General features: G+C 68.2%; 55 protein-coding genes and 1 tRNA gene. 24 read left to right on the forward strand and 32 right to left on the reverse strand.

Annotated elements, in window-relative coordinates:
• Positions 1-273: 273 nt before the first annotated feature.
• The 8 genes from BM417_RS40080 to BM417_RS40115 form a co-directional block, all read right to left on the reverse strand.
• On the reverse strand, positions 274-456 hold the full coding sequence (locus BM417_RS40080) for a hypothetical protein (RefSeq protein WP_093605351.1): 183 nt from the start codon (positions 454-456) through the stop codon (positions 274-276).
• The gene (locus tag BM417_RS40085) at positions 443-943 is read right to left on the reverse strand and encodes a MogA/MoaB family molybdenum cofactor biosynthesis protein (RefSeq protein WP_045311897.1); all 501 of its coding nucleotides are present in this window, start codon (positions 941-943) and stop codon (positions 443-445) included. Before BM417_RS40085 ends, BM417_RS40080 begins: the two co-directional genes overlap by 14 nt.
• Positions 944-948: 5 nt before the next feature.
• Positions 949-1809 carry a sensor histidine kinase gene (locus BM417_RS40090; protein WP_093605499.1) on the reverse strand — a complete coding sequence of 287 codons (861 nt, stop codon included), beginning with the start codon at positions 1807-1809 and terminating at the stop codon, positions 949-951.
• A gap of 23 nt (positions 1810-1832) precedes the next feature.
• Positions 1833-2519 (reverse strand): response regulator transcription factor, encoded by a 687-nt coding sequence (locus BM417_RS40095; RefSeq protein WP_177320880.1) that lies wholly within the window; start codon positions 2517-2519, stop codon positions 1833-1835.
• Positions 2520-2699: 180 nt separating this feature from the next.
• A complete protein-coding gene (locus BM417_RS40100) occupies positions 2700-4220 on the reverse strand; it encodes a S1C family serine protease (protein ID WP_093605501.1) in 1521 nt (506 codons plus the stop codon).
• Between the two features lie 51 nt (positions 4221-4271).
• The gene (gene galT, locus BM417_RS40105) at positions 4272-5360 is read right to left on the reverse strand and encodes a galactose-1-phosphate uridylyltransferase (RefSeq protein WP_093605352.1); all 1089 of its coding nucleotides are present in this window, start codon (positions 5358-5360) and stop codon (positions 4272-4274) included.
• Positions 5357-6154 carry a DeoR/GlpR family DNA-binding transcription regulator gene (locus BM417_RS40110; protein WP_093605353.1) on the reverse strand — a complete coding sequence of 266 codons (798 nt, stop codon included), beginning with the start codon at positions 6152-6154 and terminating at the stop codon, positions 5357-5359. Before BM417_RS40110 ends, galT begins: the two co-directional genes overlap by 4 nt.
• Before the next feature lies 1 nt (position 6155).
• On the reverse strand, positions 6156-8138 hold the full coding sequence (locus BM417_RS40115) for a beta-galactosidase (RefSeq protein ID WP_218164716.1): 1983 nt from the start codon (positions 8136-8138) through the stop codon (positions 6156-6158).
• Positions 8139-8454: 316 nt separating this feature from the next.
• Here BM417_RS40115 and BM417_RS40120 point away from each other — a divergent pair, with 316 nt between their 5' ends.
• From BM417_RS40120 to BM417_RS40130, 3 genes are read left to right on the forward strand one after another with little or no spacing between them, the layout of a single operon-like run.
• Positions 8455-9699: an ABC transporter substrate-binding protein gene (locus BM417_RS40120; protein ID WP_245822616.1), complete on the forward strand. Its 1245-nt coding sequence runs from the start codon at positions 8455-8457 to the stop codon at positions 9697-9699.
• Positions 9696-10649 (forward strand): carbohydrate ABC transporter permease, encoded by a 954-nt coding sequence (locus BM417_RS40125; RefSeq protein ID WP_245822618.1) that lies wholly within the window; start codon positions 9696-9698, stop codon positions 10647-10649. The genes BM417_RS40120 and BM417_RS40125 overlap by 4 nt, the downstream gene beginning before the upstream one ends.
• Entirely contained in the window at positions 10646-11548 is a 903-nt protein-coding gene (locus tag BM417_RS40130) for a carbohydrate ABC transporter permease (RefSeq protein WP_245822620.1), read from the forward strand. Before BM417_RS40125 ends, BM417_RS40130 begins: the two co-directional genes overlap by 4 nt.
• Positions 11549-11611: 63 nt before the next feature.
• Here BM417_RS40130 and lepB read toward each other — a convergent pair whose 3' ends face one another.
• The 9 genes from lepB to BM417_RS40175 form a co-directional block, all read right to left on the reverse strand.
• On the reverse strand, positions 11612-12484 hold the full coding sequence (gene lepB, locus BM417_RS40135; RefSeq protein WP_245822621.1) for a signal peptidase I: 873 nt from the start codon (positions 12482-12484) through the stop codon (positions 11612-11614).
• 10 nt (positions 12485-12494) lie between these two features.
• Positions 12495-13880, reverse strand: coding sequence for a sensor histidine kinase (locus BM417_RS40140; protein ID WP_407656208.1), 1386 nt, complete (start codon positions 13878-13880; stop codon positions 12495-12497).
• Complete coding sequence (locus tag BM417_RS40145) at positions 13877-14572, reverse strand: response regulator transcription factor (protein WP_090007381.1); 696 nt, start codon at positions 14570-14572, stop codon at positions 13877-13879. Before BM417_RS40145 ends, BM417_RS40140 begins: the two co-directional genes overlap by 4 nt.
• Positions 14573-14641: 69 nt before the next feature.
• A complete protein-coding gene (locus BM417_RS40150) occupies positions 14642-15253 on the reverse strand; it encodes a trimeric intracellular cation channel family protein (RefSeq protein ID WP_093605354.1) in 612 nt (203 codons plus the stop codon).
• A 19-nt stretch (positions 15254-15272) separates the two neighbouring features.
• A complete protein-coding gene (locus BM417_RS40155; RefSeq protein ID WP_245822622.1) occupies positions 15273-16256 on the reverse strand; it encodes a nucleotidyltransferase domain-containing protein in 984 nt (327 codons plus the stop codon).
• 37 nt (positions 16257-16293) lie between these two features.
• The gene (locus BM417_RS40160; RefSeq protein ID WP_093605355.1) at positions 16294-17079 is read right to left on the reverse strand and encodes an SAM-dependent methyltransferase; all 786 of its coding nucleotides are present in this window, start codon (positions 17077-17079) and stop codon (positions 16294-16296) included.
• Positions 17079-18236 (reverse strand): GNAT family N-acetyltransferase, encoded by a 1158-nt coding sequence (locus BM417_RS40165; protein ID WP_093605356.1) that lies wholly within the window; start codon positions 18234-18236, stop codon positions 17079-17081. Before BM417_RS40165 ends, BM417_RS40160 begins: the two co-directional genes overlap by 1 nt.
• 10 nt (positions 18237-18246) lie before the next feature.
• Positions 18247-19062, reverse strand: a complete 816-nt coding sequence (locus tag BM417_RS40170; RefSeq protein ID WP_093605357.1) for a 3-hydroxyacyl-CoA dehydrogenase family protein — start codon at positions 19060-19062, stop codon at positions 18247-18249.
• On the reverse strand, positions 19059-19376 hold the full coding sequence (locus BM417_RS40175) for an EthD family reductase (protein WP_093605358.1): 318 nt from the start codon (positions 19374-19376) through the stop codon (positions 19059-19061). The genes BM417_RS40170 and BM417_RS40175 overlap by 4 nt, the downstream gene beginning before the upstream one ends.
• A gap of 74 nt (positions 19377-19450) precedes the next feature.
• Here BM417_RS40175 and BM417_RS40180 point away from each other — a divergent pair, with 74 nt between their 5' ends.
• Entirely contained in the window at positions 19451-20098 is a 648-nt protein-coding gene (locus BM417_RS40180) for a histidine phosphatase family protein (protein ID WP_093605359.1), read from the forward strand.
• Here the strand turns inward: BM417_RS40180 and rpmF are convergent.
• From rpmF to BM417_RS40195, 3 genes are read right to left on the reverse strand one after another with little or no spacing between them, the layout of a single operon-like run.
• Positions 20095-20256: a 50S ribosomal protein L32 gene (gene rpmF / locus BM417_RS40185; RefSeq protein ID WP_093605360.1), complete on the reverse strand. Its 162-nt coding sequence runs from the start codon at positions 20254-20256 to the stop codon at positions 20095-20097. The two genes, BM417_RS40180 and rpmF, sit on opposite strands and share 4 nt — an antisense overlap.
• Positions 20256-20507, reverse strand: a complete 252-nt coding sequence (locus BM417_RS40190; RefSeq protein WP_093605361.1) for a type B 50S ribosomal protein L31 — start codon at positions 20505-20507, stop codon at positions 20256-20258. The genes rpmF and BM417_RS40190 overlap by 1 nt, the downstream gene beginning before the upstream one ends.
• On the reverse strand, positions 20504-21388 hold the full coding sequence (locus tag BM417_RS40195) for a GTP-binding protein (protein WP_093605362.1): 885 nt from the start codon (positions 21386-21388) through the stop codon (positions 20504-20506). Before BM417_RS40195 ends, BM417_RS40190 begins: the two co-directional genes overlap by 4 nt.
• A gap of 64 nt (positions 21389-21452) precedes the next feature.
• On the opposite strand from BM417_RS40195, the gene rpmB reads away from it, so the two are divergent.
• From rpmB to rpsR, 4 genes are read left to right on the forward strand one after another with little or no spacing between them, the layout of a single operon-like run.
• Positions 21453-21683, forward strand: a complete 231-nt coding sequence (gene rpmB / locus BM417_RS40200; RefSeq protein WP_093605363.1) for a 50S ribosomal protein L28 — start codon at positions 21453-21455, stop codon at positions 21681-21683.
• On the forward strand, positions 21683-21850 hold the full coding sequence (gene rpmG, locus BM417_RS40205) for a 50S ribosomal protein L33 (protein WP_093605364.1): 168 nt from the start codon (positions 21683-21685) through the stop codon (positions 21848-21850). The genes rpmB and rpmG overlap by 1 nt, the downstream gene beginning before the upstream one ends.
• 1 nt (position 21851) lies before the next feature.
• The gene (gene rpsN, locus BM417_RS40210; protein ID WP_093605365.1) at positions 21852-22145 is read left to right on the forward strand and encodes a 30S ribosomal protein S14; all 294 of its coding nucleotides are present in this window, start codon (positions 21852-21854) and stop codon (positions 22143-22145) included.
• Positions 22145-22375, forward strand: a complete 231-nt coding sequence (gene rpsR / locus BM417_RS40215; RefSeq protein WP_093605509.1) for a 30S ribosomal protein S18 — start codon at positions 22145-22147, stop codon at positions 22373-22375. The genes rpsN and rpsR overlap by 1 nt, the downstream gene beginning before the upstream one ends.
• Here the strand turns inward: rpsR and BM417_RS40220 are convergent.
• The gene (locus BM417_RS40220) at positions 22323-22679 is read right to left on the reverse strand and encodes a hypothetical protein (RefSeq protein ID WP_143139006.1); all 357 of its coding nucleotides are present in this window, start codon (positions 22677-22679) and stop codon (positions 22323-22325) included. The genes rpsR and BM417_RS40220 overlap by 53 nt on opposite strands.
• A gap of 84 nt (positions 22680-22763) precedes the next feature.
• Between BM417_RS40220 and bluB the strand changes: the two genes are divergently transcribed.
• Positions 22764-23396, forward strand: a complete 633-nt coding sequence (gene bluB, locus BM417_RS40225; RefSeq protein ID WP_093605367.1) for a 5,6-dimethylbenzimidazole synthase — start codon at positions 22764-22766, stop codon at positions 23394-23396.
• A gap of 125 nt (positions 23397-23521) precedes the next feature.
• Entirely contained in the window at positions 23522-24940 is a 1419-nt protein-coding gene (locus BM417_RS40230; protein WP_322789016.1) for a GGDEF domain-containing protein, read from the forward strand.
• Positions 24941-24950: 10 nt separating this feature from the next.
• Here BM417_RS40230 and BM417_RS40235 read toward each other — a convergent pair whose 3' ends face one another.
• Positions 24951-25598 (reverse strand): response regulator, encoded by a 648-nt coding sequence (locus tag BM417_RS40235; protein WP_030481367.1) that lies wholly within the window; start codon positions 25596-25598, stop codon positions 24951-24953.
• Positions 25599-26049: 451 nt separating this feature from the next.
• On the opposite strand from BM417_RS40235, the gene BM417_RS40240 reads away from it, so the two are divergent.
• Positions 26050-29250, forward strand: coding sequence for a penicillin acylase family protein (locus BM417_RS40240; protein ID WP_093605369.1), 3201 nt, complete (start codon positions 26050-26052; stop codon positions 29248-29250).
• 55 nt (positions 29251-29305) lie between these two features.
• Here BM417_RS40240 and BM417_RS40245 read toward each other — a convergent pair whose 3' ends face one another.
• On the reverse strand, positions 29306-30043 hold the full coding sequence (locus BM417_RS40245) for an FkbM family methyltransferase (protein ID WP_177320881.1): 738 nt from the start codon (positions 30041-30043) through the stop codon (positions 29306-29308).
• A gap of 10 nt (positions 30044-30053) precedes the next feature.
• On the reverse strand, positions 30054-30821 hold the full coding sequence (locus BM417_RS40250) for a hypothetical protein (RefSeq protein WP_143139007.1): 768 nt from the start codon (positions 30819-30821) through the stop codon (positions 30054-30056).
• A 241-nt stretch (positions 30822-31062) separates the two neighbouring features.
• Between BM417_RS40250 and BM417_RS40255 the strand changes: the two genes are divergently transcribed.
• A tRNA-Arg gene (locus tag BM417_RS40255) sits at positions 31063-31138 on the forward strand.
• A 96-nt stretch (positions 31139-31234) separates the two neighbouring features.
• Here BM417_RS40255 and BM417_RS40260 read toward each other — a convergent pair.
• Positions 31235-31726 carry an SRPBCC family protein gene (locus tag BM417_RS40260; protein ID WP_093605372.1) on the reverse strand — a complete coding sequence of 164 codons (492 nt, stop codon included), beginning with the start codon at positions 31724-31726 and terminating at the stop codon, positions 31235-31237.
• Between the two features lie 64 nt (positions 31727-31790).
• The gene (locus tag BM417_RS40265) at positions 31791-32261 is read right to left on the reverse strand and encodes a hypothetical protein (RefSeq protein WP_093605373.1); all 471 of its coding nucleotides are present in this window, start codon (positions 32259-32261) and stop codon (positions 31791-31793) included.
• A gap of 226 nt (positions 32262-32487) precedes the next feature.
• Between BM417_RS40265 and BM417_RS40270 the strand changes: the two genes are divergently transcribed.
• Together BM417_RS40270 and BM417_RS40275 are read left to right on the forward strand one after the other, a co-directional pair.
• A complete protein-coding gene (locus BM417_RS40270; RefSeq protein WP_093605374.1) occupies positions 32488-34071 on the forward strand; it encodes a purple acid phosphatase family protein in 1584 nt (527 codons plus the stop codon).
• A gap of 11 nt (positions 34072-34082) precedes the next feature.
• Positions 34083-35540 carry a purple acid phosphatase family protein gene (locus BM417_RS40275; RefSeq protein WP_093605375.1) on the forward strand — a complete coding sequence of 486 codons (1458 nt, stop codon included), beginning with the start codon at positions 34083-34085 and terminating at the stop codon, positions 35538-35540.
• On the opposite strand, the gene BM417_RS40280 is transcribed toward BM417_RS40275, so the two are convergent.
• Positions 35521-36003: a GNAT family N-acetyltransferase gene (locus BM417_RS40280; protein ID WP_093605376.1), complete on the reverse strand. Its 483-nt coding sequence runs from the start codon at positions 36001-36003 to the stop codon at positions 35521-35523. The genes BM417_RS40275 and BM417_RS40280 overlap by 20 nt on opposite strands.
• On the opposite strand from BM417_RS40280, the gene BM417_RS40285 reads away from it, so the two are divergent.
• From BM417_RS40285 to BM417_RS40300, 4 genes are all read left to right on the forward strand, one after another.
• A complete protein-coding gene (locus BM417_RS40285) occupies positions 36002-36973 on the forward strand; it encodes a nucleoside hydrolase (RefSeq protein ID WP_093605377.1) in 972 nt (323 codons plus the stop codon). The two genes, BM417_RS40280 and BM417_RS40285, sit on opposite strands and share 2 nt — an antisense overlap.
• Before the next feature lie 46 nt (positions 36974-37019).
• A complete protein-coding gene (locus BM417_RS40290; RefSeq protein WP_093605378.1) occupies positions 37020-37919 on the forward strand; it encodes an LCP family protein in 900 nt (299 codons plus the stop codon).
• A 260-nt stretch (positions 37920-38179) separates the two neighbouring features.
• Complete coding sequence (locus BM417_RS40295; RefSeq protein ID WP_093605379.1) at positions 38180-42010, forward strand: nSTAND1 domain-containing NTPase; 3831 nt, start codon at positions 38180-38182, stop codon at positions 42008-42010.
• Positions 42011-42072: 62 nt separating this feature from the next.
• A complete protein-coding gene (locus BM417_RS40300) occupies positions 42073-42570 on the forward strand; it encodes a DUF2165 domain-containing protein (RefSeq protein WP_093605380.1) in 498 nt (165 codons plus the stop codon).
• Here the strand turns inward: BM417_RS40300 and BM417_RS40305 are convergent.
• From BM417_RS40305 to BM417_RS40315, 3 genes are all read right to left on the reverse strand, one after another.
• Positions 42545-44554 carry a bifunctional diguanylate cyclase/phosphodiesterase gene (locus BM417_RS40305; RefSeq protein ID WP_177320883.1) on the reverse strand — a complete coding sequence of 670 codons (2010 nt, stop codon included), beginning with the start codon at positions 44552-44554 and terminating at the stop codon, positions 42545-42547. The two genes, BM417_RS40300 and BM417_RS40305, sit on opposite strands and share 26 nt — an antisense overlap.
• A 271-nt stretch (positions 44555-44825) precedes the next feature.
• Entirely contained in the window at positions 44826-47144 is a 2319-nt protein-coding gene (locus BM417_RS40310; RefSeq protein WP_093605382.1) for a helix-turn-helix transcriptional regulator, read from the reverse strand.
• Between the two features lie 2 nt (positions 47145-47146).
• Complete coding sequence (locus BM417_RS40315; protein WP_143139008.1) at positions 47147-48364, reverse strand: Hsp70 family protein; 1218 nt, start codon at positions 48362-48364, stop codon at positions 47147-47149.
• Between the two features lie 220 nt (positions 48365-48584).
• Between BM417_RS40315 and BM417_RS40320 the strand changes: the two genes are divergently transcribed.
• The 4 genes from BM417_RS40320 (at position 48585) to BM417_RS50165 (ending at position 54143) form a co-directional block, all read left to right on the forward strand.
• Complete coding sequence (locus BM417_RS40320) at positions 48585-49463, forward strand: IniB N-terminal domain-containing protein (protein WP_093605384.1); 879 nt, start codon at positions 48585-48587, stop codon at positions 49461-49463.
• Between the two features lie 196 nt (positions 49464-49659).
• Complete coding sequence (locus BM417_RS40325) at positions 49660-51459, forward strand: dynamin family protein (protein WP_093605385.1); 1800 nt, start codon at positions 49660-49662, stop codon at positions 51457-51459.
• The gene (locus tag BM417_RS40330; protein WP_093605386.1) at positions 51456-52850 is read left to right on the forward strand and encodes a P-loop NTPase family protein; all 1395 of its coding nucleotides are present in this window, start codon (positions 51456-51458) and stop codon (positions 52848-52850) included. The genes BM417_RS40325 and BM417_RS40330 overlap by 4 nt, the downstream gene beginning before the upstream one ends.
• Before the next feature lie 15 nt (positions 52851-52865).
• On the forward strand, positions 52866-54143 hold the full coding sequence (locus tag BM417_RS50165) for a PhzF family phenazine biosynthesis isomerase (protein ID WP_177320884.1): 1278 nt from the start codon (positions 52866-52868) through the stop codon (positions 54141-54143).
• Here the strand turns inward: BM417_RS50165 and BM417_RS40340 are convergent.
• Positions 54133-54564, reverse strand: a complete 432-nt coding sequence (locus tag BM417_RS40340; protein ID WP_093605388.1) for a nitroreductase family deazaflavin-dependent oxidoreductase — start codon at positions 54562-54564, stop codon at positions 54133-54135. The genes BM417_RS50165 and BM417_RS40340 overlap by 11 nt on opposite strands.
• Before the next feature lie 182 nt (positions 54565-54746).
• On the opposite strand from BM417_RS40340, the gene BM417_RS40345 reads away from it, so the two are divergent.
• Positions 54747-55697, forward strand: coding sequence for a LysR family transcriptional regulator (locus BM417_RS40345; RefSeq protein ID WP_093605389.1), 951 nt, complete (start codon positions 54747-54749; stop codon positions 55695-55697).
• A 304-nt stretch (positions 55698-56001) separates the two neighbouring features.
• Here the strand turns inward: BM417_RS40345 and BM417_RS40350 are convergent, their stop codons facing one another.
• Complete coding sequence (locus BM417_RS40350; protein ID WP_093605390.1) at positions 56002-56760, reverse strand: NmrA family NAD(P)-binding protein; 759 nt, start codon at positions 56758-56760, stop codon at positions 56002-56004.
• 75 nt (positions 56761-56835) lie between these two features.
• Here BM417_RS40350 and BM417_RS40355 point away from each other — a divergent pair, with 75 nt between their 5' ends.
• Positions 56836-57180, forward strand: coding sequence for a winged helix-turn-helix transcriptional regulator (locus tag BM417_RS40355; protein ID WP_093605510.1), 345 nt, complete (start codon positions 56836-56838; stop codon positions 57178-57180).
• The last annotated feature ends 371 nt before the right edge of the window (positions 57181-57551 follow it).

The following is a 57551-nucleotide window of genomic DNA, read 5'->3' on the forward strand; positions in this document are numbered from 1 at the left end:
GGGTTCGGCATGCCGCCGAACCCTACGCCTGCACACGAACTAACGACTCAGGACACTAGGACGTACACACCAGCCACGAACTCTCACACCAGGCGCCTGAACCCGGCCTCGCCGATCTGCATCCGCTGAGCCGTCCGCAGCCTTCAGCGCGAAGCGACCACGCTTGTCGGCTTCGGCCCCGCCACACACCCGCTCAAGAACGCGGAACCGCGGCCGACCACACCCCGAGCCCGCTCACTGCCCAGGCTCGCCAGTCCGTCCGCGGCGTCGGCGTCAGCCGCCGTGGTGCGGCGGCCTGTTCTCGCGGTACCAGGCCTCGCGGTCGTCCGCCGAAGCCCCGCCACCGCGCTCGTCCGACGTCGTCTCCGGGAGCACTTCGCCGAACACCTCGGCCAACCGACGACGGCGCGCTACGGCGTCGTCGTCGGCCGGCGTCGGCTTCTCACTCTTCGTCAAGACCGCTCAGCTGCTCGATCACGTAGGGCACCAGGGCCGACAGCGTCGCCATGCCGTCGCGGACCGCTGAGCGCGAGCCCGCGAGGTTCACGACGAGCGTGCTGCCGGAGACACCGACGAGGCCGCGCGAGATTCCCGCGTCGACCGCGCCCGCGGCGAGGCCAGAGGCGCGGAGTGCCTCGGCGATGCCGTGGATCGGGCGGTCGAGCACGCCCTGCGTGGCGTCGGGGGTGACGTCGCGCGGGGACACGCCTGTGCCGCCCACGGTGACCACGAGGTCGACGCCACCGATGACGGCCGTGTTGAGCGCGGCCCGAATGTCGACCACCTCACCCTCGACCGCGACGGTGCCGTCGACGATGAAGCCCGCTTCTTCGAGCAGTTCGGTGACAAGAGGTCCGGAGTTGTCGTCCTGCTCACCGTGCGCCACCCGGTCGTCCACGATCACGACCAAAGCGCGGCCAAGGCGCTGCGCGCTGCGTTCCATACCGATCACCGTAGCGGGAGTCTGACTTCGAAGCGGCAGCCAGGACCGTGGTTCTGGGCGCCAATTCTCCCGTGGTGCGCGTCGACGAGGCCACGCGCGATGGAAAGCCCCAGTCCGGCGCCGGTCGGGTTGCGCGCCGTGCTTCCCCGGAATCCCACGTCGAACACCTGTGGCAGCACGTCATCGGGTATGCCGCCGCACGCGTCGTCCACCCGCACCACCGCGTCGGGTCCGTCCACATCGACCTGAACGGACACCGCGCCGCCCTCCGGCGTGTGCCGAATGGCGTTGGACACAAGGTTGCGCACGACACGCATCAGTTCCGGATCTGAGCCGCGCACGACCGGCCACTCACGAGCGTCCGCACGCAACTCCACGCCCTTCCGCGTGGCCACGGGCCGGGACGCGGCGACCACGTCGCTGACCACATCGGCCAGGCGAACGTCGTGCATCGTCAGGTTCAACGCGCCCGCGGTGATCCGCGAGAGCTGGAACAGGTCATCCACGAGCTTCGTCAGGTGGTCGGCCTCCAACGCGATCTGCTTGGCGTAGACGGCGACCTCGCCCGGCTCGGCGACGACGCCGTCCTCCAGCGCCTCCGTCATCGCCCGGATCCCGGCCAACGGCGTCCGCAGGTCGTGACTGATCCACGCCACCAGCTGCCGCCGCGCCGCCTCGGCCTCGCGTTCCCACATGGTCCGCCGCGCGATCGCGCGGCCCAGCATGATCGAGAACGGCACGGTGACCAGCCCGACCAGAGCGCACGCCATGAGCGCGGCGTTGAGCATCGGCGTGAACATGAACCTGCTGACCACGAGCACACCAGCGATGGTCGCCACCACCGGCACGATGACCATCACGGTCATCGCGGTGGTCAGCGACACGCGGCTCAGTCGGTCGAACACGGGTCATACCTGTAGCCGACGCCCCACACGGTGCTCAGCCGCTTCGGTTTCGCCGGGTCCTCCTCGATCTTCTCCCGCAACCGTCGCACGTGGACGGTCACGGTCGACTGGTCGCCGAACTGCCAGCCCCACACCCGCTCCAGCAACTCGGCCCGCCCGAACGCCTTGCCGGCGTTGCCGATGAAGAACGCCAGCAGGTCGAACTCGCGGGTGGTCAGCTGCAACGGCCGCCCGTCCAGCGTCGCGGTGTGCGCGGCCACGTCCAGCACGAGGTTCCCGTCCCGCACCACCCGCGGCTCGTAGGCCCTGCTGGCCCGCCGCAACACCGACGAGACGCGCAACGCCAGCTCGCGCGGACTGAAGGGCTTGGTGACGTAGTCGTCCGCGCCGATCTGCAACCCGGCGATGCGATCTTCTTCCTCGCCCAGCGCCGTCAGCATGACAACGGGCGTGCTGCCGCGCTCCCGGATCCGCCGGCAGACCTCGAGGCCGTCGATGCCCGGCAACATCAGGTCGAGGACCACGATGTCCGGCTCGTGCGTGGCCATCAGCCGCAACGCCTGCTCCCCGTCACCGGCCAGCTCGACCTCGTACCCGGCGTGTTCGAGGTAGCGACGCACCACGTCGCGCACCGTCGTGTCGTCGTCGACGACCAGCACCCGTTCCACCACGTCACCACGCTAAGCCACGAAAGCCGGGCAGGCCCGCAAGCGTCATAAGGCCGTAAGAAGACGAAACAAAAGAGGCCGCAGCCGCGCACGGGGCAGGTGCACACGGCCACGACCCCTCAGGGGTCGTAACGCTCGGTTTCTGGCGGGCGGCGGATGCCAGAAACCGAGCGCTCCCCCGACCTATCCCACCTCGACACCGTCGAGGGTGGCTTCCACCGTCCTGTTGTCGGACAGCGTGATCGTGACCTTGTCGCCGGGCGCCTTCGACCGGACCGCGGCGACCAGCGTGTCCGACTCGTCGATGCGACGGTCACCGAACTTGGTGATCACGTCACCGGCCTTGAGCCCGGCCTTCTCGGCCGCGCCGCCACCGGTGATCTCGGAGATCTTGGCGCCCTGCTCGGTCGACTCGACCTTCACGCCCAGGACGGTCTGCTTGGGCTTGCCGCTCTTCACGATCTCGTCGATCGTGCGGCGGGCCTGGTCCATCGGGATCGCGAAGCCGATGCCCACGGAACCGGCCTGTCCCTGGCCCTGGCTCGGGCTGTAGATCGCCGAGTTGATGCCGACGACCTGGCCCTGCATGTTCACCAGGGGGCCGCCGGAGTTGCCGGGGTTGATCGCGGCGTCGGTCTGGATGGCGTTCAGCACGGTCGCCTGCGAGTTGCGGTCACCGCCGGCCGAGACCGGGCGGTTCACCGAGCTGACGATGCCGGAGGTGACGGTGCCGGACAGTTCGAACGGCGAGCCGATCGCGACGACGGCCTGGCCGGTCTTCATGTCGCCGGAGTTGCCGAGCTGCACGACCGGGAGGTTCGAGACGCCGTCGGCCTGGATGACGGCGATGTCGGAGCTCGGGTCGCGGCCGAGGATCTTGGCGGTGGCGGTCTTGCCGTCCTGGAAGACGACCTTGATGTCGCCGCCGGAGGCAGCGCCCTCGATGACGTGGTTGTTCGTCACGATCTGGCCGTTGCCGGAGATGATGAAGCCCGAGCCCTCGCCGGCGCCGGAGCGCGTCGTGACCTGGATCTGCACGACGGACGGCAGCAGCTTGTTCGCCACGTCCTCGACCGAGCCCGCGGGTGCGTTCGACGCTTGCGAGGCCGGGCGGGGCGAGTCGAGGGAGCTCACGGACGACGAGTCGTTCGCGAAGGTGTAGCCCAGGTAGCCGCCGAGGCCGCCGGAGAGGCCGCCGACGATCAGCACGAGGGCGGCGACGCCCGCCACGACCTTCCCGCGGCCCTTGGGACGCTGCGGGACGGGCGGCGGCTGGAAGCCGGGTGGGAGGTAGTACTGACCCGTCTGCGGTCCCTGAGGCCCCGCGAACGGGCTGGAGGGCGGTCCTGCGGGCTGCTCCGCGCCGAACTGCGCGGTCGTGGCGCCGAGGCCGAGCGGGTGAGGTTGGCCGGACCCTGATGGAGGAAGCTGCTGGCCGGGTCCGGGCCCGCCGAGCTGCGTCTGGCCCGCGTCAGGTGAGGGCACCTGCGGCTGGGCCGAAGTGAATGAGGCGGGCACATCGCCCAGACCGGCAGGAACGTGAGTAGCCCCAGCCTGGCCGGATCCCCCCTGCAAAGGATCCGGCTGGCCGGGTTCCGGCAGCGACGGGCCCTGCTCCCGCGCGCCGGAGTCTGTCTGACCGGCGCTCGTCGGCACGGAGGTGGGCTCTTCCGGCTGCGGCGCTGGCTGGTTGCTCTCGGTCATGGCCATAGTCTCTCGGCTCGGCCTGAGAGAACCCTTAAACCAGCCTGGGAGCTACTTGTGTGTTCCGCGGAGTCGTTCGGCGATCTGCTCGGGCGTCACGTCGTTGATCCACACGGCTTCTCCGGACTCGGAGCCCGCGAGGTACTTGAGCTTGTCCTTCGTCCTGAGCACCGAGAAGACCTGGAGGTGCAGCCACATCTCGGCACGGCCGACGTTGACCGGCGCCTGGTGCCAGGCCGCGATGTAGGGCAGCGGGCGGTCGTACAGCGCGTCCAGGCGGTGCAGCACCTTCAGGTAGATCGACGCGAAGTCGTCGCGCTCCACTGAGGACAGTGCGGCGACGTCGGGCACCTGACGGCGTGGCGCCAGCACGACCTCGACGGGCCAGCGGGCGGCGGCGGGCACGAAGGCGGCCCAGTGCGCGGACTCTTCCACCACGCGCGCGCCCGCGCGAAGCTCGGCCTCCAGCACGTCACCGAACAGCGGACGTCCGTTGGCCGCGTAGTGCTCCAACGCCGCCTCAAGCATCCGCTCGGTGCGGGGCGTGATGAACGGGTACGCGTAGATCTGGCCGTGCGGATGCGAGAGCGTCACGCCGATCTCTTCGCCGCGGTTCTCGAACGGGAAGACCTGTTCGACCCCTGGCAACGTTGACAAGAAGGCGACGCGGTCCGCCCAGGCGTCCACGACGGTGCGCACGCGCGACTCGGAGAGCTCGCCGAACGACTTGTTGTGGTCCGAGGTGAAGCACACGACCTCACAACGCCCACGCCCCGGCGCGCGCACGAACAACGACTCACCATCCACAGTGGACGGCACGTCCGGCACGTTCTGCGCCAGCGAGGGAAACCTGTTCTCGAACACCACGACGTCGTAGTCGGCCTCGGGGATCTCCGTGGGCCTGCCCGGCGTCGACGGACACAGCGGGCAGAGATCCGCCGGTGGTTTGTACGTACGTGTCTGGCGATGAGCCGCCATCGCGACCCATTCGCGGGTCAACGGGTCCAGCCGGACTTCGGACATCGGCTGGGTCTCCGGAAGATCCCGGGTGTCCACCGCGACTCGCGGCGGTGCCTCAGCGCTGTCGTCGAAGTAGATGATCTCCCGGCCGTCCGCCAGTTTGCCCGCGGTACGCCTCACGCCAACTCCTCGCCACTTCCCGGTACATGAGCCAACACCAACTCGCCGACCTGCTCGGAGAGGATCGCCCGCGCGTCGTCCGGCAGACCCTCGTCGGTCACCAGGACGTGCGCCTCGTCGAGGTCGGCGATCGTGGAAATGCCGACGGTGCCCCACTTCGTGTGATCCGCGACCACGACCACGCGTCCGGCGGCGTCGACGAGCGCGCGGTCCGTCTCACTCTCGTTGAGGTTCGGGGTCGTGAACCCGGAGCGTTCGGCCATGCCGTGCACGCCCAGGAAGACCACGTCCAGATGCAGCGAGCGCAGCGCCTGCACGGCCACCGGGCCCACCAGCGCGTCGGACGGCGTGCGCACGCCACCGGTCAGCACGACCGTGCGATCCGTGCGCCCGCTCTGTTGCAGCACGTCCGCGACGCGGATGGAGTTCGTGACGACGGTGAGGTCGGGGATGTCGTCGAGGAACCGAGCTAACGTCCACGTCGTCGTGCCGGCGGACAGACCGATGGCCGTGCCCGGACGCACGAGGCCCGCGGCCAGCGCCGCGATCGCCTCCTTCTCGGGCAGCTGCCGCACCGACTTGGCCTCGAAACCGGGCTCGTCGGTCGAGCGCCCGACGACGGACGTCGCGCCGCCGTAGACCTTCTCCACCAGGCCGCGTGCGGCGAGCACGTCGAGATCGCGGCGCACGGTCATGTCCGAGACGCCGAGCCGCACGACGAGGTCGCTGACGCGCACCGCACCCGTACGACGGACCTCTTCGATGATTACCGCTTGCCGTTGACGTGCCAGCACCTCACACCTCTTCCCTGAGGACGACTACGTCCCCGGCTCGCACGGTGAGGCGTCCGGAGACCTGTTCGCCGGACAACACGTCGACACCGGACGCCTCGATCTGCGCGTCGGTGTCGGTGTGGTTGACGGCGAAGAGGAACGATACGTCGCCCCTGCGCCGCACAAGCTCAATCGGCGAAGGCGACACCGCAACGCCCGCACTGGAAAGCGCGTTTTCCACCGTTCGGACGAGACCGTCCTCGTCAAGATCGCACGCCACGTACCAGGCGACACCGTTGCCGAACGCGTTTCGTGTCACCGCCGCCACGCCGGGCAACGGGCCGTCCGCGTAGGAGACAACGGTGTCAGCCGTGCGCGTGTGCAGGTGCTCCGTCCACAACGAAGCGGTCGATCCGTCGGTCAGCGAGACCGTTTCGTTCTCCCGCAGCGGGTGGAACTCCTCGGACCACACGCCGAGCACGTCCCGGAACGCTCCGGGGTACCCGCCGAGCCGCACGCGCGTGTGCTGGTCCGCAACGCCGGACAGGTACGTGACCACGACATGACCGCCGCCTGCCACGTAGTCCGCGATGACGGCGGCGTGCGCGTCGGACACCGCGTAGAAGGCCGGTACGACCACCAGCGAGTACGCCGAGAGGTTCGTGCCCGGCGCCACGAAGTCGACCGTGACACCGGCCTGCCAGAGCGCCTTGTAGTACCCGAGAACGTGCTTGTAGTAGTCGAAGTCGTTGGTCGGGTGGGCGTCCTGCCGCAGCGCCCAGCCGGACTGGAAGTCGAACAGGATCGCGACGGAAGCGTCCACAGTGGAACCGATGACCTCGGCCAGCCGGCCGTACTCGGCGCCGACCTCGCAGACCTCCCGGTACACCTTCGTGTCCGTACCGGCGTGCGGGACCATCGCCGAGTGGTAGCGCTCGCTGCCGCCGCGCGACTGCCGCCACTGGAAGAACAACGTGCCGTCGGCGCCGCGGGCGATGTTCTGGAACGAGTGCCGCCGCATCTCGCCCGGCAGTTTGGCGATGTTGCGCCGCTGCCAGTTCACCGCCGACGTCGAGGCCTCCATCAGCAGCCACGGCTTGCCGCCCGCCAGGCCGCGCACGAGATCCGCGGACATGGCGAGTTCGATGTGCCGATCAGGCGACTGGGCCTCGGTGTAGTGGTCGTTCGAGACGAAGTCGACCTCGCGGGCCCACTTCCAGTAGTCGAGGTCGCCGAACGTCCAGTTGACCATGAAGTTCGTCGTGATCGGCACGTCCGGCGTGATCATGCGCAGCACGTCCCGCTCGGCCTTGTAGAGCTCCAGGATCGCGTCGTCGGAGAACCGGTCGTAGTCCAGCACGTGCGCCGGGTTCGCGAACGTCGGCGTGGCGCGCGGCGGCAGGACCTGCGCGAAGTCGGTGTAGCCCTGGCTCCAGAACGCCGTGGACCACGCGTCGTTGAGCTGGTCGAGCGTGTAGCGGCTCGACAGCCACTCACGGAACGACGCGGCGCACGTGTCGCAGTAGCAGCGCTTCACGTGGCACGCGTACTCGTTGCCGACGTGCCACGCGGCGAGGGCCGGGTGGTCGCGGTAGTGCGAGGCCATCTCGGCGGCCAGCGCGGTCGCCCGGTCGCGGTAGATCGGCGACGACGGGCAGTAGGCCTGCCGTGAGCCGTGCGAGAGCCGCACACCGTCCGCGCGGACGGGCAGCATCTCGGGGTACTCGGTGGTGAGCCACGGCGGAGGCGCGGCGGTGGCGGTCGCGAGGTCGACGCGGATGCCGCCGGCGTGCAGCAGGTCCATCACGCGGTCGAGCCAGTCGAACCGGTACTCGCCCTTGCTGACCTCGATCTTCGCCCAGCTGAAGATGCCCAGGCTGACCATGGTGACGCCGGCGCGCCGCATGAGCTCGACGTCCTCGGTCCAGACGTGTTCCGGCCACTGCTCGGGGTTGTAGTCAGCCCCCCAGCCGAGGCCTTGCAGGTCAGTTGGCCACGTCGTCACGGCGCAAGCGTGGCCGACAACGACCCCCAACGTCAACACAAGCAAACACAACTGCCCGTTGGGGTCTGTTCGGCGGTTGACCGGGACAAGTACCGGGAAACGCCGAGCAACCGCCCGGAACGCGGCTGTCCAGGGGTTTAACAGCTCCGTAACGGGACTTGACATGGTGTATGACTGGGACCACATTATGCGCAACTTTGTTGGAGTCCTGTTCGGTTCGCACGAGCGAGTGTCACCTGTAGGAGCGATGATGGTTCTGCACACGCCTGGTTCCACTCCGTTACCGCACTTCGGTCGGCGAACGATGCTGCGAGTCATGCTGGCCGGTGCGGGCGTTGCCGCGACCGGTGGTCTTCTTTCAGCGTGCGGCGGCGGTTCGAGCACGGGTGGTGAATCGAAGGTCGTCACGTTCGGCAACAACCTGTCCGACCAGGTGCCGAAGGACGCGATCACCGCCGCGGTGAAGGCCTTCGAGGCCCAGTCGGGCGGCCTGTCCGTCACGATCAACACCAAGCAGCACGAGCAGTACCAGGAGCAGATCAACAACTACCTGCAGGGCAAGCCGGACGACGTGCTCGCGTGGTTCGCCGGCTACCGCATGCGGTTCTTCGCCGACCAGGGTCTCACCGGCGACCTCACCGACCTGTGGGGCAAGATCGGCGGCAACTACTCCGACGCGCTCAAGCAGGCGTCGACGGGCACGGACGGCAAGCAGTACTTCGTGCCGTTCACCCAGTACGCGTGGGGCATGTTCTATCGGAAGAGCGTGTGGCAGGAGAAGGGCTACGCGGTCCCGAAGACGCTCGACGAACTCGTCGCGCTCGCCACGAAGATGAAGGCCGACGGCCTGATCCCGATCGCCTTCGCCCAGAAGCAGGGCTGGCCGGGCATGGGCACGTTCGACCAGCTCAACTTCCGCACCAACGGCTACCAGTTCCACGTGGACCTGCTGGCGGGCAAGGAAGACTGGCAGGACAAGCGGGTCAAGGACGTGTTCGACACCTGGAAGCGGCTGCTGCCGTTCCACCAGGAGAACGCGCTCGGCCGCGAGTGGCAGGAAGCCGCGCAGACGTTGCAGCAGAAGAAGTCCGGCATGTACCTGCTCGGCGCGTTCGTGGGCCAGCAGTTCCCGGACGCGGAGAAGGAGGACCTGGACTTCTTCCCGTTCCCGGAGATCAACCCGACGCACGGCACCGACACGGTCGAGGCGCCGATCGACGGCTACATGCTGGCGAAGAAGCCGTCCAATTCGGACGGTGCGCTGAAGCTGATGGAGTACCTGTCCTCCGCCGAGCCGCAGCTCGCCTACCTGAAGGCCGACCCGACCGCGGTCGCGACCAACCAGAAGGCGGACCAGGCCGGGTACAGCCCGCTGCAGAAGAAGGTGGCGGACACCATCAAGAACGCCAAGCACATCACGCAGTTCCTCGACCGCGACACCGACCCCGGCTTCGCGAGCGAGGCGGCCACCAACGGCCTCATCGAGTTCATCAAGGACCCGAACAACATCGACTCCGTGCTCAAGGGCATGGCTGATCAGGCGAAGAACATCTTCAAGTGACCGCGTTGCAGGAGAAGCCGAAGGCGGTGGCCCCCTCCGGGCCGCCGCCTCGTCGGCGTGGAAAGCGTGCCACGGCCCTCGCCGGCACGGACAAACTCGTGCTGGCGCTCATGCTCGGCATCCCCACGTTCGTGCACCTGCTGTTCGTGTGGATCCCGACGCTGGGCTCGGTCGCGTTGTCGTTCAGCAGGTGGAACGGCATCGGCGGCTTCGAGGACATCGAGTGGATCGGTGTCGGGAACTACGTCGAGATCTTCACGGAGTACCCGCGGTTCTGGCCGGCGGTGCAGCACAACCTGATCTGGTTGCTGTTCCTGCTGATCGTGCCGACGTCGGCGGGTCTGCTGCTCGCCGTGCTGCTCGACCGCGAACTGCGGTTCAGCCGGATCTACCAGTCCGCGCTGTACATGCCGATGGTGTTGTCGCTGGCCCTGGTGGGCTTCATCTGGCAGCTGATCTACACGCCGGACGGCGGTCTGCTGAACTCGGTGCTGGGCCTCGACAAACCGGTCGACTGGATCGGCGACTCGGACATCAACCTGTACGCGGTGATGGTCGCGGCGGCGTGGCGGCACACCGGCTACATCATGCTGCTGTACTTGGCGGGCCTGAAGTCCGTCGACCCGGCGCTGAAGGAAGCCGCGTCACTGGACGGCGCCTCGGCCTCCCAGACGTTCTTCCGGGTCACCTTCCCGGTGATGAAGCCGGTGAACATCGTGGTGGCGGTGGTGACGGTGATCGAGGCGCTGCGCGCGTTCGACATCGTGTACGTCATCAACAAGGGACGCAACGGACTTGAGCTGCTGTCGGTGCTGGTGACCGACAACATCATCGGTGAGGCTTCGCGCATCGGCCGCGGCTCCGCCGTAGCGGTGATCCTGCTGACGATCTCGCTCGGCGTCATCATCCCGTACCTGTACCAGACGTTCAGCAAGGAGAACCGGTCGTGACGGCCACGCTGGAACGGCCTTCGGTGCCGGTGAAGAAGACCAGGCCGACCACGCCGGCCCGCGTGGCGCTGCACGTGTTCTTGATCCTCACGTGCCTGATGACGCTGGCACCGCTGCTGTGGGCGGTCTACGCGTCGCTGCGGACCTACGACGACACGTCGGTCAACGGCTACTTCTCCATCGCGAAGTCGCTGACGTTCGAGAACTTCGCGAAGGCGTGGGAGATCGGCGACCTGCCGCACTTCTACTGGAACACGTTCCTGATCACCGTGCCCGCCCTGCTGATCACGCTCGTGCTGAGCTCGATGGTGGCGTTCGCGGTGTCGCGGTTCAGCTTCAAGTTCAACATCGGGCTGCTGATGCTGTTCACCGCGGGCAACCTGTTGCCGCAGCAGGTGATCGTGACGCCGTTGTGGCGGCTGTACCGGCTGATCGAGCTGCCGGCGTGGATGTCGGAGAGCGAGTCGCTGATCGACTCACCGCTCGGCGTGATCCTCATCCACATCGCGTTCCAGATGGGCTTCTGCACGTTCGTGCTGTCGAACTACATGAAGACCATCCCGTACGAGCTGACCGAGGCCGCCCGCGTCGACGGCGCCTCGGTGTTCCGGCAGTACTGGCAGCTGACCCTGCCGTTGTGCCGGCCGGTGCTGGCGGCGCTCGCGACGCTGGAGTTCACCTGGATCTACAACGACTTCCTGTGGGCGTTGGTGCTGATCCAGGACGGCGACAAGATGCCGGTCACGTCGGCGTTGCAGAACCTCAAGGGCACGTTCTTCACCGACAACAACCTGATCGCAGCGGGCTCTCTCCTGGTCGCGCTGCCCACGTTGGTGGTGTTCTTCGTGTTGCAGCGGCAGTTCGTGGGCGGACTGACGCTGGGCTCTACGAAGGGCTGAGCACGCGGAACGCGAAGGGGGCGGCGACCACGTGGTCGCCGCCCCCTTCGCGTTGCCGAAGAACTACTTGCCGCCGGTCTGCGGGTTGTAGTCCGAGATCGAACCCCAGCGCCCGACGGGGATCACGATCACGCGGGCCTTGCCCACCACGTTGTCGATCGGGATCGCGCCGTCGGCCGGTGTCGGGTCGCCGTGCTTGCGCGAGTCCGACGAGTTGTTGCGGTTGTCGCCCATCACCCACAGCTTGCCCGCGGGGACGGTGACCTTCTCGAACGAGTCCTGCTGGCGCGGGCCGCCGCCGAAGTTCAGGTACGGCTCGTCCAGCGGCTTGCCGTCGACGAGCACGCGGCCCTCGTCGTCGCAGCACTCGACGGTCTGGCCGCCGACGGCGATGACGCGCTTGATGAAGTCCGTGCCGCTGGGCTCGGACAGGTTCACCATCGAGCCGAGGTCCTGCAGGGTGCCGACCACGAAGTTCGGGGGCTCCTTGCCGCCGGTCCAGTTCGGCGGGCCGCGGAAGACGATGACGTCGCCGGGGCGCGGGTCGTTGAACAGGTACGTGATCTTCTCGACCAGCACCTTGTCGTTCACGCAGCCCGTGCAGCCGTGCAGCGTCGTCTCCATCGAGGCCGACGGGATGACGAACACGCGCGCGACGAACGTCTGGATGACGACGGTCAGCAGCAGCGCGACGCTGAAGATGACCAGCAGCTCTTTCCAGAACGGCTGCTTCTTCTTCGTCTTCTTCTTGGAGAACCTGGGCGCCGGGTCGTCCTCGTACGCGGAGGAGCGCGGTGAGCGATCCTCGTACGACGAAGAGGACGAAGCCCTCGAACCGGACGTCGAGAAGCGCGACGTGGGTTCGGCGGGGCCGTCTCCAGTGGGAGGGGTCGTCTCCCAGGTCGACGAAGAATCGTCGTTCACGCGATGACTCACACGCCCCACCTTACGGACGTCCGGGTAGGCGCAACGTGAACAGGGCTCCACCCTCGGGGGCTCTGCCCGCCGTGGCCGTGCCGCCGTGCCGTTGTGCCACCTGCTTGACGATGGCGAGTCCCAGGCCGGAACCAGGCAGGGTCCGCGCCTCGGACGAGCGGTAGAACCGCTCGAAAACGTGAGGTAGATCGGCGTCCGCGATACCGGGGCCCGCGTCCGCCACCTCCACCACGGCGCTGCCGTCGCCCACCTGACGGAGGTTCAGCCGCACCGCCGAGCCCGAGGGACTGAACTTCACCGCGTTGTCGAGGAGGTTCAGCACCGCGCGCTCCAGAGCACTGGAATCACCCAGAAGTGTCCACGGCTGCAGCTGTACGTCGAACGTGACGTTCGAGGCGCGGCGGCGTGCGCGGTCCATCGACCGTTCTACCACCTCGACCAGGTCGACGGGCTCGTGGATGACCTGCGGGGCGTCCTCGCGGGCCAGTTCGACCAGGTCACCGATCAGCGTGGTCAGTTCGTCGAGCTGGGCGCGCACGTCCGAGTGAATGTCCTGCTTGTCCTCTTCGGACAACGTGGGGGAGTTCGGGCGTTCCGACGCCAGCAGCAGCTCCAGGTTGGTGCGCATGGACGTCAGCGGTGTGCGCAGCTCGTGGCCCGCGTCGGCGACCAGGCGGCGTTGGCGTTCCTGCGACTCCGCGACGGCACCGAGCATCGCGTTGAAGCTGTGCGTCAACCGCGCCAGCTCGTCGTCGCCCGCCACCGGGATCGGCGTCAGGTCACCCGTGTTCGCGACACGTTCGGTGGCCTCCGTCAGCCGTTGCACCGGCCGCAGACCCGTGCGCGCCACGGCTGTTCCCGCGATGGCCGCGAGCAGCACACCGGCACCGCCGATGAGCAGCAGCACGACGCTGAGCTTGGCCAAGGTCGTGCGCTGGGGCGACATCGACTGGGCGATGATGATCGCCTGGCCCGGCTGGTACTTGACGGCGATGACCCGCGACTCGGTCTTGTGGTCGGTCCAGATGAACTCGTCCCGCTCGCCCTGCGCCACGTCCCAGGCCTCCGCGACCGTCGGCGGCCGGTCGGAGTCCTGCGGGAAGAGCAGCTGTCCGCTGTCGGCCAGCAGCACGGCCATCTTCACGTCGCCGGCCGCGAGGAACGCCGCCGGGTACTTGCCCACGAAGTCCGAGCCGTCGATCTTCTCGCCCGCCGCCACGGCCACCGCTCGCGTGCGCAGACTCTCGTCCAGAGCGTCGTACGTGCTCTTGCGGACGATCATGTACGCGCCGAACGACACCAGCGCGACGGCCCCGGCGACGCAGAACGCCGCGAGCCAGGTGACCCGGGCCCGCAGCGACGCCTTCTGGAGCCGTCCCTGTGGTTCCAAGATCACGGAGGGGTCTCCCGCAGGACGTAGCCCACCCCACGCACCGTGTGGATCAGCCTCGGCTCGCCCTCCAGCTCCGTCTTGCGGCGCAGATACCCCACGTAGACCTCGAGAGCGTTGCCCGAGGTCGGGAAGTCGTATCCCCACACGTCCTCCAGGATGCGGCTGCGGGTGAGCACCTGGCGCGGGTGCGCCAGCAGGAGCTCGAGCAGCGCGAACTCGGTGCGGGTGAGGCTGATCGGACGCTCGCCGCGACGGACGTCGCGGGTCGACGGGTCCAGTTCCAGGTCGGAGAACTTCAGGGCGGCGGCGGACTTCTGTGCCGCGTCGTCGTCGTGGGCGGCGCGGCGCAGCAACGCGCGCAACCGGGCCAGCAACTCCTCCAGCGCGAACGGCTTGGGCAGGTAGTCGTCGGCACCGGCGTCCAACCCGGACACCCGGTCGCTCACGGCGTCACGCGCGGTCAGCACGAGGATCGGCAGGTCGTCACCGGTGCTGCGCAGCCTGCGGCACACCTCGAGGCCGTCGAGGCGGGGCATCATCACGTCGAGCACCATCGCGTCCGGCCTGGCGGCGGTCACCGACTCCAGGGCCTGCATGCCGTCGCCGGCAGTCTCGACCTGGTAGCCGTTGAACTGGAGCGAGCGGCGGAGTGACTCCCTGACCGCCCGGTCGTCGTCGACAACGAGGATGCGCATGAGGGCAGTCTTGCCGAGGGATCTGAGAGCCGCCTGAGAAGGGCCCTAACTGCGGGTGTGAGTTCGGCGTTAGCCTTCGAGGCCCCGTGCGACAGGTGCGTTCCACTTCCGCCAGAGCGCAATCAGCCTGATGGTGATGATTATTGACGCACCAGTCAGCGCGACCAGGCCTTTCGGCAGTCCGACCCATTCACCCACTGCGACGACGACCGCACCGCATAGCGCCGCCACAGCGTAGATCTCTCTCCTCAGGACCAGAGGAATCTCACGGAGGAGCAGGTCACGAAGCGCGCCACCGCCGATTCCCGCCGTCATGCCGATGAGGCACGCCGCGTACGGAGTCGCACCGAGTGACAACGCGGTCGACGTGCCGGACGTGACGAACAGACCGAGGCCCACGGCGTCCAGCAGCAACACGGAGCGGCGGAGCTTCGCGACCTGCGGGTGGAACCAGAAGACGATCAGGCCCGTGCCGCCCGCGACCAGCAGGTACGGCCAGTTCCGCAGGCTCGTCGGCGGGTGCACGCCGAGCAGGACGTCGCGGATGATGCCGCCGCCCAGCGCCGTGGTGAGCGCCAGGATGGTCACGCCGAACACGTCGAGGCGAGCGCGAACCGCGGCCACCGCTCCGGAGGCGGCGAAGACCGCGATACCGATCAGCTCCAGGACGATGAGCAGCACGAACGGAGAGAATAGTGGGTTATCGGGGCGGCGCTGCCCGGCGGTAACCGGCGTCCAGCCGGCCTCCCGCGGACACCAGCACGGCCTCCACGACGGCGATGAACCGCTCGGCACCCTCGCCCCGCACCAACGCCCGGTAGGAGTCCACGAGCTCGTCCTCCTTGGCCTCACGCAGCCGGCGCATCAGCCACTTCCCGTGCCCGAGCCACCGGTTCTGCACGACCAGCGCCAGCTCGCCCGCGCAGGTCAGCAACCGAGCCGCGACGAACAGCTGTTCGTCCTCGTCCCGTGCGCCGATGAGGTCTTCGAGCAGGTCCGTGGTGCCGTAACGACGGTCTTCGAGCTCGGTGACGGTCGCGAGTGGAGGGCCCGCGTCCAGCAGAACGCGCGCCTCGGCCCGCATGCGCTGACCGGTGCCGTCGGCGTCGAGCATCAGGAAACCCTCGGCGCACATGTGCAGCAAAGGAGGCCGCCGGCCCTCGGTGTCCCGGGCCACGAAGTCCTGGAACGACTCGATCGTGTGACAGAACAGCTCGACCGGCCAGCCGCGGTGCCGCAGCGTCTCCCGGAACGCGCACGGCAGGTCGTCGACGATCACGACCATGTCCAGGTCGGAGTTCGCGGTGTAGTTCCCCGCCGCCACGCTGCCGCCCAGGAAAGCGGCCGTGGCCAGCGGGTACTTGAGGTCGAGCAGGTCCCGTGCGACCTGCACCGGGTCCTTGTCCCAGTCCAGCGGGTGGCCGGTGACGTAGTAGTCCTCGTCGGGGCTCAGCGGGCCGAGCACCTGCTCGACGCGCGACCGGACCTCCGCGACCACCTCGTGCATGTCCACGAGCCACGGGTTGTCCTCGGCCTCGAAGAACGGTCTGATCGCCAGGAACTGCGCGCGGGAGAGCTCGCGCACGCTGACCGGTGGCCCGCTGCGCCGCTTCGCATAGCCCTTCAGGCGCCAACCCATGTTGTCGCCGTAGGCATGCCTGACCTCGTCCTGGTCCCCCGCCACGCGTTCATTCTTACTTGACGAGGCCGCTCGGACGAATTCACACGCGCGCAACCGCCAGCAAATAGCCCAGCGACGGCTGGATCGCGAGCGGCGACAGGATCTGGTCGAGGTACTGCCGCGCCTCTTCTCCGTGCGCCGCGATGAGGGCGTCGTAGTGCCTCCTCGCGCCGACCTGCATCCGCGGCACGGTCCTGCGCGTCTCAGTGCTCAGGTCCAGCAGCTCCACCACCTGCAAACCGGCTGCCGCCAACAACTTCGGGTAGCCCGCGAAGGTCGGCAGCTCGTCGATGTCGTACGTGCTCAGGATCGGCTGGAGGTCGTCCATCAGGCCCGGTGCGACCGGCCTGCGCTGCACGAAGTCGGACACCACGACGACGCCCGACCGCTTGACCACGCGTGCGAACTCGCGCAGCACGCTGACCCTGTCGCCCAAGTGCGGCAACGTCTCCACGGCCCACGCCGCGTCGAAGGTGTCGTCGGGGAACGGCATCGCGTGCGGATCCGCGTGCACGAACCGGACCTGCTCGTCCACGAACAGGGCCTCGGCCCGCGTGTTGGCGCGCGCGACGTGATCGGCGCTCGGCGAGACCGAGACGATGTCCGCGTGCGAGGCCTCGGCCAGCCGGAAGGCGGACGTGCCGACGCGACGGCCCAGGTCCAGCACTCGCCAGCCGTGACGGGCGCCGAGCCGGTCGATGTGCAGCGCCGTCATCCGTTCGGCGGCGATGCGGTTGGACGAGTCGTCCTCTTCGGACGTCCAGAGACCGAAGTGCAGGTTGTGGTCCCAGATCGCGCGCATGACCTCGTGGTAGACGTCGGCCATCAGAAGAAGTCCGCGAGCCGGGGTGTGCCGGACGAGCCGGTGAGCTGGTCGAGCACCGCCGCGCCGGCCGGGTCGCCCTCCAGCAAACCCGCGCGCCGCAACGCATGCGTGTTCTGCGCGCCGGAGAACCACGGTCCGAGCGCCCGCGCGTGCAACCGCACCGCACCGGTGCCGCCGGGTTCGGCCCGCACCGCGCCGTCCTCCACGACGACGCGCCACCGGCCCGCGTGCCACGGCGCGTGCTCGTCGATGATCTCCAGGTCCACCGCGGCATCGGCGAGGCGCGGCCAGCCTCGGGCGGCCACGGCGGCGGGCAGGTCCACCACGCGTTGCATCCACGTGGAGGTCCACACCGAGTGGCGCAACGGGGTGCCGCCCAGGAGGTTGACCGTCGCCGGGTCGGTGATCCGCAGGTCGATCGCTTCGAGCGTGCCCGCCCAGGACGCCAGCGAGGCGAGGAGGTTCAGCTGTGCCTCGACGTCGACCCCGATGAGGTCGTGAACCTTGAGCCGGCCCATGTCGCCGCCGGGCTCGCGGCTCGCGGTCAGGTACCCGCGCAGGCCGTTCGGGCCGGGCAGCACGCTCACCAGGTCCATCTCGAGCACCTTGCCGAGGTCGATCCTCGGCGGGCGGCGGTCGGCCATGCCGCCGATCGTCCGCGCCACCTCCAGGTAGCACTCGTGCAGCGCGGTGAGGTCGCTCCCGTCCGCCGGGCGCGAAGCTATCGGCTCGGCAGGCCTGGGAACTGAGAGCACCCTGTCCATCGGCAGCTCGACCCACTCGAAGACCCCGGCACGTTCCCAGCCGCGTCCCCGGTACAGGGTCGGCACGGTCGGGTAGAGCGCCGAGATCGGCTGGCCGTGCTCCCGCATGACGACCAGCGCGGCGTCGAGCAACGCGTTCGCCACACCCCGGCCGCGGTACGCCCCGTCGACGGCGACGCCGCCGATCCCGCCCATGGGAACCGCGGCGCCACCGTAGAACTGCGCGTAGGAGCCGATGCCGAGCACACCCGCGACCCGGCCGTCGATCTCGGCGACCAGTCCGTGCGAACCCGGCTTCACCAACCGTTCCGGCCGCTCGGTCGAGTTGAACGCGAGCTTGCGAAGCCGGAACACGGCCTCGATGTCGTCGTCGGTGTACTCACGGATGTGCACGGACAACTATCTACCAGGAAAAGAAGCCTTCACCCGTCTTCTTTCCCAGCTCACCACGGGCGACTTTGTCTCGTAACAACTGCGGCGGCTCGAACCGCGGCCCGAGTTCGGCCGCGAGGTGCTCGGCGATCGCCAGCCGCACGTCGAGTCCGACCAGGTCGGTGAGCTCCAGCGGGCCCATCGGCCAGCGGTAACCGAGCTTCATGCCGGTGTCGATGTCGGCGGCGGAAGCGACACCTTCCTCCAGCATGCGAATCGCTTCCATGCCAACGGCGACGCCCAGCCGGGACGTCGCGAACCCAGGGGAATCCCGCACTTCGATCACGGTTTTTCCCATTTGTTCGGCCCAGGTTCGCGCCTTGGCCACGTTCGCCGGGTCGACGCCCTCGTGGTGCACGAGTTCGACGAGCTGCTGCACCGGGACGGGGTTGAAGAAGTGCATGCCCAGCACGCGTTCGCCGGGCAGTCCGGCGGCGATCTCGGAGATCGACAGCGAGGACGTGTTGGAGGCGAGGATCGCGTTCGGGCACTTCTCGGCCGCGAACCCCAGGACCTTCTGCTTGAGCGGCACGTTCTCCGGAACGGCCTCGACGACCAGCTCGGCGTCCGCGGGCAGCTCACCCGTGCTCAGGTTCGCGAACACCGCCGCCGCGTCGGCGAGCTTGCCCTTCTCCTGCGCCTTGTCCAGGGAGCGCCGGACGGCGAGCCTGCCCTGCTCGGCGCGTTCGGCGTCGGCCTCCGACAGCGTGACCTCGTGCCCGCCCGCGAGCAGGAGGTGCACGATGCCGGCGCCCATCGTGCCGCCGCCGATGACGACGGCCTTCACGACACGACCTCGGCGCTGAACATCGCGACCAGCTCCATCCCGCCGATCTCGGCGAGGTTCGCGCCGGACGTGGCCCACTCCGGAGTCTGGAGGGCGGCCTTGAACGACTCCTCCGACTCGAAGTACATCTCCGCGATCAGGTGCAGCTCGGTCTCACCGAGGAAGCCCGCGAAGACCACCCGCTGCACCTTGGCGACCTCCGCGCGCACGATGCCCGGAACCGAGTTCACGATCGGCAGGTGCGACTCGAAGTACTTCTCGTCGAAGCCCTCGGGGTCGGCGGGCTTCTTGTACAGAGCGATGTACTTGATCATGTGACACCATTCTCCTCGACTCGCCGAGCACTGTAACGCCCGGAGCACCCGCGGAGCTGAGGCACGATGGTGAGGTGCGGATCATTCTGCTGCGCCACGGCCAGAGCCTCGGCAACGTCGACGAGCTCGCCTACTGCCGCATCCCCGACCACGCCCTCCCGCTCACCGAGACCGGCGAGGACCAGGCGCGCGCCGCCGGCCCGACGATCAAGAACCTGATCGGCGACGACCAGGTCGCGGCCTACGTGTCGCCGTACAAGAGGACGAAGCGGACGTTCGAGCTGCTGGGCCTCGACGCCGAGCGGGTCGTCACCGAGCCGAGGGTGCGCGAGCAGGACTGGGGCAACCTGCAGGACCCGGTGCAGCAGGAGGTGCTCAAGCACCAGCGGCACGCGTTCGGGCACTTCTTCTTCCGGCTGCCCAACGGCGAGTCGGGCGCGGACGTGGACGACCGGGTGGCGGCGTTCCTCGACGGCCTGACCGTGCGGATGCACAAGGACGAGAACCACCCGAAGACCGTGCTGGTCGTGTCGCACGGACTGACGATCAGGTTGCTGTGCCGCAGGTTCTTCGACTGGAGCATCGACCTGTTCGAGTCACTGTCCAATCCGGACACCTGCGAGAACCGCGTGCTCGACCACGACGGCACCGGCTGGAGGCTGGACCGTCCCTTCGACCAGTGGCGCGACTCACCGGACGGAACGGTCCAGCACCCCGTCTAGATCAGCCCGCGCTTGTAGGCCGCGACCAGCCGGCGGGGAACGAGGAGTTCCTTGCCGTCCAACGTACGCACGCGCACCAGGTCCGGCGCGGTGGCCTTCCACTGCGACCGGCGGTGGCGCGTGTTGGACCGGGACGTCCTGCGCTTGGGAACGGCCATCAGCGCTCTCGCTTTCCGTAGCGGCGGTTGAACTTCTCGACCCGGCCGGCGGTGTCCACGAGCCGTTGGGTGCCCGTCCAGAACGGGTGCGAGTCGGCGGTGATGTCGACGACGAGCAGCGGGTAGCTGTTGCCGTCCTCCCACTCGATGGTCCGGCCGGACGTCGCGGTCGAGCGGGTCAGGAACGTCTTGCCGGTGGACGCGTCCTGGAAGACGACCGGGTGGTAGTCGGGGTGGATTCCTGGCTTCATATCTCCAGCTTTCGGATCGAGTCCACGAAGGACAGTTCGTCGTCGGTGAGCAGCGCTTCGGCGAACGCGGCGGTGATGGAGTCCGGCTCGCCGAGGGTGATCGCCACGATCTGAGTGGTCCTGCCCCCGCGCGGCCCGCCCTCGCCGACGTGCATCCCGCAGCCCGCGGATTCCAGGTGCAGTGCGACCTCGGGCTCGTCCGCCACCCACAACCGGCCGCGCGAACGCACGACCGTTCCGTCGAGCAACGAGTCGAGCGCCTCGTTCAGCCGCGCCGGGTGGAACGGCCGGTCGGCCGTGAAAACCGCTGTCGAGACACCGCATTCGGGTGTCAAGGGCACCAATCGCGGCCGCGAGCTCTTGCGCACGACGACCGTGTCGGGCGTGCAGCGGTGTGCGCCGGGAGCCAGCCGGTCGAGCACGGCGAGCGTGCGTTCGTCCGCATCTCCTTGCAGCACCAGCACATCCGCCGCCTCGGCCTGCGCGACGACGACCTGCGCCACCGTGCGTTGGTCGCTGACCATCGAGGCGTCGCCCAGGGCGTCGTCCAGCCAGGTCGCCGCGTCGAGGACGGTGATCACGCACTCGACCTCGACGCCGAGGTTGCGGCGCACCGCGTCCGGCTCCAGCAGCGGGTCCAGGTGCAGCACGACCGTGTGGCCGTCGAAGGTCCCGAGCAACTCGCGCAGGTCCTCTCGCACGGTGCAGGACACGCAGCCGTGCAGCAGTTCGACGTCGGTCGCGATGCCGTCGACCCACCGACGCACGCACGTTTCCGCAGCTACGTGCCGTACGAGCACCGAACCGGGCCGGTCGCGCCACACCCGCACGGCGACGTCGTGGTCGACCAGCCCCGCCACCATAACGACAACGGTTTCCATGTGAGATACCGTAGATGAAAACGAAAGTCGTTTCAATCTGCGTCCATCTTTCTGGAGGTACTCAGTGCGCTGCCAGCTGACCGGCCGTGAGCCGGGCTTCGGCAACCGCGTCTCGCACTCGCAACGCAAGACGCGGCGCCGGTGGAACCCGAACGTCCAGCGCAAGCGGTACTGGGTGCCGTCGCTGAACAGGTTCGTCACGCTGACGTTGTCCGCGAAGGGCATCAAGACCGTCGACAAGCTCGGCGTCGAGGCCACCGTGGCCCGGCTCCGCGCGCAGGGGGTGAAGGTCTGATGGCCAAGAGCACGGACGTCCGGCCGATCATCAAGATGAGGTCGACCGCGGGAACCGGGTACACCTACGTGACCCGCAAGAACCGCCGCAACGACCCGGACCGGCTGGTGCTGCGCAAGTACGACCCGATGGCGCGCAGGCACGTCGACTTCAAAGAGGAGCGCTGACGTGGCGAAGAAGTCGAAGATCGCCGCGGATCAGCGCCGCCGCGAGGTCGTGGCGCGGTACGCGCAGCGACGGGCCGAGCTCAAGGAGATGCTGCGGCACCCGGAGACGCGCGCGGAAGCGTTGCGGGGTCTGCAGAAGCTGCCGCGGGACGCGTCGCCGACCCGGCTGCGCAACCGCGACGTCGTGGACGGCCGGCCGCGCGCCTACAACCGGAAGTTCGGCCTGTCCCGCGTCCGGCTGCGGGAGATGGCCCACCGCGGCGAGCTGCCCGGCGTGTCGAAGGCGAGCTGGTGATGCGCGAGAAGAAGCCGCCCAAGCGCAGGGTGAACCTGCTCGCGAAGGAAGGCGTGACCGTCGTCGACTGGAAGGACGTCACGCTGCTGCGCAAGTTCATCTCGGACCGGGGCAAGATCCGGTCCCGCCGGGTGACGGGACTGACGCCGCAGCAGCAGCGTCAGGTCGCCACGGCCATCAAGAACGCGCGGGAGATGGCCCTGCTGCCGTACCCGTCACAAGGGCGATGACACGGACCGCCGCGCTGGCCAGGAAGGCCAGCGCGGCGAGTTGCACCAGCAACGCGAGCGCCCAGGTCGTGTGTTCGTCGACCGTCAGATCGCCACGAACACCCACCAAGAAGGTCGCGTAGAGGCCCCAGCACTGCAACGCCGCCAGGCCGGCTCCGACGATCGTCGTCCGCAGCGAGACGATCACCACGACCGCCGCGAGCAGGATCAGGGCCGGCAACGGCCAGGCACCGGTGAACGTGACCACGCCGACTCCTCCGCCGAATCCGAGCGCGGAGCCGTAGCCACCTTTCATTCTTCGCATCCGATCGGTGTATCGCCCCAGGTGAGATCAGCGCCACCTCTCCAGCGTGAAGTTGGTGCTTTCGAGTGAGGCACGATCGCACGAATGAACCTGTACGAGGCAGTCCACCGACGCAGGGACACGCGCGCCGAGTTCTCCGGCGAGGAAATCCCGTCCGACGTGCTGCGACGGGTGCTGACCGCCGCGCACGCCGCCCCGAGCGTCGGCCTTTCCCAGCCGTGGGACTTCGTGCTGGTGCGGGATGAATCGATTCGGCGTGCCTTCCGGGATCACGTCCAGGCCGAACGCAGTGTCTTCGCAGCTCAGCTGGATCATGAACGAGCGGAGACGTTCGCTCGTATCAAGGTCGAAGGAGTCATGGAGTCGACCCTCGGCATCGTGGTCACCTACGACCCCGACCGGGGCTCACCGGCGGTGCTGGGCAGGCACGCGATCGCGGACGCGGGTTTGTACTCGGTGTGCCTGGCGATCCAGAACCTGTGGCTCGCGGCGACGGAAGAGGGACTCGGTGTGGGCTGGGTGAGCTTCTACCGGGAAGATGTGCTGCGCCGTCTGCTGGACATCCCCACAAGGGTCCGTCCGGTTGCGTGGTTGTGCGTTGGTCCGGTTCGATCACTGCCCGATACGCCTGATCTGGAACGTCACGGTTGGCGCAACCGACTACCCCTCGATGACGTCCTGCACCACGATCGGTACGGGGCGCGACCGACCCGGTAGCCTGTGCGGGCCGCTCGGCGAGTCGGAACGGAGTCGATGAACGAGTGGAGCAGCGCGATCCGCTGGTAGCGGGCCAGATTCCGCGGTTGGACCGAGAGGTCCGCGCGTTGCTCAACGCTGGCCGCTTGCCTGAGGCGAACAGTCTTTTCGACGAGGTGGTCACCAAGGTGTCCCCCGGCGCCGACCGCTGGGTTCGGTCGGCCGTCCTCGTGAACCGCGCCGTGATGGCGTGGCGCCTGGGCCGCATCCCCCTCGCCCTCGAACTGGCCGCGGAGGGGTGGACGGACCTCGACGCCGACCGTTCGGACAGCCCCGCGGTGGCCCACACGATGGGCTCGCTCGGCTATCTGATGGAGGGCATCGGCAACCGGCGCGCGGCGCTGGACATGCTGCGGCTGTCGGTGCAGGTGGCGCGGCGGGCGGGCAACACCGACGTGCTGGCGCACTGCCTTCAGCGCCTGGGCGGTTCGCTGAACTTCCGCGCCTGCTCCGGGCCTCCCGCGGCGGCGCCGGCGATCTTCGAGGAAGCCCTGGCGTACCTCGACGAGGGCCTGGGCATCGTGAAGGACGAGGTGCACCGGCGCGCGCTGCTCGGCGCGTGCGGGCGCTCTCTGGCCGGTGTCGGTCAGCTGGACAAGGCCGAGGAGATGGGCGAGGAGACTCTCCGCCTGTCCCTGGACGCCGACGACCTGTGGGGCATCTCGGTCGGCAACTGGGTTCTCGCCGTGGTGCGTCGCGAGCAGAACGACTTCGACGAGGCGCGCACTCTCGCGTCTCGTGCGGTGACGAGCGCCGAACGCATCAACGACACCTCACTGCTGCTGCGGTTCTCCACGGAGCTGGCGGACATCTGCCACGCCCTGGGTGACGCGGTGGGCGAGGCCGAGGCGTTGCGCCGGTCGATGGCCGCCTCCCGCACGGCCAGGGAGACGTTGCAGGAAGGCCTGGGCCAGGCGCTGGAGCAGCGCCGCGTGGCCGTTCAGGCGCAACGGCTCGCGGTGGCGGCGCAGGAGGCCGCGGCGCGCGACCCGTTGACGGGCCTGGCGAACCGGCTGGGGCTGGAACGTGCGGCGGCGGCGTTGCTGGAGTCGACGGCGGCCCGCGGGCGGGTGCCGTGGCTGGTGCTGGTCGACGTGGACTGGTTCAAGAACGTCAACGACGACGCCGGGCACGCGACGGGCGACGCGGCGTTGCGCGAGATCGCGGCGTTGCTGCGGCGGGAATGCCGGTCGGACGACCTGGTGGCGCGGTGGGCCGGCGACGAGTTCGTGGTGCTGCTCGGCGACACGGGGCCGAACATGGACGTCGGCCCGAACGTGGCCGAGCGGATCCGCGCGGCCGTCGACGGGCACGACTGGACGATGGTGCTCGGCGCGGTCCGCCGCCCCACCGTCAGCATCGGTGTCGCGGCGGGACCGGCCAAGCTGGACCAGCTGTTCGCGGCCGCCGACATGGCGCTGTACCGCGCCAAGCGGCACGGCCGCAACAGGGTCGAGGTCGAGCCCTCGGTGGACGAGGTGCCCGAGATCGTGTCCGGGAACTGAAGTCCCGGACTCAGGCGATCAGGCCGCCGCGGTAGGCCACCAGCGCGGCCTGAACGCGGTTGACCGCGCCGATCTTGCCGAGCACGGACGAGACGTAGCCCTTGACCGTCGCCTCCGACAGGTGCAGGGTGCCGCCGATCTCCGCGTTGGACATGCCCTGACCGATCAGCACGAGCACCTCGCGCTCACGTTCGGACAGGCTCTGCAGCAGCCTGCGCGCAGGCTCCGCCATCCGTTCACCGTCGGCCACGGCCGCGAGAACTCTGGCAGCGACACCGGGGTCGAGAACCGCTCCCCCGCGCGCGAGATCGCGCACGGCCTTGACGAGCTGTTCCGGTTCGGTGTCCTTGAGCAGGAAGCCGGCCGCGCCGAGACGCAGAGCTTCCGAAACGTATTCGTCGACGTCGAACGTGGTCAGGATGCAGACCCTCGGTGGGTCCGGCAGGGTCCGCAGCCTCCGCAGGGCCACGAGTCCGTCCGAGGTGCGCATCCGGATGTCGAGCAGTACAACGTGCGGACGATGCTGGCGTGCCAGGTCGGCTACCAGGTGTCCGTCATCGGCCTCAGCAACAACTTCGATGTCCCCGACGCTGCTCAGGATCATGCGAAGGCCGGAGCGGACGAGGTCCTCGTCGTCGGCCAGCAGAACCTTGATCACGACGCCTCCCGCATTGGCGTTCCGTGCTCCCTCATGTTCGTGATCTTCGCGTACGCATGCCGAAGACCACGTTAATTCTCAGTTATCTCATCATGTGGTAACGGATTTTCGAGATCACCGGCAACGTTCACAGTTACCGGAATAGCGCGCCGACTTCGCTGCGTAGGCATGCCACCAGGGTTTAGGGGGAGGCGTCGGAACCCTGAGTGACGAAACATCGAAATCCCACTCAGTGGAATGTCGTACCAGAAACACGGATACAGCCTCGGCAATCCGATTCAGATGTCTCGTTTGGCGTCGTTTCTGCCCATATGTTTTCTCAATGGGTTTCGGGATCGATACAGGGCCTTCCTGGGCGTTCGAGAAAACGCGAAGGTCTTTCGCAATAGCCTTACTGGAAAGTAACGTGCGTCACAACAGCCCTGCCCTGCACGGAGAGGAGCTTCGCGCGATGCGGAGAGCCAATCCGGTGACGTCCCTGCTGGCGACTGCCGCCGTCACCGCCTCCCTTTTGATCGTCCCGTCCGCCGCACAGGCCGAGGAGCCACGCGCGGCCGCGTTCGCCGCCGACGACTACTGCCTCGGCCAGTGCAGCGACATCGTGCCGCCGGGCAACAACGGCAACGCGACGCTGGCCGAGATCCTCACCCACAAGGCGTTCGGCACCAGGCCCGCGCACTCCGCCGACCAGCTCGGCAAGTACGACGCCCTGGTCAACGGCTACGGCGGCCTGACGAACAGCCAGCTGACCGACTTCTTCAACGACGCGTCGTTCGGCGTGCCGTCCGACCAGGTCGAGAGCACCGTCAAGCCGCGGTCGGACGTGACGATCGTGCGCGACAAGAAGATCGGCATGCCGCACATCACCGGGACCACCCGGTCCGGCACGATGTTCGGCGCCGGCTTCGCGGCCGCCCAGGACCGCCTGTGGCTGATGGACATCTTCCGCCACCTCGGCCGCGGCCAGCTGACCGGTTTCGCCGGTGGCGCGCCCGGCAACCGCGTGCTGGAGCAGAGCTTCTTCAACCAGATCGCGTACACCGAGGCGGATCTGCAGAAGCAGATCGAGTCCGCCGCGGCGAACGGTGGTGAGCGCGGGCGCCAGGCGTTGGCCGACGTCAACGACTACACCGCGGGCATCAACGCGTACATCACGCAGTCCGTGGGCGCTCGCAACTTCCCCGGCGAGTACGTGCTGACCGGGCACGCCGACTCGATCACGAACTGGAACGACATCCAGCCGTTCAAGTCGACCGACATGGTGGCGATCGCCTCGGTGGTCGGCGGCCTGTTCGGTGCCGGCGGTGGCGGCGAGGTGCAGTCGGCGCTGGTGAAGCTGGCGGCGCAGAACAAGTACGGCGCCGCCGTCGGCGAGCAGGTGTGGAAGGCGTTCCGGGCGCAGAACGACCCCGAGGCCGTCCTGACCCTCCACGACGGACAGTCGTTCCCGTACTCGGCCTCGCCCGCCTCGCCTCAGGGCGTGGCGCTTCCCGACGCCGGCAGCATCACGCCGGAGCGGATGGTCTACGACGAGGTGGGCGGCACGGGTGCTTCCGTCGCTGTTCCCGCTTCCTCCGATGTGGCGAAGGCCCGCGGAATCTTCTCCGATGGTGTGCTGCCTCCGGACCTGTTGAACAAGAAGCACGGCATGTCGAACGCGCTCGCGGTCTCCGGTGCGCACACCGACACCGGCAACCCGATCGCCGTGTGGGGACCGCAGACCGGTTACTTCGCGCCGCAGTTGCTGCTGTTGCAGGAGCTCAACGGGCCCGGCATCCGTTCGCGCGGCGTCTCGTTCGCGGGCGTCTCGATGTACGTGCAGCTCGGCCGGGGTGTGGACTACTCGTGGAGCGCCACCTCGTCCGCGCAGGACATCGTCGACACCTACGCCGTCGAGCTGTGCAACCCGGACGGTTCCCCTGCCACCAAGGCCTCTACGTCGTACCTGTTCCACGGCTCTTGCCTGCCGATGGAACGGCTGGAGCGCAAGAACGCCTGGAAGCCGACGGTCGCCGACGGCACACCCGCCGGTTCGTACACATTGGTGATGTATCGAACCAAGTACGGCCTGGTGACGAGCCGTGCGACCGTCGGCGGCAAGGTCGTGGCGTACACGACGTTGCGTTCGACGTACATGCACGAGGTCGACTCGATCATCGGCTTCCAGGAGCTCAACGATCCCGGCGCCATCCGTTCGGCTGCCGACTTCCAGCGCGCGGCCAACAAGATCGGCTACGCGTTCAACTGGTTCTACGTCGACTCCCGCGACTCCGCGTACTTCAACTCGGGCCTGAACCCGGTGCGCCGGTCCACTGTGGACCCGAACCTGCCGACGTGGGGCCGCGCCGAGTACGAGTGGGTGGACTGGAACGGCGACGAGAACACAGCCGCCTACATGCCGTTCGCCGGACACCCGAACTCGATCAACCAGGACTACTACGTGTCCTGGAACAACAAGCAGGCCAAGGACTTCACGTTCGGCGGGTTCGGCCACAGCGCCGTGCACCGCGGCGACCTGCTCGACGTTCGCGTGCGCGCTCTGATCGCCTCCGGCCAGAAGGTCACGCGCGCGGCACTGACTCGCGCCATGGCCGAGGCGGCCGTGGCCGACCTGCGCGCCGAGCAGGTGCTGCCCGAACTGTTGCGCGTGGTGGAGTCCGCTCCCGTCGACGCGTCTCTGGCCCCGGTCGTGCAGAAGCTGAAGGACTGGCAGCGCTCAGGCTCGTTGCGCAAGGAGACCGCGAAGGGCAGCAAGACCTACAACCACGCCGAAGCCATCCGAATTCTGGATGCCTGGTGGCCGCTTCTGGTGGAGTCGGAGTTCAGGCCGTCGCTGGGCGACGACCTGTTCAACGCACTGGTAGGCGCCCAGCAGGTCGACGAGGCCCCGTCCGACGCGCACGGTGCCGCGCCGCACAAGGGTTCCTCGTTCCAGTACGGCTGGTGGGGCTACGTGGACAAGGACCTGCGCAAGGTCCTCGGCGACCCGGTCCAGGGCGCGTTCCCGCAGACCTACTGCGGCGGCGGCACGTTGACCGGCTGCCGCACGGCCCTCGTGAACTCCTTGGTCCAGGCCGTGGCCAAGCCCGCCAACGTCGTCTACCCAGGTGACGCCGACTGCGCCGCGGGCGACCAGTGGTGCGCGGACACGATCATCCACCGCGCCATGGGAGGCATCACCCAAGACAAGATCCACTGGCAGAACCGCCCGACGTACCAGCAGGTCGTGCAGTTCCCGTCCCGCAGGGGCCAGAACATCACCAACCTGGCCGCCGGCCGCACCGCCACCGCGTCGTCCCACGAAACGGGCTGGAACAACCTCCCGCCGTCGAACGCGCTGGACAGCAACCCGACCACCCGCTGGGCCAGCGACTGGAACGACAACCAATGGATCCAGGTCGACCTTGGCTCAGTGCAACGAATCGGTCGCGCGGCGTTGCGGTGGGAATCGGCCTTCGCCAGGGGCTACCGCATCGAGATTTCCAATGACGGCAGCAACTGGCGGAACGTTTTCTCCACAAGTGCTGGCGATGGCGGCGATGATGTCGTAGCGTTCACACCACAGGACGCGAGATACCTCCGGATGACGGGTACCCAACGGGCCGGTCAGTACGGATACTCCCTGTACGAGCTTGAGGTCTACGTTTCGTAGGCCTTCGAGATGAGGACGCCGATCCACCCCCAGGGGTCGGCGTCCTCTACTTATGTCAGGCCCTGAACAGGTAGTTCCTGATCTCGTCACCGATGTTGTGCGTAGGCACCCACTCACCGCCGTGCCACGTGCTCATCCGATACCCGCGCTCGGCCAGGAAGTCCGCGACGTCCTTCGCGTGGTACCCGAACCGCTCGACGTGCCGTTGCTCGATCTCCAGCAAGAACGCGGGCTTGAGCCGTTCGATGGTCTCCACGGCCCCTTCGAGGACCCTGAGCTCGGCCCCCTCCACGTCGGCCTTGACGAAGTCGAGTTTGGTGATCCCCTGCTCCTCGACGAAATGGTCCAGGGTGTCCGTCTTGACCAGAACGTCCAGGTGCTGATCGAACTCCTCGTTGGACCCCAGCCCGTTCGCCCCCACCGTGAGGAACGAGCGCCCGGTGACAGGACTCCCGTGCCGCACGGGAACGCTCATGACCTCGCGCCCCTGCCTCTCCGCGCCAAGGGCAACCGAGTGCCTCTTGATGTTGGCCCCTTCGCGCGGCCGGAGCACGTAGGAAAGGGCAGGGTGCGCGAACACGAGCGGCTCGACGCTGTGCACAGTCCCTTGTGGACCGACCAGTCTCGACAGGGTCACCGTGTACAGCCCCAACGCGGCCCCGACGTCCACACAGACGTCTCCAGGCTTGACGACCTTGCGGAGCCCGATCAGCTCCGCCTCGGCATAGGGCGTGAACCGGGCGAGCGCCTGCAACCCGGCGACAACAGCAGCACTGCGAAGTTGGGTCAACACCTCTATCAGCCTAGACGTGCCCGTTCGTGTGCTGTTCGCCCGCAGGCAACCCGATCTGATCAGCGAACTCGGCAGCCACCTGAGCCCCGCCGTACACGCTCAACGCCTTGACCAGATGCTGCCTCAAGTCCCTCCGATGCGCGTCCTCGAGCTCAGGCATGGCCCGCTCAACGCTGCTGACCAACGACTCGGCCCAATGCCCACCCGGCTGCCGTTGCGCGATCTTCACGAGCTCCGCGAGGTGATCGGCCAGCTTGACCGCCTCCTCGACCTGATACCCGTTGCGCTGCAACCACCAGATCGTCGCCGTACCGACGTCCGTCAGCACCTCGTCACGCAGGTACCGGATCTCCGCCCGCTCGACATCCCGCTCCGCCAGCTTGAACGTCGAGTTCCGCAACAACTCGATGTGCTTCTTGGCCATCTCCAGGTCGTCATCCCCGACCGAGACCTTCACCTGCTCCGCCCGAGCCCACACATGAGTCCCAGGCACCTGCCGCTCAGTGGCGAGCTCATCCCCCAACTGCACCTGAAGAGCAGCGTGGTGCACCAACATCGCCTTGCCGCTGATCTCCTTGGCCCGCTGCAAAACGTGATGGATGGCAGCACTACGCGGCGAGTTGTGCCTGAGGCCCGTCGCCAGATCAAGCCGCCACACCACCGTGAACTTCAGCTGGAAGTCCAGCCCGTACACCGCACTCGCCAACGGCGTCTCGAACTCCTGCTGATGACTGCTCGCCGGCGGCACGAAGGTGATGTCGTCAGCTCTCTTGGGCACCGTCCGGCGCCACCAAGCCTTGAAGGCACCAAGCGGGCCAGGACGGAAGTCGGGCCAGGGTCTGCTCACAAGCCCTCCCTACCTGACGTTTGTGCCCGGCAGAAGGTGGCCTGCCTCACTTCCCTCCAACGGCCGCAGCCTCGGTTGCCTGCCCCTCACGGTGCGTGAGCAGGCGCCGGTCCGCGGTAGCCGGGGGCGCTGGTCAACTCGGTAGCGCCACCCCGCTAGACTGCTGTCGCCAGCCCTAGTAGCTCAGGGGATAGAGCATCGGTTTCCTAAACCGTGTGTCGCAGGTTCGAATCCTGCCTGGGGCACCACCTTTCGCCGGGTGAAATCAGGGCCTGACATGCTGAAACGCTGTCGGGCCCTGATCTTTTCCATCGGCCACCAGCCGTACGCCGAGACCGAGCGGATCAGTCCTTCGCCTCGCGCACGTCTTTCCCCAGCTCGGCGAACGCCTTGAAGTCCTGCATGTGCTGTAGCGACTGCTTGCGGAAGGCACCGGGCATCAGGATCCCCACCAGTCTCATCAGCACGCCGCTGAACCGGTACTCGTTCTCGCTCACCCAGAGCGTCGTCTCCGGACCGGCTTCGGTCAGCCGGTCGCGTGCGGCGCTCCACATGCCCTCGCCGACGATCTCGCGCTCGAAGTGCACGACGCTCCCTGTCGGGATCTCGTGCAGGTCTGCCGGTTCGCGGCGCGTGATGGTCTCGGTGCCCTCGAACTTCTGCTGCCCCGTCTGCATCACTACCCGCGATTTGGTGCCGACGTGCCCGTGCGCCCCGCTCAGCGGCTCGTGCAGCACCAGGCCCCGCAGCCACTTCGGCATGTGTGCCGGGTCGGCGAGCAGTTGGACCGCCCTCTCGCGCGGCAGAGCGATCTCGATCGAGACGGTGTACTTCATGGCGGCGCGCTCCAGGGTGAACGGGCGTTCGGTGGCTACGAGGATGCCTGCTGGATCTGTGTGGTCACCCGCCCGACCGGACGTGGCTGATGTACGGCTCGTAGGCCGACAGGTCGCGGTGCGGCTCGTACGTGCTCAGGTAGTAGTAGTCGGCGATGATGTTGGCCTGCTGTTCGGTGTTGAAGTCGGCGAACGACTTCCCGCGCAGGCCTTCCGTGCCGCCGTAGTCGTAGAGGCCCTTCACGAAGAACCCCGCCATGGCGGTCGGGAGCAGGCTCAGCACGCTGCGGCCGTGTTGGTACTGGTAGGCGTGGGTCAGTTCGTGGACCAGCCAGCGCTCGTATCTTGCCTGGTGTTGCGGTCTGGTCAGGACGCCTTTGGGGAAGGTGACGAGCCTGGGCAGGGTGCGGGCTACGCCGAAGCTGCCCAGCAGGCCGCCTTCGGCGAGGGTCAGGACACTGATGTCCAGGGCGTCGCCGAACACCTCGCCGGCTATGTCGGCCTCGCGTGACTCCAGGTTGCGACGGAACACCATGGCGGCTCCCTGCTCCGGCATCGGACCACTGATGTTAAGCGGTTCTGCCTGAGTGGGTGGCGGGGCATTGTGGACACTGAGGTAGCCCTTGATGCCGAAGTCGGACCTGACCGGATTCTGCCGATTCGCGGACGGGCGAGCGAACCAGCAAAAGTACCGGCAGAAGCTCCTGTTGTGCCCCAACGGTCATTGACCGCTGTAAACAAGGTTTCCTAATTTCGGGCTCATGAGTGAGCCTCCGCGACGCAGGTCACCGAACGGTCCACGCCTTCAGGAACTCTACGAGGACGCCCAGCGGAGGTACTCGCGGCGCGGGCTCTTCCGGGCCGGGGCGGTGGGCGGGGCCGTGCTCGCCACGTCGGGATTGGTGGGCGCCGCTTCGGCCAGTGGGTTTGCGGTGCCGGCCGTGTTGCTCAAGGAGACGGTCAACGGGAGTGTTCTCCGGCCGTTCGGGCGGCACATCGCGTTCGGGGCGAATCCATCGACACAAATAGTGGTGTCGTGGCAGGCGCCTGCCAACGTTCAAGCGCCCTACCTGCGGGTCGGCACGAAAGCCGGTGAGTACGGGGAGAGGTTGCCTGCGGAGGTGAGGGCGCTTACCAGCGACTTGGCCTGGCAGGAGCGGGAGCCGCTCTTCACCATCTCGCCGCACCTCGGCAAGGCCGTCACGCAGTACTACCTGCACGTCCGGCTCGACGATCTGGTGCCGAACACGACGTACTACTACGTGGTGGGGCATCAAGGATTTGAGCCGCAAGAGCCTGCGACCTTCCGGACGGCACCGGTCGCCACCGCGAAGACGGCGTTCTCGTTCACGGCCTTCGGGGATCAGGGGGTCGGGCACAACGCGTTGGCCACCAACAGTCTCATCGCCGATCTGGGGCCGCGGTTCCACCTCGCCATGGGCGACATGAGTTACGCCAACGACGGTGAGGGTGGGCGGCCGGAGACCGACAAGTACGACGCGCGGAAGTGGGATTCGTTCTTCGCGCAGAACGAGCTCGTGGCGGCTGAGGTTCCGTGGATGGTCTCGCTCGGCAACCACGAGATGGAGAGCTGGTACGACAACCACGGTTATGGCGGCATGCGGGCGAGGTTCACCATGCCCGACAACGCCTGGGACGGGTCCACCTGCATCTACTCCTGGCGGTACCAGAACGTCGGGATGATCAGCTTGGACGGCAACGACATCTGCTACAACAGCGACGCCAACCTCGACTACACCGAGGGCAAGCAGCAAACCTGGCTCAAGGCGCAGCTCGAGAAGTTCCGCAAGGACGTGAACATCGACTTCATCGTCGTCTACTGCCACCAGTGCACGTACTCGACGTCCGGGAACAACGGGTCCGAGGTCGGCGCGCAGAAGCGGTGGGCGCCGTTGTTCGACCAGTACCAGGTGGATCTGGTTCTCAACGGGCACAACCACGTCTACGAGCGCACGGATCCGATCAAGGCGGGCAAGGGCACCAGGAAGGCGGACATCAAGAGCACCATCAACCCCGTCAAGGACGGCACGACGTACATCACCGCGGGCGGTGGTGGCGAGAGCATCAACAGCTGGGCCGACTCGAAGATCTCCGACTCCTACCTCGGCAACGTCAAGGACGCCACGGCGACGATGCGGGTCGACCAGGAGGACGGCGAGGAGAAGCTGGTCAAGGTGACGTGGTCGCGGGTGCGGTATCGCGGGTACGGGCTGATCGTCGTCGACGTCACGCCGAGCACGAACGGATCACTGGCCCAGATGAAGGTCCGCGCGCTCACCGAGACGGGTGCGCTGGTCGACGAGTTCACGATCCGGCGCGGCTGAGAGGGCCTGACATGACTGAAGAACACTCGCGCCGGTTGTTGTTCAAGGTGGGTGGCGCCGCGCTCGTCACCGCCGCGATCACCGGTACGAAACCGGCCCAGGCCGCGCCGGACGGGCTGAGGATCAGGCCGGTCGGGCGGCACCTCGCGTTCGGCGCGGAGCCGTCCAAGCAGGTCGTGATCTCCTGGCAGCAGCTGGAGAAGGTCACCGGGCCGTACGTCCGGATCGCCACCGACGGCGGTGAGTTCGGACCGAAGATCGCCGCCGAACCGCGCACGCTCAAGAGCGAGATCGGCTGGCAGGACGGCGACCACAGCTTCCCGCCGCACGGCCCGGATCCCCTGTACCAGTACTACCTGCACGCCAAGCTCACCGGCCTCGCGCCGGCGACGACGTACTTCTACGTCGTGGGGCACGACAACTACGATCCCGCGACCAGCAAGCGCCCCAACGAGATCGCGTCCTTCAGAACCGCCCCGACGGCGACCGCGACAACGCCGTTCACCTTCACGGCGTTCGGCGACCAGGGCTACGGCTACAACGCGCGCAAGCTCACGAGCCTCGCCGCGGACCAAGGCCCGGCCTTCCACCTCGCGCTCGGCAACCTGAGCTACGCCATCCACGGCGGCACGACGAACGTCGAGGGCGGGCACACCGACACGGACAAGTACGACGCGGCACGGTGGAACAGTTTGTTCGCGCAGAACGAGTTCATGGCGCAGACGACGCCGTGGATGCTGACGCTCGGCAACCGCGAGATGGAGGAGTGGTACTCCCCCAACGGCTATGGCGGCATCAAGCAGCGCGTCACCATGCCGGACAACGCGTGGAGCGGCTCCATCGGCATCTACGCCTGGCAGTACCAGAACGTCGGGCTGATCAGCCTGGACGGCAACGACATCTGCAACCGCAACACCGCGAACCTCGACCACACCAAGGGAAGGCAGCTCACCTGGCTGGACGGGCAGCTCGCCGCTTTCCGCAAGGACAAGACCATCGACTTCATCGTCGTCTACCTGCACCACGCGACGTACTCGACGGCGGACGGCGGTGGCGCGGAGAGCGTCGCGCAGCAGAAGTGGGCGCCGGTGTTCGACAAGTACAAGGTCGACCTGGTCCTCAACGCGCACAACCGCGTCTACGAACGCACCGACCCGATCAAGGCCGGCAAGGCGAGCAAGGACGGCACCACCTACATCACGGCGGGCGCGGGCGGACAGGCACTGGACAGGTTCTACAAGAACGCGCCGGAGTCCTATCTGGGCAACGAGAACACCGGCGGCACCCCGACCATGCGCTGCTACAAGAAGAACAGTGCGAGCTCGACGGACACCAAAGTCACCTGGTCACGCGCGAGGTACCGGGGCTACAGCATCGTCGCGGTCGACGTCACCAAGACCACGATGAAGGTCCGTGCGCTGAACGAGGACGGCGTGCTGATCGACGAGCTCACCCTGCGACGCCGGTGAGCCGGTAGCGGATCTCCTTCAGCTCCACACCGTCGATGGTCTCGGTCTTCTCGAGACCATCGACGCGGAACCCGAGCCGCTCGTAGAAGCGCCGGGCCCGCGGGTTCTCGTCGAACACCCACACCACCACGTCCTGCTCGGCGCCCAAAGCGGCACGAGCCAGCTCGTACCCCAGCCCGGTGCTCCACGCCGAGGGCAGCACGTAGATCGCGTACAACTGGAACGCCGCATCGGGCTCACGGGACGGGCCGACGGCGATGAACCCGGCCACCGCGGAGTCGACCAGCCCCACCCACACCCCGCCGCGCGGAATGGCGCGCTCCCACATCGATGTGCGCGCTTCCACGGAGAGGCCGTCCAGCTCCGAGTCCGGGACCAGACCGCGATAGGCGGCCTGCCAGGTCTGGACGTGCACCGAAGCAACGGCAGGAGCATCGGCGACGACTGCTGGACGAACCGTCATGTCTTCCCCCACTGGCATGATCGAACGCATGCGGATCATCGTCGACGCGGACCCCGGCATCGATGATGCCCTCGCTTTGTACTACCTGCGCGCCCAGCGGGACACCGAAATAGTCGCCATCGGCACGGTCCACGGCAACGTGCCGGTGCAGCAGGCCACGGCCAACGCGCTGAGGCTCACCGAACGTCTGAATCTCAACGTCCCCGTGGCCATGGGCGCCGCGAAACCGCTCGCACAGCCCCTGGCAACCGCTGAAGACGTGCACGGTCAAGACGGCCTCGGCGGGTACGCGGGAGACGAGCCGACGACCACCCACACCGAGCAGAGCGCCGCCGAGCAGCTCGCGAACATGGCGCGGGAGAACCCGAAGGAACTGAGCCTGCTCGCGATCGGGCCGCTCACCAACGTCGCGCTGGCGCTGCAGATCGAGCCGCGGCTCCCGGAGCTGCTCGACAAGGTCGTGGTCATGGGTGGTGCGCTCAACGTGCCGGGCAACATCACCTCGCACGCGGAGGCCAACTTCTGGCACGACCCGGAGGCGGCGGACCTGGTGCTCGCGGCCGGCTTCCCCCACCTCACCATCGTCGGCCTCGACGTCACCATGGAGAGTCACGCGCCGCAGGAGTGGCTCGACACGCTCCCGCACGACTGCTTCCCGAAAAAGATCCTCGGCTTCTACGCCGACTTCTACGGCAGCTTCCTGGGCAAGAAGGGCTTCGTCCCGCACGACCCGCTGGCCGCCGCGATCCTGCTCGATCCCGGCCTCGCGAGCTACCACGAGGACCGGTTCGCGATCGAGCTCACCGGCCGCTACACGCGCGGCAAGATCGTCGCCGACCAACGGTTCCTCGCCCCCGAAAGCCCGTTCGGGCGTGACATCGCCACCGAACGCACGAAGGCCAGGTACGCCGTCACGGCCGACCACGCCCGGTTCCTCGACCAGCTGAGGCACGCTGTGACACAACCATGACGAACCATCGACGGGACCTGGACAAACAGCCTGGACCGTAGAAGGCATGAACGTCCACTTGAAACGATGGCTCGCGGTCTCGGGGGCCGCCGTGGTCATCGCGACGGGCGTCGTGGCCGGGGGTTCCTACTGGCGGCTGGAGAGCAATCTCAAGACCGTCGATCTCTCCACGGAGATCACCCACCCCAGGCCTCCGTCGACGCCTGGCCGCCCCCTCAACATCCTCCTCATCGGCAAGGACGACGGGCGGTCCGACACCGCCATGGTCGTGCAGCTGAACGCGAAGGGCGACCAGGCACGCGTGGTCAGCATCCCGCGCGACACGATGGTGCCGAGGCCGGAGTGCGGGACCAACCCGCCGGCCGCGATCGCCATGTTCAACAGCGCCTTCTCCACCGGCGGCGCCGCGTGCACGGTGGCGACGGTCGAGCAGATGAGCGGCATCCGGATCGACCACTTCGTGCAGATCGACTTCAACGGCTTCCGCGACGTCATCGACAAGCTCGGCGGGATCGACGTCACGATGCCCGAGGCGATCGACGACGAGAAGAGCGGGCTGCACGTGCCGGCCGGGCCCACGAAGCTCGACGGAACCCAGGCGCTCGCATTCGTGCGCACCCGCTACAGCATCGGCGACGGCAGCGACCTGAACCGCATCAAGAACCAGCAGCTGTTCATGCGGGCGTTGAGCGAGAAACTGGCGAACGAGAACTGGCTCGCGAGCCCGGCGAAAACACTCGAGCTCGCCGACATCCTCACGAAGTCCATCGTCACGGACACCGGAATCGGTTCGATTCCCAAATTGGCCGACCTCGCGGGAAAACTCACCGCGTTGAAACCGGACGCCATCACGTACGTGACGCTGCCGACCGAGAGCTACCTGCCCGATCCGAACCGGGTCCAGCCCAAGCAGCCGGAGGCGGACGCGCTGTGGCAAGCCGCCTGACCTAGCAGGCCGCGCCCTGCCATTCGCCGGGAAGCGGACCCGTGGGCCACGGCTGAGGAGACCCCCAGTGCTCCTCAGCCGTGGACGCTCTGCCCCAGTCAGCCACTGCCACTTTGACGGTCTCCCAGTCTCGTGAAGGACGTGGAGTCGAGGTTGTCAGACCACCTCGTTATGGTGGGCCTCTGACTGCCTGTCCGGTGCGTGCGCCGCAGCTCAGGCGGGCGGTCTACGTTTTCCGGTCCGGACGAGGAGGAGGCCGCTTGGGACCCCGTGGCGTCTTCGCGGAGCGCTTCGCGCTGCTCTACGCGGAGGCAGGCGACCCTCCTCTGAAGCGAGTCACGGAATCGGTCACCCGTGCCCGCCGAACGGACGAACAGGGCAGGCCGCTGCGCGTGCCCGCCCAGCGGGTCAGCGACTGGCGGCGCGGGCGCAACGTCCCCGCCAGGTTCAGCGGCCTGAGCGCCGTCCTCGAGGTCCTGGTCGGCGAGGCCCGCAAGCGCAGGCCCCAGCCCCCGATCGACGGCCTGTACGAACTCGACGCGTGGCGCGCCCTCTGGGAAGAGGCGCTCGCGAGCCCCGTCACGGAAACGGACACGCCCCCTCAGGAAGACAACTCCGTCTGCCCGTACATGGGTCTGAGCGCATTCGGGCCCGAGGACGCGAATTGGTTCTTCGGCCGGGAAAGGGCGACGAACGCACTTCTCGACCGGCTGAACGACAACGGCATCACCACGCTCGTGGGCGCGTCCGGTGCCGGCAAGTCCAGTTTGATGAAAGCGGGCGTTCTTCCCCGGCTGAACAAGGAAGCCGTCATCATTTCGCCCGGCACCGATCCGTTGAAGGAGTTCGCGCTCCAGGTGCCGGAGCTGATCCACGTGCTGGAGTCCGCGGCCGACTCGGACGGGCTCGTCGACTTCGCCCACGAGGTGCAGGCCGCGGTCGGCGACCGGGTGGTGATCGTCGACCAGTTCGAGGAGGCGTTCACCCTCGGCGGCGACGAGAACCGGCTGCGGATCTTCGTACAGGCCCTGCACGCGGCGGCGCGGAAGACGGCGGTCGTGCTCGGCGTGCGGGCCGACTTCTACGCCCGCTGCCTCGACTTCCCCGAGCTCGTCGAGGCCCTCCAGACCAGGCAGATGGTGCTCGGCGCGATGTCCGCGGCCGAGTTGCGCGACGCCGTGACGAGCCCCGCCAAGGCCGCCGGCCTTCAACTGGAGGCCGGGCTGGTCGACCTCGTGCTGCGCGACCTCGGCACGCACAACCGCCGTGGCAAGGACGCCTACGACGCGGGCGCGCTCCCCCTGCTCAGTCACGCGCTGCTGGTCACGTGGCAACGCAGGCAGGCGGGACGCCTCACGATCGCCGGCTACCGGGCGGCCGGCGGCATCCAGGGCGCCGTCGCCACCACCGCCGAACGCGCCTGGTCCGACCTCGACGAACCGGCGAGGGCCGCCGCGAGACCGCTGCTGTTGCGCCTGGTCAGGGTCGGCGACGACACCCAGGACACCCGCCGCCGGTCCAGCCGCCACAGCCTGCTGGAGGCCAGCACGAACCTCCCGGCGACGGAACGCGCGCTCGAAGTCCTCACGCACGCCCGCCTGATCACCACGGACGCCGACGCGGTCGAGATCACGCACGAGGCGTTGCTCCAGGCGTGGCCCCGGTTGCGCAGCTGGATCGACGAGGACCGCGCGGGCAACCTGACCCGGCAGCGGCTCGAGGAGGACGCGGCGACGTGGTCCACGCACGACCGCGACTCGTCACTGCTCTACCGCGGCGCACGGCTGGAGGGTGTGCGGCAGCAGCAGGACGTCACCACGATCGCCAAGGAGTTCGTGCGGACGTCCGAACGCCAGCACCGCAAGAGCGTCTGGCTGCGCCGCAGCGCCATCTCCCTCGTGGTGATCTTCGCGCTGATCGCCGCCGGCGCCGCGGTGATCGCCGTGCGGCAACGTGACGACGCGGTGTTCCGCCAGATCGTGGCCGAGGCGGACCGGCTGGCCGACACCGACGCGTCGGTGGCCGCCCAGTTGCTGCTCGCCGCCCACCGGCTGCGGCCGGACGATCTGGACGTGGGCTCCAAGCTGCTCGCGAACCAGCAGAAACCGCTGGCCGTCCCACTGGTGGGGCACACGGGCGCGGTGTATCTGACGTCGTTCACCAACGACGGCGCCGTACTCGCGACCGCGAGCTACGACCGCACGGCACGTCTGTGGGACGTGCGGGACCGGGCGAACCCGAAGCCGCTCGCGGTGATCACCGGCCACACCGACTGGCTCACCTCCGCGGTGTTCTCCCCGGACGGCAGGACGCTCGCCACCACCGGCAACGACAAGACGATCCGGCTGTGGGACATCACCGACCGGGTGAACCCCAGGCACCTCAGGACGATCGAGACCGGCAACGGCACCAGCTACCTGCTGGAGTTCAGCCCCGACGGCAAGATCCTCGCCGCGGCGAACGAGGACAGGACCGCGCGGCTGTGGAACGTCAGCGACCCCGCGGACCCGCAACCGCTCGGCGAACCACTGCGCGGCGCCACCGCGGCGGTGCGGACGCTCGCCTTCACCCCGGACGGCAGAACGCTCGCCACCTCCGGCGACGACCAGGTCGTCCGGCTCTGGGACGTCGCGACCAGGACCGCGGTCGGCAAGCCGATGACCGGCCACACCGGCGGCGTGCACTCGGTGACGTTCAGCCTGGACGGCAAGCTCCTCGCGTCCGCCGCCGACGACACGACGGTGAGGCTGTGGGATCCCGCGACGCAGACGCAGATCGGCGACCCGCTCGTCGGCCACACCGCCGGCGTGTGGTCGGTGAAGTTCAGCCCCGACGGGCGGATGCTCGCCTCCGGGGCGGTGGACGGCACCGCGCGGCTGTGGAACGTCACCGATCCGGTCAACGCGATGCAGCTCGGCAAGCCGCTCGCGGCGCCCAGCGGTGGCGTGTTCGCGGTCGGTTTCTCCCCGGACGGCGCGACGCTCGCCACCGGCGCGGGGGAGAACTCCGTGCGGCTGTGGTCGTTGCCGCGGCACGTGGTGCCGGTCCCCGCCGGGAACGCGGGGGTGACCTCGTTCAGCGAGGACGGCAAGTTGCTCGTGACCGCCGACGGCAACGGCGGCAAGGACGGCAAGACCGCGCGGTTCTGGGACACCAGGGACCCCTTCACGCCGAAGTTCCTCGGAGCGGTGAAGGTCAGCCCTGACAAGGGATCCGTCCGGGTGCAGCTCCGCCCGGACGGCAAGGTGCTCGGCACGTTGGCGGGCGAGAAGACGCTGCAGCTGTGGGACACGAGCGATCCCGCGCACGTCGTGCCGATCACGCCGTCGATCACGCTCGGCACGCGGTTCACCAACCAGCTCGTCTTCTCCCCCGACAGCAGGATCATGGTGACCGGCGGCGACGACGAGTCGGTGCAACTGTGGAACGTCAGCGATCCCGCGAGACCGGTCAAGCTGGGCGATCCGCTCACCGGGCACGACGGGTACGTCAACGACACGACGTTCAGCCCCGACGGCAGGACCATGGTGACCGCGAGCAGCGACCGCATGTTCCGGCTGTGGGACGTGACCGATCCCGCGAAACCACGCCTGCTCGGCAAACCGGTGGAGGACCACCACGAACCGGTGCAGCGCGTCATCTTCACGCCGGACGGCACCAAGCTCATCACCGGCGGCACCGACAAGGCGATCCGGCTGTGGGACGTACGCGACCGGGAGAAGCCGGTGGCGCTCAGCGTGCTCACCGGGCAGACCCAGCAGGTCAGCTCGCTCGCGGTGACGCCGGACGGGAAGACGCTCGCGAGCGGCAGCGCGGACAAGACGTTCCGGTTGTGGGACATCGGAAATCCCGCCGAGGCGACCCCTCTGGGCCAGCCGATGGCGCTCGCGTCCGGCGCCGAGCCGAACGTCCTCTTCAGACCGGACAGCCAGGTCCTCGTGCTGTCGGGTGGAGGCGACGGCCTGCTGCGCCTGTGGGACATCGACGTCTCGCACGAGGCCGAACGGATCTGCGCCACCACACGGGGCGCGCTCACCGAGCGGCTGTGGCAGACCCGCCTGCCCCAGGTGGAGTTCCACGACCCCTGCTGACCCCCGCGCAACCGACGCAAACCCGTCTCACCGACAGCACCTCATCGATTACTCTCCGCTTCATGCGTCTTCTTGCTCGGGTCGGCAGCTTGCGCGCGGTCGTCGCGGTGACCGTCGGGTTCATCGCCCTCAACATGCTTCTCGTGGTGCTCGGCAACGTCACGGACTACGGCACGAACGAGGCGTTCGTGAAGCACGTCCTCGCGATGGACACCACGTTCGGCGAGGGACTGAAGTGGCGGGCGATCACGAGCCCCGCCGTCGTCACGATCGTCTACGTCGCGATCATCCTGTGGGAGGCGATCTCCGCGGTGCTGCTGACCGCGGGCACCATCTCCTACATCCGCGACAAGGAGGACAGCGCACGCAAGTTCGCGTCCGCCGGTCTGCTGATGATCGTGGCGCTGTTCCTCGGCGGCTTCATCACCGTCGGCGGCGAGTGGTTCGCGATGTGGCAGTCGAAGGACTGGAACGGCATCGGCGCGGCCCTGCGGATGGTGACCATCGCGGGCTTCGCGCTGATCCTCGTGCACCTCAGCCCGCGTCGGGCCACTCAGTAGTCGGCTCCACGCAGAACACCGGGCCGACGCCGGCGTCGGCTCCGAGCCCTCTCCACCAGTCGCGCTGCTCAGCGTCCTCGATCGCGTCGATCACGACGAGCCCACCGGCCTCGTGCACGAACCCGATGAGGTCGCTGAGCACGTGCGACACCAACTCGTCCGGCTTCTGGCAACGCCCCTTCACCCGCACGGCCGCCACGCCGAGCGAGCGGACCAGTTCGATCTCGGCGGTGGAACCGGAGAAGTCGCGTGCGCCGATGTGGACGCCCATGTCGGAGAGCAACTCGAGGTTGTCGGCGGCCTCACTGTCCTCGGACGCGAGCACATGCACCGGAAAGCCCAGCAGCAAACGGCTGGCCGGCAACCCGGTGTCCGCGAGCACACGCCGCACGTCGCGCACGAGGTCCGGACTGTTCGCCATGCTCTCGGTGAGGCAGACCGCGAGCATCTCCTCGTGCCGGCACGCGGACTCGGCGGCCGTCCGCAACATCCACTCACCGAGCGGCAACATCAGCCCGGTGTGCTCGGCCATGCCGACGCACTTCTCGTGCGGGATCAGCCCGGCGTCCCGATGCCGCCAGTTCAGCTCGGCCTCGACGCACACCCGCGCCGACCCGTCGAGCATCATGACGGGGTTGAACACGACCTCGATGTCGCCGTTCTCCCAGGCACCGGGCATCACGGCGGCAAGAGCGAACTCCTCCTGCTCCCGCTTGTCCTGGGTGGCGTCGTGCAGCCCCCACTGCCTCCGCCCACTGCGCTTGGCACGCCGCAACGTCATGTCCGAGGCCCGCAGCACCTCGGCGGGATGATCACCGGGATGCAGCCGTGGTAACACCCCGATCGACGCCGACACCGCGACCCCGTGCTCACCGAAGTAGACGGGTTCAGCCAGTTCGTGCTCGATCGTCCGAATCGTCGTGTCGACGTCCGGCGTCTCGGGCCCGTTCTCGACCAGGACAGCGAACTCGTCGCCCTCGAGCCGGGCGACCATCGCCTTCTCGGCGGAGAACACGGAACTGAGCCGCTCCGCGACGAGCTTGAGCACCTTGTCGCCGATCTCGCGGCCGAGCCCGTCCGTGATCACCGCGAAGGCGTCGAGATCGAGGTGGTACAGCGTCACGCCGTGCTCGATGTCGCTGTGCAGCAACGACTCCAGCCTCGTGGTGAGGTACTGCCGGTTCGGCAACCCGGTCAGCGCGTCGTGCAACGACTGGTACTGCAACCGCCCGCCGAGCAACGTGAGCTGGCTGTCGTCGTCGATCATCACGACGAAGTGCTCCGGGTTGTCCTCCGCGTCCTTCTGCACGGTCGCCGCGAGCAACACCCGGAAGTGCTCACCGTCGCGATCGATCAGCCGGGGCCGTTCCTCGACCCGCCGCATCCGCCCGTACCGCAAGCCCGCCAACGCGTCGTTGATGAGAGGTAAATCGGCGGGCGCGATCAAATCCGTGAGCGTCATCCCGGCAACGTCCTCACGCCGAAGAATGGTGCACAACGCCTCGTTGGCCCGCTTCAGCTCCCCGTCGAGGCCGACCATCGCAATACCGCTGGAGGAATGCGCGAAAATGTCCTCGAACCGTTCCTCGCTGGCCTGCAAATCCAGCTGCACAGCACGATTCGCCCGCAACAGAGCCTGACTGACACTCTCCTGCTGCTCCAGCACGAACGCCTGAATCGCCGCGGTGTACGCCGCGGAGACCGCTCCGACCACCAGCGCCGCCTGCCGAGCGTCGGCCCCCTCCCGCACGACGAACTCCGCGAGGACCTCGATGGACTCCTGCAGACTCTCGGCGCCGACGCAGTGGATCTCGACCAGGCGAGTTCCGACCCGCGAGGCGACACGGGGATCACCGACGAGCGCCTCAGCCACCAGGTTGAGCAGCTCGTGCAGCTCCTCCGTCAGCTTCGCGGCCGACAGCGGTATGTAGGCGGTCCGACTGACCTTGATCGCCCAGTCGCGCGCCAGCGCGTCGCGTCCCACCGGACGTGACGGTCTCGCGTCGTCCTGGCTCGGCAAATCGTTCCACCTGACCTGCTCGGCGAGCAACGGTGCGGAAGCCTACCGCCAGCAAACCACACCGTCCCAATGCACGGCGTCGTTCCCCCCAACGGGGGTATAAGCATCTCTGAGCGTTACGACCTTTACTCGCTCGATCGGACCAATTTTCTCACGAAACAGCCCAACCCTCGACCCTCGATCGGGCTACGCGCGGCCAGCGGAAGGTTGACGACGACGAACGGTGGCGAAGGCGTCAGGCCCCGCTCCCGATGATGTGCCGCAACTGAGCCAGCAGATCCGACCGGGACGTGGACCCCAACCGCTGCCTCATCCGAGCCATGTGGTGCTCGACGGTCTTGGCGGAGATGAACAACCGATCCCCGACCTGCTTGTAGGTCATCCCCTCCACCACCAACTGGGCCACCTCCCGCTCCCGATCGCTCAGCTTCCCGGCGTCCTCGACGACCGGAGCCGCGTCCTCAGCCCCACGACGAACGGAAACCGGCCGCCCCTGCAACAACCGGGCACAGTCCAGCAACCGAACCATCGCCTGACGATCAGAAGTCCGAATCGCGGCCTGCCCAGCCAATCGAGAGGCGTCCCACCAAAGCCCGACCGCGTGCAGGCTGCGAGCAGCTTCCTCGACCCGATCCGCATCGACCTCGCCGGCCACCACGTCCAGCCAGCATTCGGCAGCCGCGGACAGAATCGCGCAGTACCGGCTCCGCTCCCGATGAACAGCCAACGCGGCCGCATGCTCCTCAGCAGCCGCGGTGTTCTCGTCAATGATCGCCGCGTGCAGCAAACTCCAGTGCAACTGCGTGGCCCACAACGGCGGATTCCCCAACGACCGCAACAAAGCACCGGCCTGCGCGAGATGTGGCGCCAACCGCTCCTGATCCCGCAACCGGGCAGCGGCCGCGGCGAACTCCCCCAGCGGCAACAGGCTGAACAGGTCCACCGGATGCCGCAGAACAGCCTCGCAGGCCTGCTCCCAGGTACGCCGCAACGTGGCCAGGTCGGAGTTCCGCCGGGCAACGCCGACCTCAAGGGCCACCGCGAAGATCCAGTCACGAGGCTCGAAGGCCCCACGGACGGACATCAACGTCTCGCGCGCCACCGCCAGGTTCCCGCGCAACATGTGCAGCCAGGCCTGCAACAACCGATGCCGCACCGACATCAGCACACCACCGGTGCCGGTCTCGACCGCGCGATCCAGCACCGACTCCGCCACGTTCGGCTCGCCGCAGTGCACCGCGACCAGCGCGGCCAACGCCGCCGGGCTGTCCGGCAGCAACACCGCCCCACCGGCAGGTTCGAGCATCGACGAAGCACGGACCAATGTGGACAGTGCCGTGGTCTCGGCACCGACGACCGACTGCCGAACCCCCTGCAACATCAACGAGGCCGCACCGCCGAGCATCGTCGGCGGCTGCGGAGGCGTCTCCTCGAACAGATGCCCGGTGCCGATCAACCCGATCCCGGCGAAGGCAGCCGCGTAGGGAGTGGCGGCCCAGCGGAACAACTCGGTGCTGCGCGCCAACTGACCGCGGTGAGCCAACGCCACCGCCGCCACCTCGGCCGCGGTCCGGCGATGCGGCGAGTCAGAAGCGCTGATGACCTGGTCGGCGAGACGCAGCGCACCGTCCAGATCGCCCGCCATCGCCGACGCCGTCGCCCACGAAGCGGCGGTCTCGGCGGAAGGCACCCCACCCCCGGTGGAAGCCTTGAACAGCCGGGCCGCCAGAGCCGGATCCGACGCCAGAGTCTCACGGGCGGCGGCAACGAACACGGGCCCGCCGATGCCGGTGTCGAGCAGAGGCCGCACCAGCTCCAGAACGGGACCACCGCGATCGAGTTGGAGCTGCGCCAGCTTCTGCCGCACCGCGATCCGGCGCTCGGCACGGGTCAACGAGCCCACGGCCCGCTGAGCGAGCGGCAGCAGGGTGCCGTCCTCGGCGAGCAGGCCGGTGGCGCGGGCGGCCTCGATGATGTCGCTGACCTCGTCGAAGTCCTTGTCCAGCAACGCGGACAGCAGGTCCAGGCGCTGGGCGGCCCCGGCTTCCGCGGCCAGCAGGAACTTCTGCAGATCGGCGTCGAGCCAATCAAGCTCAGCACGGAACGCGCTCAGCACGTCAGCGGAAACTTCAGCGACAGCACCAAGGCGCTCCACGAACAGAGGCACGCCGCCAGTCTGCGCGAACACGAAGTCGGCAACGGGCTTCGGCGCGTTCAGCAGCTCGCGGACCTGACCATGTGACAGCGGCGCCAACGGAACGACGACCGCGCCACGGGTCAGTTCGGCCAGCAGCGCGCGGCGCGGCCACGGGCGGTAGGCCAGCACCAGAAGTGGTTCGGAGGCAAGGGAGCGCAGCGAAGCGTCGTCCAGCAGGTGTGCGTCGTCCACCACGCGCACAGCGGTGTTGGTGATCTCCGACAGCAGCGCTGTCTTGCCGTAACCACCAGGCGCCGCAACGACAACACGCAGGCGGTCACCCGGTGCGGCCTCGTTGATCCGGTCGAGGACGCCTCGCACTGGGGCGTCCAGCACCAACCTGGCTCGCGTGGTCACGCTCAACGGCCGTCCTCATCATCGTCTCGGGATCGGGAGCTGGAACGGCGTCCGACGGGCTTCAGCACGCTCGCGACGCGCTTCACCCGCCTCGGCGGCAGTTCCAGCGGGGACACGTCCACCGGCGGGCGGGGCGGTGGCGCGGAGAACTCGTCGTCTTCGGGGTTCGGGACCTCGCCGACGGGGAAGCGCAGCGACGCTTCGCGGGTGTGCACCAGGACCGACGTGTCGAGCGGTGCTGGTTCGGCCTCGGGGCCCATCAGGACCAGGCGCGCGGCGACCGCGAGGCCCTTGGCCACCGAGTGCTCGGGGGCCGCCTCGGCCAGTACGCGGCAGTCGACCGAGGACGACAGCGCGTCGCCGATCACGGGCATCCGGCAGCCGCCGCCGACGAGCAGCACCGCGTCGGGCTGCACGGTTCCCAGGGCCCGGACGAAGGTGCCGACCAGGTGGTCGACGGACGGCCGGATCTCCTCCACGAACTCGTCGCGCGCGATCTCCACGCCGCTGACCACCACGGACGGACCGGACGGGCCGAACGCCCGCTTCGCCGCCTCGCACTCGGCGGACGACACGTGGCCGTCCTTGCCGAGCCGGCCGCGCACCAGGCCCAGCAGCAGGTCGTCGAAGTCGGCGCCGGTGTGGTGGTCGACGCCATCGACGTGGTTGACCAGCTCGAACGTCCGTTTCTGCGCACGCCGGACGACCGACGCGGAGAACGCGTGGCTGCCCAGCGAGAACACCGCCAACGACGCGTCAGGCACCACACGGGAGCGCACGGCGTGGTTCTCGGCCGCCGCCAACGGCTCCGGCACCAGCGTCACGTCGTGCAACCCGACAGCCCGCAACGCCGCGTAGAGCTGTCCTCGGCGATAGGGGCCCCACCCGGCTGGGTGACTCACTGCCAGGTGACGGGGCTGTTCACCCTCTCGGGCGACCACCTCACCGACGGCCCACATGATCAGCAACGCGGTGAGCTCCTCGGCCGGGCACATCTCCGGACCCAGCGCGAACGGCACCGCGTCACCGACCCGGCGGGCGAATCCGGAGGCCGTCCACCCAGGCGCGCCGCGCTCGCCGACGGTGAACGTTCCCGCGTCCGTGAGCTGCAACAACGAGGGCACCACGAGGGCGATCTCGGCATCCCGGGCACCGTCGAGGCGGCACACGGCAGCCGTCGTCCGGGTGGTCCCGACATCGACTCCGAGTACGTACGCCAAGTCTCTTCCTCACCTGTTCGCAGCAGCGACCAGTACCTACACGGGTGAACGAGAGACGCTCAAGCGACGCCCCTAATCCCCTAGGGGGTCAACGACCGTCACCCCATTGGGGAACGGGGATTCACTGGGAGTGATCCCCGATGCAGGTGGCGGCCCCGCTCTCCTAACTTTCAGTCACACACCCCGATCGACATCCGCGTCTCAACAGGAGTCCCCTCAGATGATCCAGCCCAGCACGCTCCACGACTTCGTGCTCAACCTGCTCAGCGACCCGTCGCTCAAGGACGCCTTCGCGGCCGACGCTCAGGGCACCCTGGAGCAGGCCGGGCTGGCCGACATCACCGCCGTCGACGTGCAGGAAGTCATCCCGCTGGTGCTCGACCTGGTCCCCGCAGTAGACGGTCTGCCCGCCGTCGACGGCATCGACCTGGCGCTGCCGACGGACGACCTGCTCGCGGAGGGCCCGCTCGGCGCCATCAGCCAGCTGCAGGCGGTCACGTCTCAGCTGACCTCGTCGGGCCTCAGCCTCAGCGACCTGCACACCTCGTCGGCCGGCGTGCTCGCGGCGGACGAGAACGGCTTCAACCTCATCGCGGCCAACAAGACCCTCGGCCAGTACACGTCGACCAACGTCGGCCTCGACGGTGACTTCTCCGCCGTCGGCGACGTGACGAGCGTCCTCGACCAGACCGCGTCGCCGCTCACCGGCACCGTGCTGGACGTGGCCGACACCGCCACCGCGACCGTCGACGCGCCGCTGGACGGCGTCACCTCGGCCGTTCCCGGCGTGGACGGCGTCCTCGGCCACCTGGGCGGCGTGACGGGTCTCGCCCACGACGCCCTCGGCGTGCTGGGTGGCGGCGACGCCAACCTCGGTGCCCTGAACGTCTCCGGCCTGGGCGACCTCGCCGACGGCAACCTCACGGCGCACTCCACCGAGACCGTCATCACCGCCCAGAACACCGCGTCCGGTGTCGTCGACACCGCGACCGGCCTGGTCGGCGACGCGGGCGGCGTCGGCAACGTGCTCGGCACCGTCAACGACGTCACGCACAACGTCCCGGTCGTCGGCGACCTGGACCTGGGCCTGCTCGGCTGAGCCACCCTCCCCAGCGGACCGGCCCTGTCTCACGCGGACAGGGCCGGTTCGTTGTCTTGTCTGACAAAACGATCAATTCGCCACCGCGGTGAGCAATGTCACCGTCCTCCCGAACAGCCCCGTCTGGCCGAACAAAACCGGTATCGCGTTCGAGGCTTTCACCCAAGGGGGTGAACACGGCACTATGAGTCAGGTGATGGCACCGCCCTGGCTCGACGTGCTCGACGAGACGATCGGGGCCTGCGTCACGCACCGAAGGCCCGATCTGGAGGCCCGGCTGCGCGAAAAGCGGGCACAGCAACTCGACCCCAAGTTGCGCGTTCTCGTCGTCGGCGAGTCCAAACAAGGCAAGAGTCAGCTCGTCAACGCGTTGCTCAACGCCCCCGTCTGCGCGGTGGGTGACGACATCACGACGACTGTGCCGACCTTCGTCCAGCACGCCGACACCCCGTCGGCGGCGCTGGTCCGCAACGCGTCCGCGGGCGGATCGATCTTCCACACCCCGACCGAGCGCATCGCCGTGCCGATCGACCAGGTGACGAAACAGGCCGCCGCGCAGCACGTCGTGCGGGCCGAGATCGGCATTCCGCGCGCGCTGCTCGACAGCGGCCTGGTCCTGATCGACACGCCCGGCGTCGGCGACACCCGGTCCGCGCACACCGCCAGCACGTTCGCGACGCTGATGCAGGCCGACGCCGTGCTGCTGGTCTCCGACGCGACCGGTGAGCTGACGTCGGCGGAGATGACGCTGCTCAAGAAGGTCATGGAGGCCTGCCCGAACGTCACGGTGGTCGTCACCAAGATCGACCTAGTGCCGAGCTGGCGCAGCGTCGTGGAGCGCAACCGGGCGCTGCTCGCCCGCGCCGGCGTCCGCGCGAAGCTCATCCCGGTGTCGAGCGCGCTCAGGCTGCGCGCCGCGAAGACCGGCGACCAGCGTCTCAACGCCGAGTCCGGGTTCCCGGAGCTGGTGACGTGCGTGCAGAGCGACATCGTGGCGAGCGCCGAACTGCTGGCCCGCCGTGCCGTCGCCGTCGTCGCTTCGAGCGCGATCACGCAGCTGGTCACGCCGTTGCGCGAGGAGCTGACGGCCCACGACTCGTCCCGCACGGTTGCCACGATCTCGACGCTTCAGGAGGCCCAGCGACGGGTCGACGAGCTGCGGCGCCGGTCCGCGCGCTGGCAGAACGTGCTCAACGACGAGATGGCCGACCTGATCTCCGACGTCGAGTACGACCTGCGCGACCGGACGCGCAAGATCCTGCGCGAGGTCGACAAGACCTACGACGAGGCCGACCCCGCGATCGGCTGGGACAAGTTCGAGCAGTGGCTGGAGGACAACCTCAACGAGGCCGCCACCACGAACTTCGCCTGGCTGATGGAACGCGCGGAGTGGGTGGCCGCGAAGGTCGCCAAGAACTTCCCGGTCTACCGCGAGGACCTGATCCCGGGTTCCGTGCTGCCGGACGACCTGCTGGAGCCGGCGAGCAAGCTGGAGAAGCCGAAGATCGAGCCGTTCTCGATGCCGCAGAAGCTCTTCACCGGTCTGCGCGGCTCCTACGGCGGCGTGCTGATGTTCGGCCTGGTCACCTCGCTGGCGGGCATGCCGCTGATCAACGTGATCTCGCTCGGCGCGGGCGCGCTGTTCGGCGGGAAGTCCATTCTGGACGAGAGCGACCAGAGGCTGAAGCGTCGTCAGGCCGCCGCGAAGGCCGCCGCCCAACGGCACGTGGACGACTTCTTCATGAAGTTCTCCAAGGACGTCCGCGACTCCGGGCGGCACATCCAGCGTTCGCTGCGCAACCACTTCAGCACGCTCGCCGAAGAGCTGCAGGAGACGTTGCTGGAGTCGGCCCGCAGCGCCAAGCGCGCGGTGCAGGACGACCAGACCGAACGCGAGCGCAGGATGCGGGAAGGCCGCAAAGAGCTGGACAAACTCGTCACGCTCTACAAGCGGGTACAGGCACTCGGGGGTCCGGCGATGGAGCTCACCGCGTGACATTGGATCGCGTCGTCTGGTCGATGCTGCAAGAAGCGCTGGGCGTCTACCGCGACAGCCCCCGCGCCACGGCCTGGCTGCGCTCGCACGTCGAGCGCTACACCGAACCCGTGCGGATCGCGGTGGCCGGCCGGTCGCGGATCGGCAAGTCCACTGTGGTCAACGCGCTGGTCGGCGACGAGTTCACGCCGCAGAGCTCGTTCGTCTGGTACCGCGGCGGTACCGAGCCGCGCGCGCAGGTGTTCACCGGCCCCGGCCGTCCGCACGAGGTCGCGATCGGCAGGCGGGGCAGCCGCAACCACGTCGAGACCGGCCAGTTCGACCGCGCCGACCGGATCGTCGTCGACTGGCCCGCGCGAACGCTGCGCGACGTCGTGCTGATCGACACCCCGTCGGAGGCCACACCGGAACAGGTGCTCGGCGACGCGGACGCGTTGCTGTACCTGATGCGGCACGTGCAGGACGAGGACCTGAAGTTCCTGCAGTCCGCCAACGACCATCCGATCGCCCGCACCGCCGCCGTGCACACGGTCGCGGTGCTCGCCCGTGCCGACGAGATCGGGGCCGGGAGGATCGACGCGCTGTCGTCGGCCAAGCAGATCGCCCGCCGCTACCGCCGTGACGTGGCCGTGGAACCGTTGTGCCAGAACGTGGTCTCGGTCGCCGGGCTGCTGGCGGTGGCCGCGAAGACGTTGCGGGAGGACGAGTTCGCGGCGTTGCGCGTGCTGTCGTCGCTGGGCCGCGAGGAGCTGGAAGACCACCTGCTGTCGGCGGACCGGTTCGTCGGCGAGCAGTTCCCGTTGACGATGGAACCGGCCGTGCGGCAGGCGTTGCTGGAACGGTTCGGGATCTTCGGCGTCCGGCTGATCACCGCGTTGATCAGGCAGGGCTTCGACACGCAGGTGAAGCTGACCGGCCAGCTGGTGCAGCGCAGCGGGCTCGGCGAGCTGCGCGACTCGATCGCGGTCCACTTCGTCGAACGCCGCGAGATCCTCAAGGCGCGCTCGGCGTTGCTGGCGCTCGACGTGCTGTTCCGGATGGAGCCGCGGCAGAACGCCCGCAAGCTGATGGCCGATCTCGAACGGGTCGTCGCCTCCGCGCACGACTTCCGCGAGCTCCGGCTCGTCGCGGCGCTCCAGTCCGGCCGCACGAAACTGCCCGCCGAACTCCAGGCCGAGGCACTGCGGCTCGTCGGCGCGGAGGGCGTGGCCCCGTTGGCACGGCTGGGTTTCGAGTACGAGGCCGACGCGCGGGAGCTGCGTGAGGCCGTGCTCGACGCGCTGGTCCGGTGGCAGGCGCAGGCCGCGGACGTCCACGCACCTCAGGATCATCGGAAGGCCGCGCAGATCGTGGTCCGCACGTGCGAGGGGCTACTCCCCCAGTTCGGCTGAGGCACGATGGTCCGCATGGAACTCGTGCGGTGGGAGGACGACCACTTCGGCTACATGCTGCGGTGGGCGTCCGATCCTCGGATGACGGTGTACGTCGGCAACGGCATGCCCTGGACTCCGGACTACGTGGCGGAACGGCACGAGCAGGCGCTGCGGCACTGGGAGGACCACGGCTTCGGCCTGCACGTGGTCGTCGAGGACGGCGTGGTCATCGGGCTCGCGCAGATGCTCGACGGCGACCTGGGCGAGATCGAGATCGGCTACTGGATCGACCCGGCGCACTGGGGACGCGGCGTCGCCACCCGCGTCGCCGTGGAGCTGCGGGACAAGGCGCTCGCCATCGCCGACCGGGTCGTCGCCGGAACCGACGCGCGCAACCACGCGTCCGGCCGCGTGCTGGAGAAGGCCGGACTGACGTACTTCACCAGCAGGTACCAGGGCGGAAGGCTTCAGCACTGTTACGCGTTGCAGCGAGGTATGAGCGACAAGGGCGTACTGCGGTACAGCGCGTTCACGACGGACCCGGCCGGCGGCAACCCGGCGGGGGTCGTGCTCGACGCGTCCGACATGACCGACGCGGAGATGCTCGCGATCGCCGAGAAGGTGGGCTACTCGGAGACGGCGTTCGTGGTGCCGCGCGTCGCCGAGCGCCAGTTCGACGTCCGGTACTTCAGTCCCAAGGCCGAGGTGCCGTTCTGCGGGCACGCCACGATCGCCACGTCCGTCGCGCTGGCCGAGCGGATCGGCGACGGGCCGCTGACGTTCCACACTCCGGCCGGCGAGATCACCATCGAGACCTCCGGCGGAACGGCATCGCTGACCAGCGTGCCGACCAGTACGTCGCCTGCGGATCCGTCGCTGGTCTCTGCCGCGTTGGAAGCGTTGGGGTACAAGGAGATCGGCGACGGGCCGGTGCACGTCGGCTTCGGCGGGGCCCGGCATCTGCTGATCCCGCTCAAAGACCGCGAGCAGCTGCGCGAGCTGGACTACGACTTCGACGCGTTGCGCGACCTGATGCTGGCGCACGACCTGACGACGGTGCACCTGTTCTGGCGCGAGAGCGAGGGTCTGGTGCACGCCCGCGACCCGTTCCCGGTCGGCGGTGTGGTCGAGGACGCGGCGACGGGCGCCGCCGCAGCCGCGTTCGGTGGCTATCTCCGCGACCTCGAAGGGCCGCAGCGGTTCGTCATCAGCCAGGGCGAGGACATGGGCAGGCCGTCCCGGCTGGAGGTCGACGCGACTCGCGAGGACCGCCGGGTGGTCGTGACGGGCGCCGCGGTTCCTATCCCTTGATCCGCTCCAGCACGACGACGGGGATCTCGCGGTCGGTCTTCTGCTGGTAGTCGGTGTAGGCCGGCCAGACCTCGTTCATCAGCTTCCACAGCCGGTCCCGCTCGTCGGGGCCGGCCGTGCGGGCGCGTGCCTGGAACTTCTCCGCCGCGACCTGGACGTCGACCACGGGTTCCTCTTCGAGGTTGAGGTACCAGGCCGGGTGCGTCGGCTTGCCACCCTGCGACGCCACGACCACGTGGTCGTCTCCGGAGGGCTGGTAGATGAGCGCCGTCCGCCGCATCTCGCCGCTCTTGCGCCCCTTGGTGGTCAGCAGCAACGTGTGCACGCCCGGCCGCCACTCGTGGCCCTCGGCACCGTTGGTCTCGACGTACTTCTGGATGTGCTCGTTGACCCAGCTCGTGGGAGAGTCCTTCACCGCCATGGGTTCGACGCTACTGCCGCGGAGCGCAGGGTGCGCGGCAGCAGCGTCGAACCGAGGGGTGCGCACCCTCCCGCGCCGGACCCTCAGGCGCTGCCGCAAGCGCCGGGCCGGATGATCGATCGAAATCACTATGCCCCGATCGAAGGGTGGCGGTGCATTCAGAAGGGGGATACAAGGTCTTTATGCCCGAGTTGGAGCTCCGCCACCTTCGCGCGGTACGAACTATCGCCGAAGAAGGCAGCGTCACCAGGGCCGCGACGCGGCTCGGACTCACCCAACCCGCCCTGTCCGCCCAGCTGCGCACCGTCGAACGCCTCGTCGGTGGCCAGCTCTTCGACCGAACGCGCAACGGTTGCGTCCCAACGGACCTGGGCCGCCGCGTACTCGGCACGGCCCGGCTGGTGCTGGACGAGATGGCGCAACTGATGGCCAACACCCGGGAGACCGACCGGCGCGGGCCGCTGATCTTCGGCTGCGCCCCGATCCTGTACTTCGCCAAGCTCGTGGAGGGACTTCGGGCACTCAACGCCGACGTGCGCGCGGAGGTTCGGCCGTCGTCCGCGGAGATCGTGGACATGCTGGAGGCCGGACAGGTCCACGTGGCGTTGTTCGAGTTCTTCGACGGGATGCACGCGCGGGATCTGGCTGGGATCGAGCTGCGCAAGCTCGTGACCGAACCGGCGTTCGTGGCGTTGCCGGAGACTGATCCGCTGGCTTTGCTGGACGAGGTCGACCTGGCCCAGCTCGCTGATCGGGACTGGGTCACGCCTCCCAAACAGCACATCGGGAGCCGGACGCAGATGTTCCAGGCCTGTGCGGACGCCGGGTTCGTGCCTCGGCTCACCCATCACACCGGCGAGGCCAGCATGGCGCGGGGGCTGGTGGCCGGCGGGTGTGTGTCGTTCGCCGCCGCGCCGTCCCGGACCGGGGAGGGGATCGTGATTCGGCGGTTGCGGGGGATGCCGTTGATGACCGACATCTTCGTGGCCACGCGGAGGGATTCGCCGGTGGCGGGGCGGGCGCACGAGGTGTTCGCGTGCGCCGCCGACGCCTACCGGTCGGTGCTGGACCGGAATCCGGAGTACCGCAAGTGGTGGGACGCGCATCCGGAGGCGCATCCCGAGTTCAACTGAGGCCGTGCGGGCGGGTCTGGTTGTGGGCCGTCGCGTTCCAGCGGGGTTGGTCGCGTTCCGTGCGGACGGTCACCTTGCGAGGGTGGTCCATCAGGCAGTGACGAAGTGCGGGGTTGCGATTGGGGCTCACCGCTACCCGGCGCCCTAGGTTCAGACGGCTCGCTTCGCATCGCCACGCCAGGCCTCGTACGTGGGTGCCTTGCACAGGCAAGCGCCTGGTGGCACCGCGCGGGTCGGCTTGCGGGCGCTCGTCCGTTCCAGCGGAGGGAGCGCCTTGCGATGGCTCGTCGCGTTCCAGCTTCTTCTAGACCTTGATCGGCGTGGTGGGGCGGCCGATCAGCTTCTCCAGGTCCGGGCGGACCTCGGCGAACACGCCCTCGCGGATCGCCACGAAGAAGTCGACCACGAACGCGGGCAGACCGGCCGCGATCAGGTCCTCGTCGCTGACGTCGCGGAACCTGTCGCCGGCGAGTTCCGGGAACGACCAGGAGGTCGAGCCGGTGAGCTCGTAGACCTGGTTCTCGTGGCCGCCGGTGGTGAGCGCGACGGCTGCGGCGAGGGCGAAGTCGTCACGGGCCGCGCTCGCGACGCGGCCGTCCTTGGTGGAGACCGCCACGGTGTCGCCGGCCAGCGCGCCCAGGTAGTTCTCGTGGTACATGCCGTTGCGCAGGAACGTGAACGGGATGCCGGTGGCGCGGATGGCCTCCTCGGTGGCCTTGTGCACGACCGCGACGCCCGCCGTGGACGTGTCCGCGTCGGTGAGGCTCGTGTAGAAGATGTGGCCCACGCCGTGTTCCACCGCCTTGGCGATGGCGTTCTTGTGCTGCTGGATGCGGGTGTCCGCGTCGGGGGCCTCGCCGGACACGATCAGCAGCTTGTCGGCGCCGGTGAAGTCGAGGGTCTCGGGCTGCTCGAAGTCGCCCTGGCGCACCTCGACGCCGTCGAGGGTGAACTTCTCCGGGCTGCGCACGGACACGATGACCTGCTCGTTCGTGCGGTCGAGGACGTAGCGGACCACGGCGTTGCCGAGCTGGCCGGTTGCTCCGGTGATGAGGATCGTCATAGTCACGAAGCTACGGATAGCGCTAACCTTTCGTAAGTACCCACTTTGGAGTTGGGTACTTACGTGGAGGTGAGCATGCAGGTCACGATGTGTCCTGAGCGGGCGATCATGGAGCACGTCACAAGCCGGTGGGGCGTGCTGGTGCTGCATGCGCTCTCCAACGGGGAGGCTTGGCGGTTCAGCGAGTTGCGGCGAGAGCTGGAGCTCGCCAGCGAGAAGATGCTCACCCAGACGTTGCGGACGCTGGAGCGCGACGGGTTCGTGCATCGCGAGGTCTATCCGGTCATCCCGCCGCACGTCGAGTACACGCTGACGCCCCTCGGCAAAGGTGCGGCGAGCCACCTCGTGGCGCTCGCCCACTGGATCGCCGCGAACCAGCCTGAGGTCACCCAGGCACAGGAACGCTATGACGCCTCCTGAACTTCACCGGAGTGTCGACGGGGAGACATCGGGTTAGTCACCCGAATGCGTAGTGAAAGTTCTCACTCAAGACCTAGAAAGAAGGCCTAGACATCGGATGGGTCACGAATAGGGGGCGCGATCCGGCCCCTTGCACTGGCACAATGGACCAATGGCCCAACCGTTCACCGACGAAAGCCATCCGGCGGAGCCCTATCCGGGTACTCGTCCAGACCACTGTTTCGTTCACGTGGACGAAACAGGCTGGCCAGTGCGACCGGACCTCACGATGGAGTCGGGATGGCGAGTTGAGCCGGAGAACATCGACCTAGACCAATGGCTTGCGAACCACGGTGAGGCCCCGTTGGCGGCCCGGATGCCGGTGCTCGGGT

The sequence above is a fragment of the Lentzea waywayandensis genome, from assembly GCF_900115955.1.
GTDB classification, from domain to species: Bacteria; Actinomycetota; Actinomycetes; order Mycobacteriales; family Pseudonocardiaceae; genus Lentzea; species Lentzea waywayandensis.

Excerpts from the sequence above, each read along its gene's own strand:
- bluB (WP_093605367.1), top strand. The coding sequence starts at position 22,764 with ATGAACCTGTACGAGGCAGTCCACCGACGCAGGGACACGCGCGCCGAG.
- BM417_RS40285 (WP_093605377.1), top strand. The coding sequence starts at position 36,002 with ATGTCTTCCCCCACTGGCATGATCGAACGCATGCGGATCATCGTCGAC.
- BM417_RS40190 (WP_093605361.1), bottom strand. The coding sequence starts at position 20,507 with ATGAAGCCAGGAATCCACCCCGACTACCACCCGGTCGTCTTCCAGGAC.
- BM417_RS40260 (WP_093605372.1), bottom strand. The coding sequence starts at position 31,726 with ATGAAGTACACCGTCTCGATCGAGATCGCTCTGCCGCGCGAGAGGGCG.
- BM417_RS40270 (WP_093605374.1), top strand. The coding sequence starts at position 32,488 with ATGAGTGAGCCTCCGCGACGCAGGTCACCGAACGGTCCACGCCTTCAG.
- BM417_RS40090 (WP_093605499.1), bottom strand. The coding sequence starts at position 1,809 with ATGACCGTGATGGTCATCGTGCCGGTGGTGGCGACCATCGCTGGTGTG.
- BM417_RS40290 (WP_093605378.1), top strand. The coding sequence starts at position 37,020 with ATGAACGTCCACTTGAAACGATGGCTCGCGGTCTCGGGGGCCGCCGTG.
- rpmG (WP_093605364.1), top strand. The coding sequence starts at position 21,683 with ATGGCCAAGAGCACGGACGTCCGGCCGATCATCAAGATGAGGTCGACC.
- BM417_RS40320 (WP_093605384.1), top strand. The coding sequence starts at position 48,585 with ATGATCCAGCCCAGCACGCTCCACGACTTCGTGCTCAACCTGCTCAGC.
- BM417_RS40175 (WP_093605358.1), bottom strand. The coding sequence starts at position 19,376 with ATGATCAAGTACATCGCTCTGTACAAGAAGCCCGCCGACCCCGAGGGC.
- BM417_RS40085 (WP_045311897.1), bottom strand. The coding sequence starts at position 943 with ATGGAACGCAGCGCGCAGCGCCTTGGCCGCGCTTTGGTCGTGATCGTG.
- rpmF (WP_093605360.1), bottom strand. The coding sequence starts at position 20,256 with ATGGCCGTTCCCAAGCGCAGGACGTCCCGGTCCAACACGCGCCACCGC.
- BM417_RS40275 (WP_093605375.1), top strand. The coding sequence starts at position 34,083 with ATGACTGAAGAACACTCGCGCCGGTTGTTGTTCAAGGTGGGTGGCGCC.
- BM417_RS40240 (WP_093605369.1), top strand. The coding sequence starts at position 26,050 with ATGCGGAGAGCCAATCCGGTGACGTCCCTGCTGGCGACTGCCGCCGTC.
- BM417_RS40355 (WP_093605510.1), top strand. The coding sequence starts at position 56,836 with ATGCAGGTCACGATGTGTCCTGAGCGGGCGATCATGGAGCACGTCACA.
- BM417_RS40350 (WP_093605390.1), bottom strand. The coding sequence starts at position 56,760 with ATGACGATCCTCATCACCGGAGCAACCGGCCAGCTCGGCAACGCCGTG.
- BM417_RS40145 (WP_090007381.1), bottom strand. The coding sequence starts at position 14,572 with ATGCGCATCCTCGTTGTCGACGACGACCGGGCGGTCAGGGAGTCACTC.
- rpsR (WP_093605509.1), top strand. The coding sequence starts at position 22,145 with ATGCGCGAGAAGAAGCCGCCCAAGCGCAGGGTGAACCTGCTCGCGAAG.
- BM417_RS40280 (WP_093605376.1), bottom strand. The coding sequence starts at position 36,003 with ATGACGGTTCGTCCAGCAGTCGTCGCCGATGCTCCTGCCGTTGCTTCG.
- BM417_RS40160 (WP_093605355.1), bottom strand. The coding sequence starts at position 17,079 with ATGGCCGACGTCTACCACGAGGTCATGCGCGCGATCTGGGACCACAAC.
- BM417_RS40220 (WP_143139006.1), bottom strand. The coding sequence starts at position 22,679 with ATGCGAAGAATGAAAGGTGGCTACGGCTCCGCGCTCGGATTCGGCGGA.
- BM417_RS50165 (WP_177320884.1), top strand. The coding sequence starts at position 52,866 with ATGGAACTCGTGCGGTGGGAGGACGACCACTTCGGCTACATGCTGCGG.
- BM417_RS40100 (WP_093605501.1), bottom strand. The coding sequence starts at position 4,220 with ATGACCGAGAGCAACCAGCCAGCGCCGCAGCCGGAAGAGCCCACCTCC.
- BM417_RS40345 (WP_093605389.1), top strand. The coding sequence starts at position 54,747 with ATGCCCGAGTTGGAGCTCCGCCACCTTCGCGCGGTACGAACTATCGCC.
- BM417_RS40300 (WP_093605380.1), top strand. The coding sequence starts at position 42,073 with ATGCGTCTTCTTGCTCGGGTCGGCAGCTTGCGCGCGGTCGTCGCGGTG.
- BM417_RS40340 (WP_093605388.1), bottom strand. The coding sequence starts at position 54,564 with ATGGCGGTGAAGGACTCTCCCACGAGCTGGGTCAACGAGCACATCCAG.
- BM417_RS40195 (WP_093605362.1), bottom strand. The coding sequence starts at position 21,388 with ATGGAAACCGTTGTCGTTATGGTGGCGGGGCTGGTCGACCACGACGTC.
- BM417_RS40120 (WP_245822616.1), top strand. The coding sequence starts at position 8,455 with ATGCTGGCCGGTGCGGGCGTTGCCGCGACCGGTGGTCTTCTTTCAGCG.
- BM417_RS40325 (WP_093605385.1), top strand. The coding sequence starts at position 49,660 with ATGGCACCGCCCTGGCTCGACGTGCTCGACGAGACGATCGGGGCCTGC.
- BM417_RS40265 (WP_093605373.1), bottom strand. The coding sequence starts at position 32,261 with ATGGTGTTCCGTCGCAACCTGGAGTCACGCGAGGCCGACATAGCCGGC.